The sequence below is a fragment of the Alcaligenes phenolicus genome (assembly GCF_032063905.1).
GTDB lineage: Bacteria > Pseudomonadota > Gammaproteobacteria > Burkholderiales > Burkholderiaceae_B > Alcaligenes > Alcaligenes phenolicus.
Genome location: NZ_DAMBOE010000002.1, coordinates 343,049 through 398,578, shown reverse-complemented (window position 1 = coordinate 398,578; position 55,530 = coordinate 343,049). Strand labels below are relative to the sequence as shown.

The following is a 55,530-nucleotide window of genomic DNA, read 5'->3' as shown; positions in this document are numbered from 1 at the left end:
AGGCAATGTCCAACGCAGAGATAGCGTGCATGGCATAGCCCGTCTGGCCACGAGGGCACACGTTCCAGTACATGCGATCCCACAGGCGCTCGGTGTTCAAGGGGTCTTGCCCGATCAGGTCGCTGGCCAGAATATCGTTGATGGTACTGGCAACAGGGTGCTCTTCGGTAATGGCGCTCAATCCATAGCCGGTGATGCCTTCATCGGTCTCGATTTCCACATGGCAGATGGCCAGGTTGGTGGGTTTTTGGATGCCCGCGCTATCGAACTTGAAAGGCACGTTCAAGGGAATGGCGCGTACTGCCGTGATCTTCATTTTCCTGTCTCCTTGCATTTTTTTGAATGCGTTTGCATGTAATTGTTTTAGGTTTATAGCGTTTTGTTGCAAGGGTGATCAATGGTGTAAACCCTTGATTTTATTGATATATAAAAGAGCAATCTGATATATCAAAAAGGGTTTTCAGAGTTATTGCTCAGCCTTTTAGCTGAGGGTTTTCAGCATTGAGGGATGTTTTGGCAGACGAGGATGTAGCCGTTTTGTGCGGTTTTTAAAAGCAGTCCAAGGGCTTGCTGCATAGCTCGCTAAAGCGGCAGGAAAAGGAGGCAAGCAAGAGCTGGTTTTTAGTCTTTGTGCAGATCGCCGTGAAACGCTGTCGATAGACTCATCGAAGCGCGATCCATAAGAAAGCCCTGCCAAGCAGGGCAGCTTGGCAGGGCTTTTTCTGTGTCACGCAGTACGAGCCGGGGGCGGTCTATTTGCCCCGTAGCAACTGCATCTGACGACGATCTTTCTTGGTCGGACGCCCGGCATCAAAGTCCAGCGCAGGCTCGGGTGCGAGACGGCGTTGTTCGGCGGCTTGCGCGCGTCGTGTGCTGCTTTCTTCCGTCTCTTGATACAGCTGGCGAGCAACCGGCGCGGGGCCACGTACGCCGCTTAAGGCGGTGACGTGAACCTCCATGGCAGGAGTTTCCTTGCGCAGGGTAATCACATCACCGATTGAGACTTCGCGGGCAGGCTTGGTGCTTTGCTGATTCAGCAAAACCCGCCCTTTGGTGATCTCCTCGGAAGCCAGGCTGCGCGTCTTGTAAAAGCGCGCTGCCCAGAGCCATTTATCCAGTCGTAATTTGTCCATGCGCTATTGTAAATCCAGTCTGCAAAAGCTGGGCTTAATGCAGTTCCACCGCAGCGGCAGGAGCAGCCTGTACACGAGGCAAACGCAGACGCAGCAGCAGAACCAGACTGAAGACGGCCAGCAATCCAGCCCAGAACATGACGCGGTGAAAGCCGTCTGCCCAGGCGTGCTGGATGGCTTGCATCCAGAACAAGGAATCTGCTGAGGCAGGCAGATTCACCTGACCGGAGCTGATAATTTGTTGTGCCTGTTCCAGCATGGGATTGACCGGATCAAGACGACTGGACAGGGAGCTGACTGCTCCTTGGCTCATCAAGGAAGCCAGCAGGGCAACACCCAAGGTCATGCCGGTTTGGCGAATGGCATTGGTGGTGGCTGATGCCATGCCGGAACGCTCACGCGGCACCAGATTCATGACCAAGGTACTGCACGCCGGCACCGACAAACCCATGCCAACGCCTAGTACGGCCAAGGCGAAACCAGCCATCCAGTAGGAAGCGCCGGGTTGCAGCAACATCATCAACCAGGAACCGGCTGCCATCAGGCCAAAGCCCACAGTCAGGATCAGCTTCAATCCAAAGCGCTGGCCCAAGGCCCCAAAACGGGAGGCCAGCACAGCCATGCCAATGAACTGGGGAGCCAGCCCCCAGCCGGTTTGGGTGGCACTCCAGCCCAGGGCGTTCTGGAAGAACAGGGACAGGAAAAACACATTGCTATAGGCGGCAAAGCCCAGCACAAAGGAGGCGATATTGGCAGTGCTGAAGCGGTAGTCCCGAAACAGACTCAGAGGCAGCAAGGGGCGGGCGACACGGGTTTGGGCATAGATAAACGCCACGAAGGTGAGCGCGGCCACGCCCAGGGAATGAATCGTCTCGGTAGCGTGCCAGCCTTGCTCACCCGCGCAGATCAGGCCATAGGTCAGGGAGCCAAGCCAGATAACGCTAAGCAACTGGCCGATAGGGTCGAAAGCTGCGTGTTCGGGATTGGCCGACTCCTGCATACCCCACATGCCCAAGCCCAGGGTCAGCAGGCCCAGTGGCAGATTCAGGCTGAAGATCGAAGGCCAGTCGGCTACATCGACCAGCACACCGCCCAGAATCGGGCCCAGTACCAAAGCCAGGGCGCTGAAGGAAGACCAGCCGCCAATGACGCGGGCACGCTGGGCCGGGTCTGGAAAGGCGTGGGTCAGGATCGACAGGGCTCCAGGAATAAGTAAAGCCCCGGCCATGCCTTGCACGACACGACCCCAGAGCAGGGCGCTTAGTGAACCGGCCAAGGCGCACATCATGGAGCCGACGGTGAAGGCCAGCACGCCCAGCAACCAGCTTTTCTTGCGTCCGTAGCGATCCCCCAGTAGCCCGGCAGACAACATGAAGGCGGACAGGCACAGCGCGTAGGAATCCACGATCCATTGCAGCCCGGCCATATCGGTTTGCAAGGCTTGTTGCATGCGTGGCAAGGCAAGATTCACGATGCTGATGTCCAGGGTGACCATGAAAGTCCCCAGGTAAATGGCGATGGTTAGAGCAAGTCGGCGAGTCATGATATTTGATAAATGAGAATTATTATCGACGACTATAAAATATTGACTGACTGTCAGTCAATGAAAAATAAACAGGCTGGCTAAAATAGCGCGGTGACACCCGACGAGGCACTTTGTCGGGGTTTTTCTGATACTTTGACATCCATGACCGCTGCCAAAACACCTCGTACCCAACCCTCTGAAGTTCGTCGCCGAGACTTATTGGAGGCGGCTGCCACCTTGTTTTTGCAACAAGGGTTTGATGCCACGCCGGTAGATGAAATTGTGTTGCGGGCGGGCATGTCCAAGGGCTTGTTCTATCACTACTTCAGCTCCAAGCAGGAGATTCTGGCTGCCCTGCGCGAGCAGTTCATCCAGCAGTTTCATGACCGGGTGCAGGGGGCGCTGGAGCAGGCGCCGGAAGATGATTGGGTGCAGCGTCTGGCCTGTTGGGTTCGCGCTTCGGTACAGGCGTACAGAGACACCCTGGAGATGCATGATCTGGTGTTTTCAGACCATATGCGCAGCAATTACCAGGGTGAACGCAACACGGTAACCGAGCCCTTGCACCGGATCCTGAGCGAAGGGCAGCAAGCGGGTGCCTGGTCTGTGGCCGACGTGGATTTGACCGCCTGGGTGATCTACCAGGGCATGCATGGCGCGGTCGACAATATGGGGTTGGAAACTGCAGAGCAGTGGGCCGTCATGGAGAACAATCTGGTGACTCTTTTTGTGTCTATGCTCGGGGCGACGCCGCCTCACCAAAATATGTAGGCTGTTCTAGTCGCACTGGATTTCTGCACTCAGCATACGCATAACTGGCCTTGTTCTGGTTTCTAAACAAGGCCAGTTGCTGGATGAGCAAAGGCTTAGCGGAACTGGAAGTGTTCCTTGTGCAAGGTCCAGGATTTTGCAGGCAGTGTTTGCTTGAGCTCACGTCGCAACTGTCGGCCCATTGCAGCCGGTCCACAGAACCAGATATGCAGAGGTTTGTCGGCTTGGTAATGCTGCAGCACCTCTTTGGGCGTCCAGCGACGGCCATCGGCATAAATTTCCAGATTCACGTCCGGGTGCTCTTTGGCAGCCTTGCTCAAGGCCTGAGCCAATGGGTCAGTACTATGCTGACAGGCATATTGCAGATAGGCGTAGGGAGCGTGACCGTCCTGGTGTTCCTGGCTTAACCAGGATAGAAATGGCGTGGCCCCGACACCTGCACCCACCCAGATATAAATGCCCTTGTCATCGCGGTCCGGCTGAGTGAAGCGACCATAAGGGCCGTCCAGCTCAATGTTTTGGCCAACATGCAAACGCTCGGGCAGGCTGCGGGTCCAGTCGCCCAGCTGCTTGATATGAAAGCGCACAATCTGGTTGTCCTGATCCGCATCGGACAAGGTAAAGGGGTGAGACTCGGATTCACCCTTCAAACGTAAGAAAGCGAACTGCCCAGCCTGGTGACCTGGCCAGGATTGGTCCATGCGGCATTGCACCTCCAACACATCTCCTTGCGAAGTACAGGAGATCACGGTACCCGTGTGCGGATAGGCCGAACTCAAATTGCGTAATAGCTGGATGCCGGCTGCTGTTGTCCCGATCACCATGGTGATGGCCAGTGCCCAGCCGCCTATACCGCTCCAGTAAGCAGGGGGCGTCAGTACCACGCCATGGAAGATCAGGATCAAATAGGCCACCGGCATCAGGCGATGCAGGCTGTACCATTTTTTGTAGGAAATCGTGCGGTGCGCCAGGGTGATGATCAGCATCAGAATCAGCGCGTAAAACGTCCATTCACCGAGTGATTTTGCATAGGGCTTCAACAGGCTGACCCATTCAGGAACCGGGGTTTTGGCCAGACGGCCGCCCGTGCCGATCGCCGCCGAGATCAGACCTTTGGATTCCTTGCTGAGCCAATGGGCCAGACTGAGCAAAATGGCGATGATACCCAGCCATTTATGCAGCCTGTAGGCTTTGTCCATGCCGCCTAACCAGGGTTCCAGACGGCGGGGACGCAGGGCCAGAATCATGATGGCCGTCATGGTGCCCAGTGCCAGAATCCCGGTTAACAGCATGCCTTCTTGTCGGACCACCCACAGCATATCGCCCGGTGGCGAGGGGGCCAGCCACAGGGCTTCAACAGCCCAGATCAGAAAGAAAGTGGAGAGCAGCAGTAAGAGAGGGCGACGCATGGTCTTTTCCGGATTGTTTGAAAGAGCCGGGTGCTGCGTAGTCGCGATGTGATGAACGTACCGACGCAGCGCACCGGGAACACCTTGTTGATGTTAGTACGCTGCCAGGCCGTTTGCAGAGCCAATATTCAAGAGTGTTTTGAGAAAACTCAAAGCACTCCTAAATATTTGTTATTTAAAGCATTTGTTAATGATTCTGGTTGCTGTTTACTCTATTTTTGCTTGTTGCAGAGTAGTTCTTTTGATTGCTTTTCAGACCCGTCAAGCCGGGCAGATAAGCGATGCCAGATCCAGCAAAGCCGCGTCCTGGTGGGGCTGTCCGATCAGTTGCAAACCCAAGGGCAGTGGGCTGTTTTGACCGGGCGCGGGCAGGCTCAAGGTAGGCCAGCCCAACAAGGACCAAGGACGATTCAGTATCGAAGAGCCAGTGCTATCCAGCCCATAGGGAGCCGGGCCGGGAGCCGCTGGAGTCAGCAATGCGTCGAAATGGCCATAACGCTCCTGCCATTCTGTTTGCAATTGGCGACGGCGCGCCTGCCAGGCGTGGTAATCCGCCGCAGGCAATTCCAGGCCTTGTTTGATGGCTTGCACGGTAATGGGGCGCAGGGCATCCGGGCTGGCTTGCCAGACGGGCAGCAGGCTGCGGGCCATTTCATAAGCCATGATCTGGCCTTGCAGGATCAGCAGCTCTTTCAGTTGTGGGTCCGCAGGCAGACGCTCCAGGTGGGCGCCTTGTTGCTCCAGATGCTCACAGCCTTGTTCCAACGCGGCCAGTGCTGCGGGTGTGATCGGGCCCAGATCTTTGCCATCCAGCACGCCAATGCGCGGTGCTGTGGGGACTCGGCTATCAGGCAAGCCTTGCAGGACAGTGGCCACGCGGCGCAGCACGGACAAGTCCCGACTGAAGTAGCCGATCGTGTCCAGGCTGTCGCACAACAGGAAAAGACCGCTGCGATGCACCGCGCCAAAGCTGGGTTTGAAACCCAGAATGCCGGTAAACGCGGCGGGGCGCATCATGGAGCCTCCCGTTTGGGTGCCCAATGCAAAATCAACCATGCCAGCGGCTACGGCCGCTGCCGAACCACTGGAAGAACCGCCGGGCGTGTGCTCCAGGTTCAGTGGATTACGGGTGGGGCCGGGGGCTGCGTAGGCAAATTCGGCGGTGACGGTTTTGCCCAGGACAATGGCACCGGCCTGACGCAGCAGGGCGACACAAGCGGCGTCCCGCTCGGCGGGCAGCGCATTGGGGAAATGCGCGCCGTAGCACGTGGGCATGCCTTGAACATCCAGCACGTCTTTCACACCAAAGCTCAAACCCGCCAAGGGGCCAGTAAGATTGGTGCTGATACAGGTGGCCGGATCAGCTAGCCAGGACCAGGCCTGGATGGCCTGGTCCTGCGCAGCGAGAGGGGAAGGGTTTGCAGTCATAAGCGAGAACTGGCACTACTGAATCGAGATGTTCTGTGCCTTGATCAGCGCGGTCCAGCGTTTTGTTTCTTCTTTCACAAAAGCGGTAAATTCTTCAGGTGTGCCACCTACAACTTCCGCGCCTTGGGATTCCACAATCTGACGGTAGTCAGGGTCTTTCAGGGCATCGTTGACAGCCTTGTTCAGTTTTTCCAGTACATCAGCAGGCAAGCCGGCGGGTGCAACCACGCCAAACCAGTTCGATGCCACCAGATCCACGCCTTGCTCTTTGAAGGTGGGGGTATCAGGCATGGCTTTCAGACGCTCTTCCGAGGTCACACCCAGCACGCGCAGGCGTGGGTTGTCGATTTGCATGTGGGGCAGGAACAGACTGGCCAATTCCAGATAGAAGGAGATATTGCCGGCCAGCAAATCGTTCGATGCAGGAGCACCACCACGGTAAGGCACGTGTACGGCGTCAAAGCCGGAGGTGGCCTTGAACTGTTCAGTCAGCAAGTGCGAGGCACCGCCAGCGCCAGTCGAGGCGTAGTCGAGTTTTTCGGGGTTCTTCTTGCCGTCGGCGACCAGATCAGCCAGAGACTGGTAGGGCGAGTTGCTGTTCACACCCAGTGCCATGGCACCGCGTTCGATCAGGGCGATGGGCTGCAAATCCTGTTCAGGATCAAAAGGCAGGTTGCTGCCGTACAGCGCCTTGTTCACCGACATGGGGCCAAAGTTGCCCAGGCCGATGGTGTAGCCGTTGGGCTTGGCGCGCGCAATCATGCTGGTGCCGATATTGCCGCTGGCACCGGGCTTGTTTTCCACCACGATTGTCACGCCCAGGCTGTCGCTCATTTTTTGAGCCAGCATGCGCGAGCGGGTATCCGAGCTGCCACCTGCAGCGTAGGGCACCACAAACGTAATGGGCTGCGAAGGGTAAGCCGCGTCGGCCATGGCCGAACCGGAACCCAACAAAGTCAGTGTGAGCAGGCTACTCAGTAAAGGGGCGCGATGCTTGAATACCGTCATGTCTATCTCCTGCGTTGGGCCAATATTCGCAGTGACGTGCAGTATGGCCCTGTTTTTGATAAGTGTCAGGACGGATGGTAGTAAGAGCTAATTATGTTGTCTAATATTAAAAATAATCGTTATTGATCTTTTTTCTAACCTAATTGGCGGGCATATGCTGGACTCCAAATTAAGCGAGATGTTCTTGGTGGTGGCCGAAGAGCTGCACTTTGGCCGGGCAGCCCAGCGTTTGTTCATGACCCAGCCGCCCTTGAGTCAGGCCATACGCAGGCTGGAAGAGCAGGTAGGGGCGACCTTGTTTATCCGCACCACACGCACGGTGCAATTGACGGCGGCGGGAGCGGAGTTGCAGCGCCGCCTGCGCTTGATCGGCAACGAACTGGAGCAGACCTTGCAAGCGGTACAGCAAGTGCATAGAGGCGAGACTGGCATGTTGCGCATAGCCCTGACCCCCAGCAGCGCCTATGCGGGGGTATCCAAGCATTTGTATCGCTTTCGGCAGGATTTCCCGCAGGTGGATATACAGATCTACGAGATGAATTCCAGCGATATGCCCGCGGCTCTTTATGAACGCCGGGTAGATGTGGCCTTGATCCGGCCTTCTTTTGCCGTGCCCGATTTGAACCCGCAGCTGGTGGAGTCCGAACCCATGATGTTTGTCGTCAGGCGGGATGATCCACGTGCTCAGGAGCATAGTCAGGGGCTGACCTTGCACCAGGCTTTCTCTTACGAAATGGTGGCGTATTCGCGGCAGCAGTCGCGTTACTTTCATCTCTTGCAGCAGCGCATGTTGCAGCGCTCAGGCTGCCTGCCGCGCTTTGCACAGGAAAGCATGGTGCCCACGGTGCTGGTCATGGTTGAAGCGGGCATTGCTCCAGCTATTGTTCCCGCTTCCCTGGCGCGCTTGCGCACCGATACCTTGGAGTATCTGCCTTTGCTGGATGCAGACGATATTGCGGCCGAGCTGATGAGTGCTTATGTCTCGGACAATACCAACCCGGCCTTGGTGAATTTTCTGGCGGTGCTGGAGCAGAATCGCTCAAGCTGATTGACGGGCGGCCAACCATTCCCGCATGGATTGACCCGTGCGCTGCCGAAACAGGCGGGACAGGGCAGAGGGGTTGGCGTAGCCCAGATCCAGAGCAATACGTTTGGCAGACTGGCCTTGTGCCAGCCGCTGGCAGGCCAGCGACAGGCGCCATTGGGCCAGATAGTCTGCCGGTGTGTCGCCCACCCAGTGCTTGAATTGCACGGCAAAGGCGCTGCGCGACATCTTGGCTTCCTGTGCCAGTGATTGCACGGTCCAGTCCCGACCGGGATCGGCCTGAATAGCCAGCAGTGCGCGCGCGATGGGTGGGTGTGACAAACCTCGGAACAGGCCTACGGGAATCTCGCAACGATCAGGATGGTCAAACAGCCAGCGTAGCAATTGCAGCAACACGATCTCGAACAGACGGTCTGCCAGCAGGCGATGGCCGCAGCGCACGGACTCCGTTTCTGCAAAGAGCAGGCCCAGGGCCTGTTCAAGACCGGCCGCTTCTTCCAGCGGCACAATAATCAGATCGGGCAGGGAACGGGCCAAGGGATGATGTTCACCTCCGTCAAAATCCAGCGTTGCGCAGGTGAAATCCGAGCCTTCATTGGGCATATCGTAAAAGGCATGTTCCAGCGGACGGGGGTAAAACAGCAGGCTGGGGCGGTCAATGGTCAGGACTTCCGGCACGGGGTCGCGTGGATCGTGGCGCACGCTTAACTGGCCGCGTCGCAGAATGTGCAAGAAGGCCCGTCCGGGTTGGGCCGCAAAGCGGGTTACGCCACACAAAGAGCCGTTGTAGAACAAATGGGCCCGAACACGGAATTGTTCCAGCAAAAGGGAGAGGCGATCCAGGTTCATGAAAACATCCTCGTCTGGATGAAAAGGTAAGTTGTCGGGACTAATCTTATCCAATGATCTTGATCTTGGCGAGACACTATCCCTGCAAGCTTTTTCCGGCCACCCCGGCCCACTTCACCAGGAGATCATCATGTCCCGTCTTACATTGCCTGAAGTTGCCCAAGCTCCCGCCGCCAGCCAGCCTGCCTTGCAGGAAATTCAAAAAGCCTTTGGTGGCAGCGTGCCTGCCATGTTCCGTATGGTGTCCAATTCGCCCGCCGCCTTGCGCAGCATGTGGGGCTCTTTCGGTGCCTTTGCCGGTGGCAAGCTGGGTGCGAAATTGGGCGAGCAATTGGCGGTTGCCATTGCCGACCGTAATCGTTGCGAATACTGCCTGGCCGCTCACAATGTGCTGGGTGCCAATGCCGGTCTCAGCCCGGAGACGCTGGCTCAGGCCCAGCGTGGCCAGTCGGATGATCCACGTACCGCCGCCGCTTTGACATTTGTGCTCAAGCTGGTGGATCAGCGTGGGCAAGTCTCGGCCGCCGATGTACAAGCCGTGCGCGATGCTGGCTTTTCCGAGGGTGAGGTGGTGGAGCTGGTCGGTGTGACTGCCTTGAATCTGTTCACTAACTACATCAACAATGCGCTGGAGGTTCCAGTGGATTTCAAGGCTGTTGAACTGACTGCCTAAACACTGATGTTAAAGCCCGCTTGCTGATACGCAGGCGGGCTTTTTTGCGTCTGTTGTCTGCGTTTTATTTGGCTGATAAGGGGCCGGAATTAATGGCTGTCAGCGGCTGGTTCACATCAAAAAAGCGCGCATCAATGTCGGTGATGCCAAAGCTGTTGAGCCGTTTGCTGTGCATGTCCAGATAAGCCTGCGCGCTGGCTTTATCGTTGAACAGATACACGCCGCCTGCTTTGGACTGCTCTTTATTTTCCGTCCAGATTTTCCAGATCAAGCCAGGTTCCAGGCAGATGGACTGCGCCAGTTCTTGCATGGCTTCGCTCATCTCTGAACCCCAAGGGCCGAGGTAAGGAAAATCAACATACAGCAGGGTGCTCATGATCGGCTCCATATCAAAATACGTGTCGAACATCATACCTTGATGTTTGAATTGTCCAGTACTGTCTCTTATTTGTCATGGGACGTTGAAAGGCCCGTGATTGGCTGGCCTCCCCCTTGAAGGGGGCGTATAGTTTTTCTTTTGCTATTTGCTGGTGGAAGCCCTCATGTCCTGGACCGCTTTGTTGTTGGTGGTGTGTGCTGCGTTCATTCATGCGGGTTGGAACTTGCTCTCTAAACGGGCGGCGATGGCAGGGGCGCATTTTGTATTCGCCTATTCCTTTTTTGCCATTCTGTTTTATTTCCCCATCACGCTGTGGGTGGTCTTTACGCAAGGCAATATGCCCTGGACCAGCGAGACCATTACCTGTTTGGTGCTTAGTGCCTTGCTGCACATGTGCTATAGCCTGAGTTTGCAAAAAGGCTATCAGGTTGCAGACCTGTCAGTGGTATATCCCATTGCCCGTGGTACGGGCCCCATGCTCTCTTCCATTGGTGCTTTTATCCTGCTGGGCGAGCCTGTGCGTCCTTTGGGAGTGCTCGGTATCTTGCTGGTCGTGATGGGGATTTTGCTGATCGCCACGCAAGGGCGTCTGCGCCGTTTCTTCAGCCCTGCCGCACTGACAGGCGTGCGTTGGGGCATGCAGACAGGGATTCTGATTGCGGCCTATACCGTGGTCGATGCCTATGGCGTCAAGGTGCTGCTGATCTCGCCATTCCTGCTGGACTGGTTCAGCAATGTGTTGCGCCTGGGGATGCTGGCCCCTTTTATCGCCAAGCGGGGGCGGGCAGGCTTCGTCAAGTTCAAACCTTATTGGAAGCTGGCGGCTGCAGTGGGTTTGTTATCGCCCATGTCCTACATCCTGGTCTTGCAGGCATTAAGTATGGGCGCACCCTTGTCCATGGTGGCTCCCGCCCGTGAAATGTCCATGATGGCCGGCACCCTATTAGGGATGGTCGTCCTGCGCGAAAAGGCCAATGTCTGGAGTTTGCTCGGTTGCGCCATCATGATCAGCGGGGTCATTGCCCTGACATCCGGGCCGGCTGCCTGATCCGTCTCTTGAAATATGGTGGGTCGTCCCTATCTGTCTGCAATAGGGCGCGCTTTGGCGTGCAGCAATCAACCCATTTTTTTGCTTTTTCACCATGAGCCAGACTGACACTGCGAATACGTCCGAAACCTTGGGTTTTCAGGCTGAAGTCAAACAATTACTGCATTTGATGATTCACTCCTTGTACAGCAACAAGGAGATTTTCCTGCGTGAGCTGGTATCCAATGCGTCGGATGCCTGTGACAAACTGCGCTTTGAGGCTATCGACAATCCAGCTTTGCTGGAAGGCGACCCAGAAATGCGTATCCGCGTGGAGTTCGACAAGGACCAGCGCACGATCACCATTTCCGACAACGGCATTGGCATGTCGCGTGATGAAGCCATTGCCAACCTGGGCACCATTGCTCGCTCGGGCACCAAAGAGTTCTTCTCCCAACTGACGGGCGACAAGCAAAAAGACACCCAGCTGATTGGTCAGTTCGGCGTGGGCTTTTACTCCTCCTTTATCGTGGCCAATAAAGTGTCCGTGCTGACACGTCGTGCCGGTGGCGATCAGGAAGCCGTGCTGTGGGAGTCCGCCGGTGAAGGCGAGTTCACCATTGCCGCCGCTGAAAAAGCCGAGCGCGGAACCACCATCACCTTGCACCTGCGTGAAGGCGAGGACGATTTCCTGGACGGCTGGCGACTGCGCAACGTGCTGCGTCGCTACTCCGATCACATCTCCTTGCCCGTGCAAATGCGCAAGGAAGAGTGGGACGAAGAAAAGCAGCAACAAGTAAAGCAGGACGAATGGGAAAGCGTGAACCAGGCCAGCGCCTTGTGGACACGCTCCAAGTCGGAAATTACCGACGAGCAGTACCAGGAGTTCTACAAGCACATCGCTCACGATTACGAGAACCCTCTGGCCTGGACACACAACCGTGTTGAAGGCCGTAGTGAATACACCCAGCTCTTGTTCGTTCCCAAGCAGGCTCCGTTTGACTTGTGGGACCGCGATGCTCGCCGTGGCGTGAAGCTGTACGTGAAGCGCGTTTTCATCATGGATGATGCCGAGCAACTGCTGCCTGCCTACCTGCGCTTTGTGCGCGGTGTGATTGATTCGGCCGACCTGCCGTTGAACGTCTCGCGTGAAATCCTGCAAGAAAGCCGTGATGTCCGCGCTATCCGCGAAGGTAGTGCCAAGCGCATCCTGTCCCTGCTGGAAGATCTGGCCGAGAACCAGCCCGAGCAATATGCCGAGTTCTGGAACCAGTTCGGCCAGGTACTGAAAGAAGGCACCGGCGAAGACATGGGCAATCAAGCCCGTATCGCTGCCTTGCTGCGTTTTGCCTCCACGAATCAGGAAGGTTCGGCGCAGGTCGTTTCCTTGAACGACTACATCGGCCGCATGAAAGAAGGTCAGGACAAGATTTACTACGTCACGGCTGATACCTTTGCTGCTGCGTCCAACAGCCCACATCTGGAAGTATTCCGCAAGAAGGGCATCGAAGTGCTGTTGATGTCCGACCGTGTGGACGAGTGGATGTTGTCTTACTTGCGCGAATTTGAAGGCAAGCAACTGGTATCCGTGGCCAAGGGTGGCCTGGATCTGGATTCGCTGGCGGACGAGGAAGAAAAGAAACACCAGGCTGAAGTGGCTGAAACCTTCAAACCTCTGGTCGAGCGCCTGCAAACCACACTGGGCGAGAAGGTCAAGGAAGTGCGCATTACTGCCCGCCTGGTCGATTCCCCCGCTTGCGTGGTGGTTGATGCCAACGAACTGAGCCCGCACCTGCTGCGTATGCTGCAAGCCGCTGGCCAGGAAGCTCCCGAGGTCAAGCCGATTCTGGAAATCAACCCGGAGCACGCCTTGATCGCCAAAGTCCAGGCCGCTGACGACGAGGCTTTTGGTGAGTGGGCGCAGTTGCTGCTGGAACAAGCCATGCTGGCCGAAGGTGCCGCATTGCAGGATCCCGCCAGTTTTGTGAAGCGTGTGAACCGCTTGCTGCTGAATCTGTAAACCTGAATCTTGCTGGCTCTGCCTGTGGGTTGAGTCAGCTAGCGTTTAGCCTCATAGCCTTGATCTTCATTTGCAAGATCAAGGCTTTTTTGCGTCCATTGGCAGAGGACTAAGGGGAGAAGCGGGAAGATAAGGGAATAAATAAACGCTTGTGGCTAAGCGATTTTTTATTTTTTGTCCATCTTAATGAGAATTGATCGTAATACGATGTATGGACGCCACAATGTAAGGAAAAAACGCGGTTTTTGAATCGAATTTCAGGAAATCGTAAGATTTGGATGGACTTCATAATAAGAATGATTGATATTACCGATTCCTTTAAAAGCGCTTATCTGGCAGCGAAACATCGCTAATAGCGAGCGATCGGACTTGATTCGATGGCACTGCCAAAAAAAAAGCGATAACTACCACATGGAGCTGGTGATGTCGTTCGTTTCCTCTTTGCCGCCTCGTCGGTTCGCCGAGACGGTTTTGTCCGCAGCATTGTTTGCTGCTCTGACAACTCCTGCAATTGCTCAAACCGCTAATCCAGGCGTGACCGAGCTGCAATCCATCAAAGTTCAAGGCACAACGGATGCTAATGGCATTGATGGTTTTAAAGCGCATAAAGCGCAATCGGTGAAGTTTTCCGAGACACTGCTTAACACCCCGCGTTCCATCACCGTGATCCCGGAGGAGGTGATCAGGGACCGTGGCGCAACGTCGCTGCAAGATGTGTTGCGTACGACTCCTGGCATTACCCTGGGATCGGGCGAAGGAGGCACGCCTATGGGTGACCGTCCCTTTATCCGTGGTTACGAAGCCAGTACCGATATTTTCATCGACGGTGTGCGTGACTATTCGCGAGGCTCGCACGAGACCTTCAACCTGGAATCGGTTGAAGTCTTGAAAGGTCCCAGCTCGGCTTATACCGGCCGTGGCGGTACCGGCGGCAGCCTGAATCTGGTGACCAAATCTCCCAAGCTGAAAGACTTCTTCCAGGTGGAAGCGGGCTATGGCACGTCTGATCAATATCGTCTGACTGCTGACGGTAACTACGCTTTCTCGGATACCGGCGCCATCCGTCTGAATCTGATGCGTATGGGCGGCGAAGTGGCAGGGCGCGATGGAGTAAAGATTGATCGTTGGGGCATTGCTCCTTCCATCGCCTTTGGTTTGGGTACGCCAACGCGTGTGACCTTGTCTTACTCGCGTCTTGAGAACAAGGATATGCCGGACTTGGGCTTTCCTTTCAAGAATGCTGCCAATCCGGATCGCGTCACCCCACTGGAGGCCGATCGCGATAACTTTTACGGTCGCCGCAATGTGGACTTTCGCAAGTACATTGCCGATACCGCTTCGGCCAGCGTCGAACATGATCTGAATGATCGTTTCACGGTGCGTAACGTCACGCGCTACAGCAAGACCCTGAATCACTATCTGATGACGCGTCCGTCTTTTGATAACTGCGCCGCAGGTGCAGGCGGGGCTTGCGCGACGGAAGGTGCTGGCTTGCAGTTTCGCCGCGATGATCGGACGAACTACCGTGTTGCAGAGTCTCTGTTGAACCAGACAGATGTCTACGGCAGCTTTAATACTGGTTCGATCAAGCACGACATCGTTGCAGGTGTGGAAATCAGTAAAGAGGAAATCCACAACAAGGCGATGACGGGTGGCCCAGGCCGTGATACTGACTCGTTCTACGACCCGAACCCCAATCGACAGTACAACTATTCGCTGCAGTACGGTCCCAAGACCAAAACCGGCGATATCAAGACCCGTTCGGCCTACATCTTTGACACTGTGACCTTGAATGATCAGTGGATGATCAATGGTGGTCTACGCTTTGATCGCTTTGAAGCCGACAACACCAAAGAGTCTCGCAAAGACGATATGTGGAACTACCAGTTGGGCGTGGTCTACAAACCCGCACAAAATGGTTCCATTTATCTGAGCTACGGTACATCTTCAAATCCTACGGGTGAAAACCTGGGTCAGGCCGGTGGTGCAGATGGCCCGGCAGGCGGAGCAGCAATTCGTGACTTGAAGCCAGAGCGCAGCTACAGCTGGGAACTGGGGACCAAGTGGGATGTGGCTGACGAGAAGTTGTCGTTGACTGCGGCCATTTTCCAGACCGACAAGAAAGATGCTCGCTCTACTGATCCGTTGACCGGTGACGTGTCCTTGAGTGGCAGCAATCGTGTGCGTGGTCTGGAGTTGGGCGCGGCTGGTGCGATTACTCCGAACTGGAATCTGTGGGCTGGCTACACCTATCTGGATCCCAAGATCAAGAAATACCGTAACAAAGACAATGTCTTTGACGGCAACCAGATGAAGTTCATCTCCAAGCAGAGCTTCAATATCTGGACAACCTACAAAGTCATGTCCGAGTTGACCTTGGGCGCAGGTGCCACATTTGTAGGCAAGCGCTTTGTGGATGACGCCAACCAATTGAAACTGCCTTCTTACTGGCGTTACGATGCGATGGCGCGCTACGACCTGAACAAGAACGTGTCCTTCCAGTTCAACGTCAACAACATCAGCAATGTGCGCATGTATGATGCCTCTCACGTTGGTATTTTTGCCAACGTCGGCCCAGGCCGCTCCTACATGTTCAATGCATCTTACCGCTTCGAGTAAGCTGCAGCTTGTAGTGTAAAGTCAGATGGGCCGCCCTCTTGAGGCGGCCTGTCTGCTTCTTGTACGACTTTGTGCTTTTTTTGTTCTTGCAGGTATCCCATGCTGATTACTATCCCGGACGTTCTCAATGCTGAGCAATTGCGCGATTGTCGCCAGGCGCTGGAGCAGGCGCAGTGGGAGGACGGGCGTGCGACGGCGGGTTATCTGGCCCAGCACAGTAAACGGAACTTGCAACTGCCTCTGGATGCTGCCGTATCTCGCCAGATGGGCGAGTTTCTGATGCACGTACTGGGTCAGCACAGCGGCTTTATTGCCGCTGCCTTGCCCCTGCGTATGCTGCCGCCACGCTTTAATCGTTACGAGGGTGGCGGGGAGTACGGCAAGCACATTGATAACGCGATTTTTACGGTTCCTGGCACGGTCCAGCGCTTGCGTACGGATGTGTCCACGACCTTGTTTTTCAGCGATCCCGATGAATACGAAGGTGGAGAGCTGATCATCGAGGATGTGTACGGCACTCAGTCCATCAAGTTACCCGCAGGGCATATGGTGGTGTATCCCGGTACCAGCTTGCATCGTGTACAGCCGGTGACAAAAGGAACGCGCTATGCCTCGTTTTTCTGGACGCAAAGCATGGTGCGCCATGCGCATCAACGCAAAATGCTGTGGGAGCTGGATCAGAGCATTCAGCACCTGGCCAAGCAGAATGCGGATGCCCAGGAGCTGTCACGCCTGACGGGGATTTATCATAATTTGCTGCGTGAATGGAGCGATGTCTGATCGCCTGGAGCTTGATTGATCATGTCCCAAGAACGGCTGCCCCCTTTAAGTAGCATTCCAGCTCAGATTGCCTGTCTGACGGATTACGAGCCATACGCTCGCCAACGTATGCGTGCGCAGGATTGGGCTTACTTCAGTGCAGGCGCGGCGGATGAGCTTACTCTGCAGGACAATCTGGCCAGCTTTGGGCGTTGGGGCTTATGGCCTGCTGCTTTAAGCACGTTTGATCAGCCTTCCACCCGTTTGACGCTGCAAGGGCAATCCATGGACTACCCGATTCTTCTGGCTCCCGTGGCTTATCAGCGATTGGCTCACCCTGACGGTGAATTGGCCAGTGTGTTGGGCGCGGGTGCGATGGGGGCGACCAGCGTCATCAGCATGCAGGCCAGTCGTTCCTTTGAAGAGATTGCTGCACAGGCGCATGCCCCCTTGTGGGCGCAGTGGTATTGGCAAGCGGATCGCGCATTTACTCTGGATTTGCTGGGGCGGCTTGAAGCGGCAGGGTATACCGCGCTGATGCTGACAGTGGATGCTGCGGTTAATGGTGTGCGTAATCAGGAACAGCGTGCGGGCTTTGCCTTGCCTGCCGGAGTGGATGCCGTGAATTTGCGGGGTGCTCCCACGCAGCAGGCGGTTTTAGGCGCAGCAGGCACCAGTCCTTTGTTTGGCAGTGGTTTGCTAGATACGGCCCCGACTTGGGATGATCTGGCCTGGCTGGTGCAGAACAGTCCTTTGCCTGTTTGGGTGAAGGGAATCATGCGACCCCGTGATGCTCAGCGAGCCTTGGAGATGGGGGTTGCCGGGATTGTTGTGTCCAATCACGGTGGGCGAACCTTGGATGGTGCTCCCGCCTCTGTGGACGTATTGGCACAGGTTTGTCAGGTCGTGCAGGGCAGGGTGCCGGTCCTGATGGATGGCGGTATTCGCCGCGGAACAGATGTGCTCAAGGCATTGGCGCTGGGAGCCACAGCCGTGATGATTGGTCGACCCTATATTTATGGTCTGGCCGCTGCAGGAGCGGCCGGTGTTGCGCATGTCCTGCATATTTTGCGGGCGGAGCTGGAAGTAGCGATGGCTCTGACGGGCTGCAATACCTTGGCCGATATTAGCCCTGAGCTACTTTATCGGCCCTGATCTGGCGCTGCTTGTGGCTTGGGTTCCAGCTCTTGCTCTGGCAAGGCTTCTTTGGGCCAGCCATGTTCCCGCTTCACCCGTTCCCAATCAAAGAAAGGGCCCGGATCTGTCTTGCGCCCCGGAGCGATGTGCTCATGGCCACGTACGGCGCGCAGGTTATGGCGCATACGTAAGGCGCGGCTCAGGCGGGATAGCTCCCGGTACTGCGCTTCTGTGAATGGCTCGAAATCGCTGCCTTCCAGCTCAATGCCAATAGAAAAATCATTGCAGCGCTCGCGGTCTTCAAAGCGCGACACACCCGCATGCCAGGCGCGGCGGGTAGTGGGAACAAACTGGATGATGTGGCCAGTGCGCTGGATCAGAAAGTGAGCTGAAACCTTCAGGTCCCGGATGTTTTCGAACCAGGGGTGGGCGCTGATATCCAGCTTGTTCTGAAAAAAATCCCGAATGTAGGGCCCGCCGAACTCTTGCGGCGGCAGGCTGATATTGTGCAGCACCAGCAGGGTCGGGGTGTCGCCCTCGGGGCGGTCATCCTGATTGGGTGACAGGGCACGCAGGACATTGGCATGAGGTTTCAGCCAGCCCTGTCGGTCCAGGTCGTAAGCGTGGTGCATGCGGGCCATGGCGTTAACTACGCGGGCCGCGCTTGGCGTGTTCCAGGCTGCACCAGGTGTGATGATTGCTCATCAAGGCTTCGGAGCGTGGCAGATAAATGCCACAGTGCGCGCAACGGACCATTTCTTCAGCAGCGCCTTGCTTTCGCGGGGGACGCATGGTGGGGTTGGGTGGATTGCGCTTGCGGGCCTTGTTTTGCGACACGATGCGGGCAATGATCATGGCCGCCAGGATGGCGACAACCCAAAATAAGACTTTACCCAATTTTCCCTCGTTGCAAGATGACGTCTAGTACAAAGTGGCTGCCTGTATAGGCCAGCAGCAGGAAGGCAAAACCGGCCAAGGTCCAGCGCAAGGCAACGCGACCACGCCATCCATACTGTTTTCGACCCCATAATAAGCCACCAAATGTAACCCAGGATAGCAAGGTAAAGACAGTTTTGTGATCGGCGGGCAAAAATTTACCGTCTATCGCCATGGAGACGGCGGCACCGCTCAGGATCGTGAAGGTCAGAATCACGAAAGAGACACGGATCAGGCGAAACAGCAGTTCCTCCTGCACCAGCAGGGGCGGCATGGTGTCCAAAACCCGGCTGAACAAGCCGCGCTGCTCCTGATGAAGAACAGGGCGATGCAGTTGGCGGTCCAGCGCCGTCATCAAGACGGCGTGCAAAGCCGCCACGGTGCTAAGCCCATAGGCGACCAGCGCAATCATCAAGTGGATGCGCAGCCATTCATTACCCACATGGTTGACGATATGGCCTTCGGGAAAGGCCATGGCCAGCAGGCTGACGATTGTGGCTGCAGGCAGTAGAATGAGCAGCAGGCTGTCCAGACGCAGATACAGGCTTTGGAACCAGAACACCACCATGCCCAGCCAGATTGCCGCTGACAGGGCCAGTGCCCAGCTCAGATGCAGCCCCTGGGGCAGCACAATAGTCAGTAGCAGGCCCGCTCCGTGCACAATGATGGCGCAGAGCAAGGCCACCCGGCTGGGGGCGTTCAGTACGGTTCGGGTGCTGCCGCGAGTCAACGGACGCCATAGCGAGATCGACAGCACGATGTACGCCAGTGCGGCGAGCAAGTGAAATACAATACTTGCAGACATAAGTCCCGGATTTCCTGAAAAACGGTACGGGGCGTACCTCAAGTGGCCATTTTATTCTTATTCGTAGACCACACGATAACCTAGTTTAAGCGAACCCAGTCCTATGTTTGAAAATCTGACCCAGCGTATGTCGCGTGTGGTGAAAACCATGCGCGGACAGGCTCGTCTGACCGAATCCAATACTCAGGATATGTTGAGGGAAGTGCGTCTGGCTTTGCTGGAAGCGGACGTGGCCTTGCCCGTCGTGCGCGAGTTTGTCGCACGGGTCAAAGAAAAGGCACTTGGTGTTGAAGTTGCCGACAGCTTGAATCCTGGCCAGGCACTGGTGGGTGTTGTTCACCAGGAGCTGACCAATCTGATGGGCGCAGACCTGGGTGACAACGCCAGCGAGCTGTCCCTGGCGGCTCAGCCACCCGCGATTATTCTGATGGCCGGTCTGCAAGGTGCGGGTAAAACCACCACCACCGGTAAGCTCGCCAAATGGCTGAGCGAAGGCGGCCACGTTCAGCATGGCCGCAAGACAGGCAAGAAGAAAGTTCTGGTGGTCAGCGCCGACGTCTACCGTCCCGCGGCTATCGAGCAGTTGAAAACCGTTGCCGCCCAGGTGGGCGTCGAGTTTCTGCCTTCCGATCCCAGCCAGAAACCAGCCGATATTGCCCGCAATGCGCTGGATCATGCCAAGCGTCACCACTTCGATGTGCTGATTGTCGACACGGCCGGTCGCCTGGGTATTGACGAAGAAATGATGCGCGAAATTCGCGCTCTGTACGATCTGCTGAACCCGATTGAAACCTTGTTCGTGGTCGATGCCATGCAGGGGCAGGACGCGGTCAATGTGGCCAAGGCCTTTGCTGATGCCTTGCCGCTGACGGGTGTGGTGCTGACCAAGCTGGATGGTGATGCACGTGGTGGTGCGGCCTTGTCCGTACGTCATGTCACCGGCAAGCCGCTCAAGTTTGTGGGTGTTTCCGAAAAGCTGGATGGTCTGGATCCATTCCACCCCGAGCGTATGGCTCAGCGCGTGCTGGGCATGGGCGATATTGTTTCGCTGGTTGAGCAGGCCCAGCGCAATATCGACATCGCCGAAGCGCAGAAGATTACCGACAAGATCAAATCGGGCGACAAGTTCGACCTGAACGACTTCCGTGACCAGCTGCAGCAAGTCAAGAAGCTGGGTGATATGGGCTCCTTGCTGGAAAAACTGCCTGCCCAGTTCTCGCAAGCCGCGTCCCAGTTGCAAGGTGGTCAGGCTGAACAGCAATTGCGTCGTACGGAAGGGATCTTGAACTCCATGACCCCGGCCGAGCGTGCCAAGCCCGAACTGCTCAAAGCCTCGCGCAAGCGTCGTATCGCTGCCGGTTCTGGCGTGCCAGTGCAAGAGGTCAACCGCCTGCTAAATCAGTTCGAGCAAATGCAAGGCATGATGAAGCAGATGAAAAAAGGCGGTATGGCCAAGATGATGCGCGGCCTGGGCGGTATGGGTGCCTTGAAAGGTCTGGCTGGCAAGGGCTTCAAGGGCTTTCGCTAAGAAGCGCTTGGAGCTTGCTGCAAGGGCGTGAATCGCTCTGGCAGGACCACCAAGAAAAAAGCCCGCGTATGCGGGCTTTTTTTCGTCCTGAGCTGTTGTTGTTACAGCGCAGGAATACGCAGTACCTGACCGGGATAGATCTTGTCAGGATGGCTGAGCATAGGTTTGTTGGCTTCAAAAATAACCGTGTATTTTGCGCCGTTTGCCTTGCCGTAGTTGGTTTCAGCAATTTTCCACAGGGTGTCGCCTTTTTGTACGGTGTACATGGTGGCTTCTGCGGAAGGCTGAGCAACGCTGAGCTGGTTGTCGACTTGAGAGACACCCAGGGTGTTACCCAGAGCCAGCACAATTTTTTCGGCTTGTTCGGTGGAGGCGGCTTGGCCGCTAACCGTGACTTTGTCGCCATCAACCGTCAGATTCAGACCGTCGGCGGAAAGTTGGTGTTTGGCCAGTTCTTTCTGGAGTTCGTCAGCTGTTGCTGCTTTGGCTTCGTTGGCACCAAAGAGTTTTTCGCCGACATCTTTAAGAAAACTGAATACGCCCATCGCTTTGCTCCTGAAGTTAGGGTTCTACGGCTGCCTGCTTGATGGCAGGCGAGACGGCCCATTATGACCTCATTTTTATCCCCGAAGCCGTAGCCGAATGTCAGCAATTGTGCATTTTAAAGGGCGAGTATCAGCCGCCACCGACGGCAACCACGATTTCAATGGTGTCGCCTTCTTTGATCGGGGTGCTGCCGTGCTGGCTTTTGGGCACGATGTCGCCGTTCAGTTCCACGGCAATACGCTTGTTCTCGTAGCCCAGCTCGATAATCAGCGTGCCAACCGTGTCGGAGTTTGCCAGAGTCTTGCTCTGGCCGTTCAGGGTAATGTTCATTCTTGTCTCTGGATATGGTCCGGCCAGGGCCGGACGAGTGATTCAGATGGCAAATTTCTGGGTGGCGGCCAGCAGCCGGGCCAAAATGCCGGGTTCGTCGTAGGCGTGGCCTGCGTCCGCAACCATATGAAATTCTGCTTGGGGCCAGGCGCGATGCAGTTGCCAGGCTGTATGCGCCGGAGTGCACACATCATAGCGTCCCTGCACGATGACACCGGGAATGCCATGCAAGCGGTGGGCGTTTTTCAGCAACTGATCCGGCTCCAGAAAACCCCGGTTCATGAAATAGTGGTTTTCAATACGCGCAAAGGCCAAAGCGGCTTTATCACTGGACTTGGCGTCCAGGTGATTCTGGCTGGGCAGGAGCGTGATGGTATTGCTTTCCCATTGCGACCAGGCGTGCGCGGCCCGTAACTGCACAGCGGGGTCATCGCCTGTCAGACGCTTGTGATAGGCGGTAATCAGGTCCCCGTGCTCTTCCTTGGGAATGGGGGCCAGATACTGTTCCCAGATATCGGGAAACAGGCGCGAGGCACCTTCCTGATAAAACCAGTGCAGCTCTTCAGGACGGGCCATGAAGATACCGCGCACAATCAGTTCGCTGACGTGCTCGGGGTGAGTCTGGGCATAGGCCAGCGCCAGAGTCGAGCCCCAGGAGCCGCCAAACACCAGCATCTTGTCGGCCTTGAGCTTTTCCTTGCGCAGCCGCTCCATGTCCTGAACCAGATGCCAGGTAGTGTTGTTCTCCAGGCTTGCATGAGGGTAGGAACGCCCGCAGCCGCGCTGATCAAACAGCAGCACATTGTATTTTTGCGGGTCGAACAAGCGACGGTGATCGGTAGAGCATCCTGATCCCGGCCCACCGTGCAAGAAAATGGCCGGTTTACCTGCCGGGTTGCCGCAGCATTCCCAGTAGATATGGTGCCCATCATCGGTGTGCAAGGTGCCTTGGGCGTAAGGCTCTATAGGCGGGAACAGGGTAGCGCTCATTGTTCTTTCTTGGGCCAGTTCAGTTCAGGGGTAGGGGTGTCATTGCGGGTGAAGATCAGATCCCACACGCCGTGACCCAGACGCAGCCCGCGGTTCTCGAACTTGGTCAGTGGACGGAAGTCAGGACGCGGTGCGTAGCCTTCGTGCGTGTTGCTGAGCATGGGCTCGGCGGACAGCACTTCCAGCATTTGTTCGGCGTAGTTTTCCCAGTCGGTGGCGCAATGGATGTAGCCACCGGGTTTCAGACGGCTGGTCAGCAACTGAATAAAGGGCGATTGCACCAGGCGACGCTTGTGGTGGCGTTTCTTGGGCCAGGGGTCGGGGAAGTAGATGTGAATACCGGCTAGCGAGCCCGGAGCGATCATGTCGCGCACCACTTCCACCGCGTCATGCTGGATGATGCGGATATTGCTGATCTGGTTGTCATCAATGCGCTTGAGCAAGGCTCCGACACCGGCATTAAAGACTTCCACGCCCAGGAAATTGTCGTCCGGGCGGGCCTGGGCAATTTTCTGGGTGGTTTCACCCATGCCAAACCCGATTTCCAGAATCAGGGGATTGTCATTGCCAAACACCGTTTCCGGTTTCAGGATGTTGTCGCGGTAGCTGATCGACCACAGAGGCAAGAGGCGCGCCAGGGCTTGTTCCTGGCTGGGCGTAATGTGCGCGCGCCGATGAACAAAGCTACGGATATGGGTCTCGCCGGAATTGCTGTTCGCGACATTGGGCGACAGCAGGGATTGTTTTTCGTTGCTGGAGGTCATGGTTGTGGCGCGGGCATCAGGAATGGCTCGCGTATCAGCTAAAAGCGGGAAAACTCTATTGTAGTGAGTCTTGCCGCCGAATTCATGTGGTGGCGCGCGAAAAAGATAGGGCCGGGGCGACGCATGAAGAAAAGATCGCGCTATAATTTTCGCTTCCCCATTCGCGGGATCGTCTGCTTTTGAGGCAGACCTCTCCATCAGGGCGGGTGTAGTTTAATGGTAAAACTGATGCTTCCCAAGCATCCGTCGTGGGTTCGATTCCCATCACCCGCTCCACGCTCCTCATTCAATGTGGTCCGGCGGTTTCCATAATCGTTTGAATTTAAAGGTTTTGTACCTTTGGGATTCCGCCGAGCATCATGTAAAGCCACAGATTGTCACCGCAAACAAGTCGTTTTTTGCGGTTGAGAGCGGTTCCGTATTGCACATAGGAGCGAGAGAGAGTAGGGAGGCCCAAAAAGGGAGAAGGCGCCCCTCCTGTGTTAAGCAGACGAGGACGATGGGCTCTGTTCAAGCATCAGCAATTCGAAAGGCTTCCGCCATTCGATCTTGTTCGCGCGCCGGTAGCCCTAGTCCTCTAGCTATAGTTCTCCATTGGCGAACGATTCCTTGGAACTTTGCAATGATTTCATCGGCCTTGTTTAGATCCAATCGAAAGTACGCTGCGACTTCGCGAGCGAGCTCCAGATCTAGCGCGTTGTCCACCTCTGTGATGTTGAGCTTCAGGCCGTCTCCAAAGGGCACCGGGTTCATGTCGTAGGCTTCAGAGAGTCGCCAACCCGTTCTTGGTACAAGGATAAATCCGTGGTTGCGTAAGTGATCGTCTGTGTTCGATACGAGGATGTTGAATACGATTCGTGACCATAGCTCGCGGAGGTCGACGTTGGTCTGGGAGCCATGTCTGATAAGGACTTCAGCCAGCTCCAGATAACTGACTCCGGTCGACGCATCATCACCATCGCTGTGACCGGTCATGGTCATCGCCGAGGCAAAGTGCAGGCGTCGCCCTTCATCAGTGCGATCAAATCGCCGCACCATGAAGCAGTGGTAGTTACTCGAAAATCTCCGTGCTTCAGCGGCGGCGACATTCAGCCCACAACCGACCGCCAAGGCATTGACGACCATCTCCCATCCACCAACGTCATAGTCATCGTGAGAGCTCGGAAACTTGGCGATGTACAAGTGTCCCTGTTCATCAGCCACGCTTGCCTTAGGCCTGGCACCCCCTAGGGAGCCACCGGGGGCGATCAACATTCTGAGCCATTCTTGGCCTTGTTGAGCCTCGTTGTTTGGATCTTCCTCCAGCGCCCGACTCGCCTGTTCCAGAGCTCGAATCTCGGCAAAAGGTGGGGCTGCCAGTCCAACCGTATCATCGAGAAATTCGCCTTGATCTTCTCGCTTGTAGCGCAAGGCGCCCACGCGGTAGAGATCGTGCACGCCAAGCAGGTAGTCCGTTTCATACAATCGAGTCCCTGCAGGCTGGATACCTGCGCGAATATCCCGTGCGAGGCGACGGTCCATAAGCAAACGGCCCCATCGATCAGGACTGGAGTCAGAGAACACGCCGAACCTGTCCTGGGGCGCGGGAGGATACTGGGGCCCTTCGAACTGGAAAATCCTTGGGTCAAGAACCAGTTGGCCAATGACGGGGTCTGCAAGCGCTGCGGGATCGTACTGAAATTCAAACGTCTCGTGCGCACGTGTCCTGCGGGAGTTTAGAACACCTATTCGCTGAGGTTGAGGCAGGCCGTCCCAATCTGCATACACTCCGATCATCGTCATTCTGTGTCATCCTCTTTTCGCTGCTTAGGAGAGGGTTCCAAGAGAGACGCCAGACTTTTGGATGTAGTTCGAGAGTTCCTCGCAGAAGGGGGGGGCGAATCGGCATAGATACCGTTGTCCGGCTCATTAGTTCGGTTGCCTGCACTGTTTATGCTCTTCTTGGGAGTAGGCGATTTGTCGATTACCTTTCCTGCTGGAGATCTACCCACTCTCTCGTTCCAAGTTGTTTGGGGAGGGACGGATGGTGATGTGGCGCTCAGCCGTAAAAGGCGTGAGTCCTGAAGTCGACGGCCAAGCTCGTCGTCAGCACCCAGCATGGCGAGGTCTTTTTCAATGCCGAGGACTTGCATGACGGAAAGGTAGGCACCTATCGTTACGCCCGGCCCCCCGGTCTCAAGGGAGCGCAGCGTCATCGGCGACATTCCGGCGCGCTCTGCCATTTGCTTGGCGGTGATTTTGCGGCGCAAGCGTGCAAGTTTGAGCCGTTCACCAAATTCAGCGAGTAGCTTCTGGGTCGTCGGCATAAGGGGAGCGGTCTTTTTTGCCATAGTGCTAGTATTCCTGCGTTTCTAGACTGGTTTAGCCATAATATTAGCATCCAATCCCTTTGTTTTTATTGCTTTAAAGCTATATTTTGGTACTGGGTTTGCATAAAAGTGATAATATTTTGTAGAAATCACTGGTTTTGTGAAAAAATATTAGCACTTCTTGTTGCTGGATGTCGTTAGCGTTGATTCGTTTCCACTTGTGGATACGCCTGTACTTCCCGGATACGTGCCAGCCGCTTTCTTTCAAAGAGCGAATGACCCGAGTGGTGTCTTGATCAGACATTTCGAGCACTTCTTTCAGCCTTTCCTGGACTCGTTGGAAGGTCACCAGAATGCAGACTTCTTCGACCATTTCACTATGGATGTTTTGTGTCACGTCTTGCGCGGTGTGCAGCACATGCTCCGTCAAATCACGATAGCGCTAGGCGAATTGTGCGTCGGTATAGTCATCGAAAATAGAATTGTGCGGGGTGCCATCTTCATAGGTCGTGGGCTTACCAACGTGATAAGAGCTTGCGTAATGTCCCATAAACGGGCGTGAAAACAGTAATTTCGTACGTTTTAGAATTCTAAAAAGAACGTGAATATAGTAATAAAACTAGGATTTTGTTGAAAATGATAAAAACCAAGTTTGGCTTGGGTCTTACCCAGTTTGCTTGAGCTCTCTCCCATGGCACTATACCCGGCATGCAAGAAGATCTTTTCGGCGATGCCATTCCCCAGCCACCCGCCTCAAAGCCCGCTGCTCCTTCTCGACGCAAAATCACCAAAGTCAGCCTTGCTGCTTCCGCGCTGGAGCTAAGCGATCTGGCCGCCCAGCTTCCTGAAACCCTGCGTTTCGGTGTTTCCACCTGGTCCTACCCCGGTTGGGAAGGCTTGATCTGGGATGGTGAGTACGAGTCGAGCATCCTGTCCAAGCATGGCCTGGAGGCCTATCACCAGCATCCCTTGATGCGCACAGTCTGTGTGGATCGCACCTTCTGGCGTCCTTTGACGGTCACGCAGTATTCAGCCTATGCCGCTCAGGTTGATGAAGATTTCCGCTTCGTTGTGAAATGTCCTTCCATGATTACGGATGCCCAAGTTCGTGATGAGCAGGGCAAGGTACGCAAATCTAATCCGGACTTTCTGGATATTCGTCTGGCTGTAGAGCAGTTCGTGCAGCCTGCAGCCGAGGGCTTGCGTGCCAAGCTGGGTGTTTTGGTCTTTCAGTTAAGTCCACTATCCTGGGGCTGGTTGAATCGTCCGGCAGAGTTGTTCGACAAGTTGGGGCAGATGCTGGCGGCGGCGCGAGAGGCTTTGCCGCAAGGCTCACAGGTGGTGCTTGCGGTAGAGGTAAGAGATCCAGAGCTGTTGACTCAACATCTTGTCGATACGCTCAAGGCCAATGGCGCGACATTTTGTCTGGGCCTGCATGGCAAGATGCCGCCGATTGAAGAGCAACTGCCCGTCTTGCGCGCCTTGTGGCCGGGACCCTTGGTGTGTCGCTGGAACTTGAACCGGGAGTTTGGTGCTTACGGCTATGCCGATGCCCAGAAAAAGCATACCCCATTCGATGCCATTGTCAGCGAGGACGTGCATACTCGCACGGTGCTGGCCCGCACTATTCGCGGGATCACGGGGGCGGGGCAGGCGGCGTATGTGACGATCAGCAATGATGCGGAAGGCTGTGCGCCGCTCTCCATTCAGCGGCTGGCGCAACTTGTTGTGGCACAAGAAAAATAACCACAGGTCTTGAGAAGCGAGCCTCACAAGTGGGGCGGTTCACAAGACCTGTGGTGCTGCCTGATGAGCTGGAGGCTCAATGCATGCGGGTTCTGGTCCGGTTCGTGATTATTGTCTGGATTTGTGAATCAGCTCATCCGTCGTCATGACATGCGCGGTGGATACTGCCAGCACCCCCAAGGTGACGCGGTGTACTTCTTCAGCCGGAATCGCCCCAAAGCCCATATCCGGGTAGTTGTAGGTGCCTGTGGCATCAGATATAAAGGCCACTTTGTAGCCATGGAACATGGCATCGCGAGCCGTAGCGTGGCAGCAGTTTTCGGTGGTCACGCCCGTGATGACCACTGTGTCGATCTTGCGGGTACGCAAGATGATGTCCAGGTCGGTGCCAAAGAACGCGCTGTACCGATGCTTCTTGATGACGACTTCGTCCCCTTGTGGGGCTACTTCGGGGTAGATATCAACGCCCGCTGTCTCATCCACCAGCCCCACCTGGTTTTGAATCGGAGGGTAAATCTCTCCGAACAGGCCCATATCGCAGCCGTTGCGGCGGTGGGCGTGGGCGGTGAAGATCACTTCCATGCCAGTTTGGCGAGCGTGGCCCAGCAGTTTTTGCAGGCGGGGCATCAACTCCATGCCCATGGGTGTTTCCAGTGGGGCACCGGGTGCGATGAAGTCGTTCTGCATGTCGATCACAATGACCGCCGTGCTGCTGGGGTTGATTTGATCAATCTGAATAGCCATTTCATTCTCCTTTGGTTTGCTCATGGCTGGGCGGCTGTGTGTTTGGTATTGCCGTTGCCGGGGTCATAGCCGCTTTTAGAGTAGGAGGATGAAGTGGATTTGGCTTGGCTGTCCGTGCCATTTTTACGGTTTTTTTGACTGCTCCTGCCATCTTGGGCAGCGCATCGGCAGGGGGCTGAGGCTTGGTGTTTTCAGGGCTTGTCTGTGTTTGGGTAATGGACGTAATCTTGTTGAAAAACGATTAATCCAACGGTGCAGATAGCGCCGATCATGGAGACTGAACCTATGACAGCGATCATAGCGGTCAAGCCCGGAGACAGCTTTGAGCACTGGCACGAGGTCACTTGCAGGCAGTTTTCACAGACCGAATGCCGCCAGATTGCCCGGCCCCAGTTTCAGGCGCGGGTCACCCTCAATAGTTTTGGTGGTTTGGGCCTGAGCAGCATCTGGTCTGCCACCCCTCAGGGGGAGGCGATACGGGTAAACAGACGGCAGGCCGATATCCGTAAAGATCAGCGCGACTGTTTCATGCTGTGGCTCATGCTGGATGGCCATATTCAACTGAGTCAGGACGGACGCTACGTCAGCCTGGGAGCAGGGGATCTGGTACTTCAGGATCAATCACGGCCTTTTGATCTGGAGTTGGGCTCTTTGGCTCACGCGGCCATGGTCATGATTCCCCGCCCTTTATTGGCAACGCGCTTGCCCACGGTGGGCAATCTGGCTGCGCGTCGTATTGCAGCCAACTCGCGCTTGGGGCCGATGGCTGGTGCCTTGGTCAAGCAACTGCTTGGTATGGGGGAGGCGGCAGCGGACGGTATGGATCAGCGTGTGACGGCTTCTGTGCTGGATATCCTCTCTGCGGTATTCGAGTCTGACGCTCCTGCGCTTTCTCGGGCCACTCGTCAGGAGCGGCGGCTGGAGCAGGTTCAGGCTTATATGCGTGCACATCTGCATGAGGATGCGCTGGATGTGGAGCAAATCGCTCGTGCCTCGTCCATGGCGACTCGCACTCTGTATCGGCTCTTTGCTCTTGAGGCGACAACCCCCATGCAATGGCTGTGGGAGCAGCGTTTGATCCGGAGTTACCGTTTGCTGGAGGACGGGAAACACAAACGGGTGACCGAGGTGGCCATGGCCAGCGGCTTCAAGGACCTCTCCCATTTCAGTCGTCTGTTTCAGGCGCGGTTTGGGCAAGCTCCCTCGACGCTAGGCTACACGATCAGGTCTTGAACTTTGCTTGTTCAAGCGGCTTTATATTCAGGCTGCTTGTTGTGGGGTACCAACGCGCGCTGGTACCAGCTGCAAATCTTGTTTTCATGGTCAGAACGTATAGGCCCAGATAGACCCGCCCATCCAATCGGAACGCTTGCTGGCAGACTCACTTGCTCTTCAAAATGTAAAGCTTGCTTTACTTATTGACAGGTTGTTTTGACTTCTATAAAGTCAGGTTTACTTTACATTCAGGTGTTCAAACATGCTTAGCAACAGCAATTCCACTTCTACGCCATCAGCAGGCCGCCGCTATCTGATTCGCACTTTGCTCTTTATGGGCGTGTATATCCTGGTCAATGCCTTGACCATTGTGGGGCTGTTCGACAGCCTGCTGGGTCGACCTGTTGGTTGGCTGATTGCCATTGCCGTTGCCCTGCCGGTTGCCGGGCAAGTCTGGGCCACCTTGCGCTTGATGGCGCAAAGCGATGAGTTCGTGCGGGTGATTGTGGCTAAATGCTTTGTGCTGGCCGCCGGTGCGACTCTGACCTTGTGGACAGCCTGGGGTTTTGGGGAAACCTACGCCGCTGCGCCCCATATTCCTGCCTGGCTGATTTATCCCTTCTTTTGGGCTGTGTTCGCCCTGGTTTCACCCTTTGTCCGGACTAGCGATTAAATGAAAAACCGATTGCGTGTATTGCGGGCCGAGGCGAACTGGACGCAAGCAGATTTGGCAGAGCGCTTGGGCGTGTCCCGGCAGGCGGTGAATGCGCTGGAAACGGGCAAACATGCGCCATCTCTGGATCTGGCATTCAAGATCAGTGCCTTGTTCGAGCAGACCGTAGAAGAGATTTTCGAGAACCCATATCGGGAATCCTGAGTCTGGACGGGGATCGCACCCTGAATGACACTGTGGCTTGTTGACGCATCCTGGACATCAACAAGTGGGTGTCGAAAAAAAGCCAGTGTTCAAGCCTGAAGTAATGATCTTGCAGGTTCAAACACTGGCTTGCTTTCTTACTTGGTGGTGTAACCACCGTTGATCAGAATGGTCTGGCCGGTAATCCACCAGCCGTCACTGACCAGATGACGGATAAAGGGCACAACATCTTCAATGTCCGTCAGCCCGGTCTTGGAGTAGGGGGACAGGGCGGCAGCCGTCTTGTGATAGGTCACGGCATCTTCACCTTCGGCTGGATAAAAGAAGGGGGTATCCATAGGGCCAGGGCCGACTGCTGTCACGGAAATACCGCGCGCTCCATATTCTTTGGCGGCAGCGCGGGTGTAGTGTTCCACCGGCGCTTTGGTGCCTGCATAGGCGGCGTAAAACGGGGTGAAAGCCCCCAGCAGAGACGTGACCAAGGTGCAGACTTTGCCATTGTCCTGTACGTGCTTGCCGGCTTCCTTCAGGAAGAAAAAAGCGGTTTTGGAGTTGATGTCGCTCATCTCCTCGTACTCGGCTTCGCTGACCTCGGTCAGTGATTTTTTCAGTACCTTGCCGACCGTGTTGATGGCGATATCGGGGCGGCCAATGGCGGCGACGGTATCGCTAAACAGTTTTTCCATGGCACTGGCCGAACGCAAGTCGGCCTGGAAGGCGACGGCTTGTGCGCCAGCGGCCTGGATGGCTTTGACAGTGGCTTCGGCATCCGCTTTGGAGCTGTCGCTGTTGTAGTGAATGGCAATGGCGCGCGCCCCTTGTTCTGCCAGGTCGCGGGCGATCAGGCCACCCAGATTCTTTGCCCCGCCTGCAATCAGAACGGTTTTACCTTTGATGCTGTGCTTTGCCATGATGACTCCTTGCTAGTGTGGGCTGCGGGCTGCAAGCCTTTTCGTTTTTTTCATGATATAAGTCGCTGAAATTGTTTAAATCATCTAGTTCTGACATCATTTGTCTGAAAAAGCGAACAATACGCACCGCCGCTTGAGTCAACCGGGTCTAGCAGTTCTGCCCGTGTTTTGCTGCTGCTTATCGGGAGAAAGCTATGGACCGCATTGACCTGTTTCGCATCTTTACGCGGGTCGTGGAGTGTGCCAATTTCACCCGCGCGGCGGATACCTTGGGTATGCCGCGCTCTTCGGTGTCGGCCGCCATTCAGGAGCTGGAAGGGCGAGTGGGGGCTCGCCTGTTGAATCGCACCACGCGCAAAGTCACAGTCACGCAAGATGGTGCGGCGTTTTACGAGCGCTGTCTGCGCGTGATTGCCGATGTGCAGGAAACCGAAAACCTGTTTCGCCAAGCCAGTGTGGGGCCTAGTGGCACGATCAAGGTGGATGTGCCGGGGCGGGTAGGCCGCCTGATTGTGGCACCTGCGCTGCCGGAGTTTCTGGAGCGCTATCCGCATGTCCATGTGCATCTGGGCGTGACGGACCGCGAGGTGAATCTGATCGAGGAGCAGGTGGATTGTGTGCTGCGAGTGGGACCCCTAAGTGATTCTGGCCTGATCGCCAGAAAAATGGGCAGCTTGCCCTTGATCAATGTAGCCAGCCCCGCTTATCTTGCCCGTTATGGCATGCCCCAGACGCCAGCGGATCTGGAAAACCATCAAGTGGTGCGTTATGCCTCGCCCACCAGCGAACGTGTGGCCCCTTGGGAGTGGCTGGAGCAGGACAAGCGTCAGGTGCTGGATCTGCCAGGTCGTGTGACGGTGAATAATGCCGAGGCCTATATCGCCTGCTGTCTGTCCGGCTTGGGGCTAATTCAGATCCCTGCTTACGATGTGCAGGCGCATTTGCAATCAGGCGAATTAGTGGAGGTGTTGCCGGATCACCGTGCCGCCCCTATGCCCATGTCCTTGCTGTATTTGCATCGCCAACACTTGTCGCGTCGTTTTCAGGTGTTTGCGGATTGGCTGGAAAATTTGTTGCGTCATTCCGCCTTGGAATGAGGCTGGTCTCGAACGTTTTTGTCTGGGGCTGCTCCAAGCTGCAGCGGACAACTCAAAAACGGGGTAGCGATGGAAATCAGAAGAATTCGTGCGACGGACTGGGACTGGATACAGCAATGGTTCCAGGACGAGGACTTGAACCGCGAGTTGGGACCGCTGGATCAGGAGTGGCTGGAGCACGTGTTGAACCAAAGCGATGGCGTTCAGCTGGTTGCCGAGCAGAACGGTCAGCCCATTGGTTTGATTGGGTGTGCCTGGGGAGATGGGCGAAATTTGCCACATGCAATTACCGATATTGCCGTTGCGCCGCCATTACGCGGCAATGGTCAGGCCGGAGCCATGCTGGAAGCGGTATTGGCTTGGCCAGGCCATCCCCCATGTCGTAAATGGGTGGCTTTTGTGTTCCCGGAAAACCAGCGTGCCTGCCGCTTTTTTACGCGCCTGGGTTGGGAACACGTGGACTTTGCCGATGGTATGAACGAGTTCGAGTACAAGAGCTCGGGCTCAGGGCCGGATCAATGCTGATCAGGCCGGTTCCAGCAAGCTGATCATGCGGCCCAAGGGGGAGTCGCTAGGGGTGGGGCGGTACGCCAGTGTCAACGGAATCGTGAAGGCATGGGGGCCTGTCAAGGGTCGATAGCAGACGCTTTGATTCAGTACGAATTGCATGGAACGCGGCAGTATGGATATGCCTTTTCCCGCTGCCACCATCGTGATGGCCGAGAGCAATCTGGGCACTTCTTCCACCACTTTGGGCATGAAGCCGGCCGACTGAAAGGCGGCAAGCAGGCGGTCCTGGACACCGGGGCCATTCGCTTGGCGATACATCACAAAGGGCTGGTTTCGCAGTTCCTCCAGATAAATTCCGTCTCGGCTTTCTGCCAGGGGATGCTGCAGGGGCAGGGCAACGACGGTGTGTTCTTCACTTAGGACAATGGCACGTAGTTCGGGATAGCGGTCTATATCTGCGCGGACAAAGGCGGCGTCCAGTCGTTGCGCCTGAACTTCATCCAGTAGCGTGCGGGTGGTGTTTTCGTCCACGCTCATCTCAATCAGCGGATAGCGCTGGCTAAATTCTTTCAGCAACCGCGGCACCTGCTCGTGGATGGCGGCAGAGCTGGTATAGCCAAGGCTGATACGTCCTGACTCCCCACGGGCACTTTTGCGTACCCGCTCCACGGCTTCGTCGGCCTGGGCGAGGAGACGCCTGGCCTCTTCCAGAAACAGTTTGCCAGCCGTATTGAGCTGGATGCGGCGTGGGCTGCGGTCGAACAGTTGTACTTTCAGCTCGCGCTCCAGGTCCTGGATTTGCTGGCTGAGTGGTGGTTGCTGTATGCCCAACCGCGCAGCGGCGCGAGTCATATGCTGCTCTTCAGCGACGGCCACAAAGTACCTGAGATGTCTAAGCTCCATAAGTGTTTGAATGATATGTAAAAAGTATCAAAAAAATATTATCAATATATTTTACATTCTAATAGGTGATCACTAAGATTTATATAGTTAAAGATGCAGCCCGATCGGAGCCTTGGCTTGTTGAGTTTGGCTGTTGTAAGGAATACCCATGGCTATCAATTTTCATGATCAAAAGAATCGTAAAACCTACGCCACTCGTGAGGCGGACGGCTCCTGGGCGCAAGCTATCGAGACTCTGATTAGCCCGGTCGGTTTGCGTGTTGCCGATATAGGCTGCGGCGGCGGGATTTATTCCTCGGCCTTTCTGGATCAGGGCGCGAGTAGCGTGGTGGGTGTGGATTTTTCCCAGGCCATGATTTCCGGCGCTCAAGAACGCAATGCTGGACGGGCGGGGATTGAGTTCCGCCTGGGGAATGCGACGGCGACTGGCTTGCCTTCAGAGAGTGTGGACCTGGTTTTTCAGCGCGCTTTGATTCATCACCTGGCAGGCTATGAAGTCTGTTTTGCCGAGGCCAAGCGTTTGCTGGTTCCCGATGGCGCTTTGCTGGTGCAAGACCGGACGGCGGCGGATGTGCAGCAGCCTGCTTCGGCCTCTCATTTGCGAGGCTACTTCTTTGAATGTTTCCCACGCTTGTTGGAGGTGGAGCTAAAACGCCGTCCTGAAACGTCTAAGGTGCAGGCAGCGATGCAGGCTGCCGGCTTTGTGGCTCTGCAATCCAGCACTGTGTGGGAAGACAGGCGCTACTACAACAGCTTTGAGGAATATGCTCAGGAGCTGGCCCAGCGTACCGGACGCTCTATCTTGCATGAGCTGAGCGATATTGAGCTGCAAGAACTGATCGACTATATCCGTGCCCGAGTTCTTGTGAATCAGTCTTTTGTTGAGCGTGATTGCTGGACTTTGTGGTTAGGCAAGCGGGGCAGTTAAGAGGGCGCTCTGCATTTTTGTATTCTGAGCGATAGAGAAAGAAAAGCCGGTGCAAGACCGGCTTTTCTTGTGGCATCAGGGATAAAACAGCAGCAGCCCGAATACCGCGAAAACCATCAGATGCATATAGCCTTGAATGGGTGAGGTTCGCTTGCCGCTAAAGCTCAAGATACTGAGCAGTGCCGTGATCAGAAACAACACGATTTCCATATTGCTGATGCCCATGATCACTTGCTTGCCGGTGATCAGACCAATCATCAGCACCACTGGCACAGTCAGCCCCACGGTAGAGACGAAGGCACCCAGACACAGATTGATGGCGCGCTGCATTTCATTGTTCATGGCCGCCTTGATCGCTGTGATGGACTCCGGGGTGAACACGATAATGGCGATCAGCACACCGCCGACGGCAACGGGGGCGCCCGAGGCGGCGATACCGTAGTCCGTCACAATGGCCAGATGGTGTGCCAACAGGACGATAGGGAGGATCAGGGCGATCAGCACCAGACTGCGTACCAGCATCGCGCGAGTCGCCTGGGGATCACGCGGTGTGGGTGTTGTATCTTCAGTGCTTTGTATCGCCTGATCAGGCTGCATATAGTCATGGCGGTGACTGCCCATTTGCAGATACAGAAAGATGGCATAGACCAGGCCCGTCAGAACCGAAATGCCAATGGCCTGGGTTGCGCTGAACTCGCCCGCATTGCTGGTGTAGTTGGGCAAGATCAGGCCCATACTGGTCAGCAAGACGATCATGGACAAGTAAGTATTGGTGCCTTGGCGGTTGAACTCCTGATCACCGTTGCGTGCCGCGCCGGCAATCAGACACAGGCCGGTGATCAGGTTCAGGATGATCATCATCACGGCGTAGATCGAGTCCCGACCTATGGTGGGAAAGTCGCCCGGCCCCAGCAGTACCGAGGCAATCAGGATAACTTCGATCAGCACAATGGACAGGGTCAGGATCAGGGTGCCGTAGGGCTCGCCCAGTTGGTGGGCCAGGTGGTCGGCTTCACGGACCACACCAAACGAGGCCGCCAGGATGGTCACGAACAGCACCAGAAAGACGATGGCCGCCGTGGTGCCGTTCAGGGAGTCCCCCAGCCATTGCCCGCCGAAAATCATGAACAGGACAACAATGGACCAGGAACCGAGCAGACGCAGCCAGGTGATAGGAGTAATGAGTTGAGTTGAGGGTGATGCAGGGTGGGCCATCGTGGATGCTCCGCCAAAGAGGTAGGGCCGTCCCTGTACTGAAAAGGCAGATCCAGGTCGTCCCGGATCTGTTTTGAATTGAACTATTCAAGTAGCCACGATTTTATCACCTTGCCCCCTGGCGGCAAGTGCAGACCCTCTGAAGCCGGATTTGTGTGGCGTGCAGCCATCTTTTTCTGTATCTGGCCAAGGTGGAGGTGTGAAGGGCGGGTTCCTTTATCACCTTCCTGGCATTGTTTCGTTCAACAGTTTTATTTTTATGTGAGTCTGGCGCGAGTCTCCTGTGGACCTTGTTCCTTTTCCTGTTGCCATTTACGGCGGACACCACCCAGATGAGAAAACAGGTGGGCCCATGGAGCGAATACATGGTGTGTTTTCTGTATAGGGTTTGTTCTTCTCCATAGCCTGGCGGAATTTTCCGGGAGATACTCCCGCATACGTTTTGAATGCGGTAGAGAAATTGGCCGGGCTGGAAAATCCTAAATCGGTCGCAATCACATCAATTTTCAAGGCCGTAGTCTTTAGCAAGTACTCGGCCCGATACATACGCTGCAATCGGATATAGCTACTTACACTTAAGCCAAAATTACGCTGAAATATATTCATGATTTTTCGACGTGAAATCTTGAACATATCGCACAGTTCTTTTTGACTGGGCGGCGCACCCAGATTGGCATCAATGGTTTTCTGAATGGCATGGATCAGCATGCTGGTTTCGGCTGTTGTGCTGGGCCGCTGGCTTGGCATCTTGCCCGGCACAAGTGCAGGCGCCATCTGCTTGGGGCAGCGCAAGGGCACGTTGATACGTTCTTTGACTTCATCGACCGCATACGGATTGCCAACGTAATCAACCGCACCTGCCTTCAAAAAAGTGACGCATTCATCACTGCTGCCATCCATGTGTGAATCCAGAATGATGATGGGGATTTGGGCCGTGGCTTTTAATCCTTGCAACATATGGGTCAAGGACAAGGCGTCTATCCCCGTCAATTGCTTATCCATCAGGATAAGTTCGGGTAGTGTTAATTGGGCCTTGGTATATCCTTGCACTCCGTCCGCAGCAACAGAAACCCGAAAAGCACCAGCCAGCAGGGCTTGAAGAAGTTGTTCGTGCTGTCTAGTGTTATTGGAGATCAGCAGAATCCTGATTTTTTGATCTGGCTGATACTTTATAGTGGCGTATTTGTTCAATATAAAGCCCCGCGCCCTTCTTCTGACGAAGACGGCTACCTTTACTGGCATTGCTCAAGTAGCCAATTTCCTCAGAATACAGACTCAATGAATAGATAAAATCTATCGATATGATTCGTACGGCAGACATAACATTCTGTATCAATGGAAAAAGTAAATTTTCAAAATTGCTCATTGCATTTCATTTTTGGCAGGCGGCATGCCGAAAGCCCGAAACTCGGGCCTTAAGGCGGACCCAAAAGTCCAATTTCAGGAATGCTACGCTGGCGTATCGGTGAATTTTCCTGGCAGGAAAAGGCGTGATTCTACGGCTTTTACCTCTGAATAAAGGACTATGTCCAGGCAGGCCAGCCGCGGTTTTGCCCGCACTAGTGTGCATCTGGATGAGGCCGTCCGGGGAAGATTGTGAGGCTCTTTGAGTGACGATTTGTTCAAGCAGCAAGCGCAGCCCCTAGCGAGGCGTTTATCTGCCGCTTTTTTGTTGGATTTTGACCAAGCACGGATGCTCGCCTTTGGCGATTGTTATGGTTATTAGAGCGATTTCGGGGTAGTCTGTTTGAATCATTTTGATGGCTTGGGGCAGGGCTTGAGCCTGCGAACGAAGCCGTAAACAAGTAGGGCGGGGCAAGGTAGATAAACCTTGCCCCGCCCTTGTTTTAAAAACAGTCAGTCTTGGTGTCGGGGTTGTGCTTCAATCTGGCGCAGGATGCAGGGCGATGGCTTCGTCCAGCATGTCCAGCCTGTCCTGCCCCCAGAACAGTTCACCCTGATACATATAGGAGGGCGAACCGAAGACACCGGCTTTAATGGCCTCTTCGGTGTGGGCTTGATACTGCGCCTGCATCAGCGGTGCCTGTTTCAGCCAGTAGTCTGCATCCAGCTGCTGTACTTGCAGGATTCGAGCCAGTTGCGTGGGGTCAGCGATGTTCTGCTCCTCACACCATTGCGCCCGCAAAATGGCTTTGTACAGATCCAGTACCGGCAGACCAGCCTGATTGATGGCGATCACCAGGGTGGAGGCTAGCGTGGCGTCTGGGCACATGAAGCGCGGTGTGGGATTCACCTGTATGCCCAATTTGCGACACCAGCGTTTAAGCTCTGCAATGCGATAAGCCTGACGTTCTGGTGAGCGCTGTCCCAGCAGGACACCGCCTGTACGTGCATAGACTTGCGGCAAGTCCACGGGTTTGTAGTGGATAGGGATGCCATGCTTGCGAGCAATCGCTTCCAGTCTGTCGGCTCCCAGGTAGGCCCAGTCCGAATTCATCCAGAAGTAGTAGTGAATACCGGCTGCGTTCATGTGCGTACCTTTCGGCTGGATAGGGCGGGAAGGGAGAAGTGCGTCGGCCCATGCATGAACCAGGTACTGGCAAAAGCAATCAGACCCAGCGCGCTCAGGTACCAGACGATGTAGTCGGGTTGACCATCGCCATAGGCCAGCAGGGAGGTCGCCACCAAGGGAGCCAGACCGCCACCGATGGCACCGGATACCTGCACGGCAATGGAGATGCCGCTGTACCGCACTTCAGGTGGAAATTGCGTGGAAAACAGGCCACCTTGCGGGCCATACAGCGCGGCATACACCAGCCCAATCGCAATCACCAAAGCCAGGGTGATGGTCTTGGAATCCAGGCTGCCCAGCATGGAAAAGAAGGTGGAGGAGAATGCCAGCATGCAGATCGTTCCTGCCATAAAGACCCATTTGAAGCCGATTCGGTCGCCCAATACGCCAAACAGGGGCATGGTGAACAAGGCCGCAAAGGCACCCCAGACGGTGGCATCCAGCATGACGCTGCGCTCTACTCCCAAGGTGGTGGTGGCGTAAGCCAGGGCAAAGGTCACTACGGTGTAGAACCAGGTCACTTCTGCCAGACGGCCTCCCACGACCAGCAGGACTTCGCGTGGGTAATGACGCAGAACTTCCAGAGCAGGAATCGGGACCTGTTTGCCCTTTTTGCTCATTTGCTCGAAGTCGGGGGATTCGGCCACTTTGGCGCGTATCCACCAACCCACCAGTAGCAGCGCGACGCTGGCTAGAAAAGGCAGGCGCCAGCCCCAGGACAGCATGTCTTCCTCTGGCAAGCTGGCGACGGCGCCCATAGCCAGGGAAGACAGGATCAGGCCGGGGGCTACCCCTGTTTGCGGCAAGCTGCCAAAAAAGCCCTTCTTGCCTTCCGGGGCATGTTCAACCGCCATCAGCACGGCCCCGCCCCATTCTCCGCCTACTGCGATACCTTGCAGAAAGCGCATCAGCACCAGCAGCACAGCGGCCCAGTAGCCAATGCTTTCATAAGAGGGAATCAGGCCGATCAGGATGGTGGGGATTCCCATCAGAAAGAGCGTGATCAGTAGCATGGATTTTCGGCCCAGCTTGTCGCCAAAATGGCCGAAAACAAATCCTCCTAAAGGACGGGCGAAAAAGCCCACGGAGTAGGTGGCAAAGGCCGCCAGTGTGCCCGTAATCGGGTCAAAGGCGGGGAAAAAGATCTTGTTGAAAATCAGTGCGGCAGCGGTGCCGTACAGGAAAAAGTCATACCACTCTATGGTGGTTCCCATCATGCTGGCCAAGCCAGCGGTAACGTACTGGCGCGACGAACGCGCCTGTTCATTGTTAGGCATCGTCATGGCGACCTCCTGGTGGAAGCGGGGTATTGGTTGCGGGCGTCAGCAAGTTTTAGTTAAGGGCGCAATGCCTTGGGTCTGACGGGACCAGTAGTCAAAGGTAGCGTTAACAATGGAGGGCTTGAGCAGATAGTCGTGCGCTTCGGCCGCCAAGGTGTCGTCCACAGGGGTAAGTGGGCCAAAGGCCGCTTGTGCACGCACTTGCAGACGTGCGGCGCGTTCCAGGTACACCGACAGGTAAGTGGCTTCCTGGCAGCTTTTACCTGCGGTCAGATAACCGTGGTGGGCCAAAATAATGGCACGCTTGTCACCCAGGGCTTTGGAGATGATGACGCCTTCCTGATCGGCAATGGGCACGCCAGGCCATTCGCCCAAAAATGCACAGTCATTGTGCAGAGGCGTCATGTCCATTTGCGAAATTACCAAGGGCTGGCGGGCGGTGGCCAATACCGTGGCCCAGGGCGAGTGTGTGTGGATGATGGAATTGACGTCGGGGCGAGCTTCGTAGACCCACAGGTGAAAGCGGGTGGCCGGGTTGGCCATGCCTTCGCCGCTAAGGGTATTCAAGTCGCGGTCAACTTCGATGAAGTCTTCGGGGGTGGCTTCGTCAAAACCCAGGCCAAAGCGCAGGGTCCAGTACGCACCGGGACGCTCGGAACGGACGCTGATCTGGCCCGCCAGACCGGCTTCCTGCTCGGTCATGGCCAGGATGCGGCAGGCAAATGCCATGGTTTCGCGGGTGTCGCGTTGCACTTGCTGTAGATGAGTGGCCATCTCTTTGGTGGCGCGTTCATCAAAATAGGATTTGTCTCTGAGTGGGGTATCCATGTGATTGTCTCCTTTGGTAGGCCTCGTCGATCCTTGTGCCGACGATGGGATTCATTGTCTTGATTTACATCAAGAGGAGCTATGCGCGCTGGCTCATAGCTCCTATTCCATTTGCTTGGGGCCTTATCAAGGGGACGAGCCCGGCAGTGGTGCCGGGCCGGTAGACAAGCGCTGGGGCTGCTTAACCCTGGCGCCAGCGGGAGCGCTCGCGGCGTCGCGAGCGGGACCAGGGATGTTGCACCTTATGCGGCTGTGGCCGGGGGTCGGGTGGATGTCGCGTGTCATTGCTTTCCACGGGATTGGAGTCCGGTTTAGGCGAGTCCAGAAAGACATTGATGGAACAATCGCAATCGAGGTACATGGACAGTCCTTTGTCAACGTGAAGAAAGGGGAGGCGGTACGCAGGCTCCGTTCCGGACCTGAGTGTCTCCCGAAAAAAACGTGTCGTAGCTGTCTTGCAGGGCATGCAGGATCATTTCAGGGTAATTGTCATGCTCGGTGGGCAGACGCAGTTGCAACTGTGCCAGATGCTCGTTGTCCTGCTGTCCGCCCCACTGCTTGTGATAGTGGCCGTGCTGATAGCCGCGCAGTTGGCGCAAGCGGTTCAGGGCATTCTTGCCCGCGTAGGAGTGGTAGAGCGTGTCCAGTGTCAGACCACAAAGAGCAGCCAGTTGGGTAAAGCCGCTGAAATCGAACTGGCGTGTCTCCAGAACGCGCAAGGTAAAGCGTTCCAGAGCCGTCATGATGGCCGTAGAGTCGCTGGTGGTGGCTGATGCGTGCTGGAGCTGATCCAGTGCGGTGGCGGCTTCTTGCTCGCGCAGCGCATCGTTGGCACGCAGTACATCGCACAGACCAAAATGCAGGATGTCGATCAGCTCCAGTTGGAGTTGCGGCAGATTGCGCTCGCTATGCTGCCACCACTTCCAGTCCAGGTAATTCGCCAGCTCCGCACATTCCACCCAGATCGCCCGGTAGTAATCCTGCTTGGCCACTCGCCAGTTTGGATCAATCAGCTGATTCAGCTCGGTTTGCAGGGCCAGCATTTGCTTTAAGCGGCGGGTCCCGGGACCGGCAGGAGTGACTGCCACTTGCTGCCCCAAACGGTGTTTCTGACGACCTTGTTCGTCAAAATTCTCGGGTGCCAGCCAGGCCTGAAAATTCGCTTTCAGGGCAGGCCACTCCTGGTCGGTAATGGAGAACCAGGCTGTATCGCGCGAGCGGCCCTTGTACACAATCGCCTGACGGAAGATGCCTTCATAACGAAAGCCCAATCGTCGTGCAGCGGCTTGGGAGGGGGCATTGTGTGTGTCGCACTTCCATTCGTAGCGACGGTAGCCCAGTCCATCAATTGCATAAGCCATCAACAGGTAGTGGGCTTCGGTGGCCATACGGGTTTGTTTCAGAGCGGGCGACCAGGCTACAAAGCCCACTTCAATGCAGCCGTTTTGTGGGTCGATCCGCATCAGGGACAAGGTGCCCAATGCGCGACCCGTGGTTTGTTCGACGACAGCGTAATGCACGGCATTGCTGGCCTGGCTGATGGTTTGCAGGTGCTGGTCGAACTGTGCGCGGTTGTTAAAGGGGCCTACAGACAAATAGGTCCAGTCGCGGCCATCGCTGGCGCTGCTGTAGGCCTCGTACAGGCTGTCGCCATGTTGCTCCGGGTTCACGGCTTCCAGACGGCAGTATTTGCCGTGCAGAACGCAGCGTGCTGGCTGCGGGCGGGACTGCCAATGAGGGAGCGAGGGGCCAATAGGCTGGTGATACGCGTTCAGCTGAACCATGACTTGTCTTCAATAGAAAACGCTCCAGAAATGCCAATCTGTGGCACAGCTGGAGGCGGGAAAGGGAGTGTAGGGCCGGGACACAAGAGGCGTCTTGCTAGGCCACTAATTGATTCTATTGAGCAAGTGGCCGGTTGCAGCAATCCGCTTTGCTGCTTGTTTCCAGACCGCATTACTAAAACAGCGTTGAAACGCCCAAGAGCCAGCGATGGCGGGCCTTGGCTTAGAGCTTGAACAGCAGTCAAAACTATCCTGCGGCCAAGGCACAGATGGGGGGCAGGCCGCTTGGCAGACCAAAGTGGCAGGGACAAAAAAGCCGAGCTGCCTTGTGGGCAGTCTCGGCTTGGGAGCAGGCTTTAAGCCAGAGGCTTAGAGCTGATTCAGGTTCAGACGCAGAACGCTGTCCTTGGCACCTTTCAGGTAGTGCGGGCTCTTGTCGCCATGAGGGATTTTGATAGTGACAAAAGCGGTCTGGCCGTCAGCGCTCAGCGTGACGCTGTTGGGGTGCACAGGGGCGCTGATACGGTGTTTAACAGCCAAGGTGTTGGCATCCAGGATGGTGACCGAACCTGTACCGGCTGGTGTTTCACGATCCACGCCACGGTTGGTAGCAATCAGCTCTTTGCGAGCGTCGTTGTACACGATATCCAGCAGCCCCAGACCCACTTCAGCCGTGTTTTCCACTTTGCCGGAGCTGGTGTCGAACTGGTAGATCTTGCCGGTATTGGCGTCAGCACCAAACAGTTTCTTGCCATCCGCGCTCAGGGCGATGTTCACGAAGAAGTGGCGGGAATCTTCACGTTTATCGCTTTTTGCATCGCCAGTGGTGAAGCGCTGTTCGATAGCGCCGGTGGCCGGGTTGATGACAGCAATTTCATCCTTGCCACCGTGGCCCACGAACAGACGCTTGGTGTTGGCATCGTAGGCAGCGCCAGCAGGCCACAAGCCCACGTTATCGATATTGTGCAGGATACGACCGTCGGCACCATCCACAATCCATACGCGACCACCTTCGGAGGGGTTGGTCACGAAGATGCGGTTGTCTTGCTCGTCAATAACGACTTTACGGGTGTGTTCCCAGCCGCCCTTGTCTTCTTTCTGACCCAGTTGGATCAGTTGCTTGACGGTGCCATTCAGGCTGTTGATTGCCAGCAGCGAGCCGTCCAGAGTGTTGCCCACGTACAGAGTGTGAGTTTTCTGGTTCAGGCCCAGTGCAAAGGCACGGCGCGGCAATTGGATCAGCTGCGATTCACGCAGCGTGTCCTGGTCCAGAACGTGCAGGAAGCCAGCAGCACGGTCTTCAAACAAAGGAGTAGCAGCAACAAACAACTGCTTGCTGTCCTTGGCGGCCAGAATTTCGTAGGCACCATCAATGGTGTCCTGACGGAAAGTGACCTGTGCCTGAGGCGCAGTCGCATTAAAGGACGATGTTTGGCCCGCTTGTTGCGATTGCGGTGCAGTCTGGCATGCACTGAGCAGCAAAGCGCCCATTACGGAGGCAACAATCATTTTTAAAGAGGCTGGGCGGGACGCAATCATGTATTTCCTTTGAGATTCAATAAATGAGAATCGTTACTATAACTGCTCTGTTTTATAAACTTTTCTGACTTGTCTGTCTATGTAAATACGCAAAACCCTGCTTGATGGCAGGGCTTTGAATGGTCTTTGTTTTAGTCCTGGTTGGAGCCTTGCCCAAACCGGGCTTGCCAGGCTTCATACACTTTGCGTTTTTCAGGCAAGGGCAGGTGTTCCATTTTCACGCCCTGTTTGCCAAAGTCCTGCTGCATTTTTTTGTAGAAGGATTCGGTGGACCAGCCAAAGGGTTCGCCCTCTTGATCGTCGGCGCAATACACCACACGTTCTACGCCCGAGGCGATCATGGCCGCCATGCACATGGGGCAGGGGATGCCGCTGGCATACATGGTGCTGCCTGCATGGCTGCTGCTTTTCACGTGCTGGCTGGCGGTACGCAGCGCCTGGATCTCGGCGTGTGCGGTGGGATCATGGGCAATGTAGGTCTCATTAACTCCTTCGGCCAGAACTTGACCATCGCGCACCAGCACTGCGCCAAAGGGCTGGCCGCCGCGGGCGACATTCTCTTCGGCGATCTGGATGGCGCGCAGCAGATAGTGTTTATCGTTCATGTTTTTCTCCTGTAGAGAAGCAAGGTTGGAATGAGCCTTGAAACCAGAGTCTCTATTTGTGCCTTGTGGGACACCTGCGGGTACAGGTGGCATCAGGGGGACGTGTTCCGGTTTGGCGTGTTTGTAATGCAAAACAGCCGCTGACGGGCAGCGGCTGTTCTGTTTCAGACCATATTAGCGAGTGCCGCCAAGTGTCAGATTGGCATGACGGTTTACGTCTTTGTACAGCAAGTAGCGGAAACGGCCTGGTCCGCCTGCGTAGCAAGCCTGCGGGCAGAAAGCGCGCAGCCACATGAAGTCACCGGCTTCCACTTCAACCCAGTCCTGGTTCAGACGGTACACCGCCTTACCTTCCAGAACGTACAGACCGTGTTCCATCACGTGTGTTTCAGCGAAGGGGATCACGCCACCGGGTTCGAAGTTCACGATGTTCACGTGCATGTCGTGACGCAGGTCGGACATGTCGGTGAAACGGGTGGTGCTCCAACGGCCTTCGGTGTCAGGCATGACGCCAGGCTTCACGTCTTTTTCGTTGGTCACAAAGGCTTCAGGCGCATCCAGGCCTTCCACACGCTGGTAGCGCTTGCGAATCCAGTGGAAGTTGGCCAGCTCGCCCGTGCGGTTGTGCAAGGTCCAGTTGGTGGAAGGAGGAATGAAAGCATAGCCGCCTTCTTCCATAATGTGCTTGGTGCCTTCCAGAACCAGTTCCAGCTGGCCCTTGACGACAAAAATCACGCCTTCGGCTTCGGGGTCGGACTCAGGATTGTTGCTGCCACCCTGTGGGCCTACTTCCATGATGTATTGGGAGAAGGTCTCGGCAAAGCCGGACAGAGGACGTGCCAATACCCACAGACGGGTATTTTCCCAACCGGGCAGGTAGCTGGTCACGATGTCTTGCAGCACGCCTTTGGGCAGCACGGCATAGGCCTCGGTGAACATGGCGCGGTCCGTCAGCAACTGAGTCTGAGGAGGATGGCCACCTGGAGGGGCGTAGTAATTGACTTTGGACATGTTGATTCCCATTGAAATTCAGTAAGGAAAAATCTGTCGAACGGCACGGCGCAATCCCGGCGGCTGGCAAAAGGCACAGGCGGGATGTCGTTGTAATGCGCGGGACCAATATACCTTAACGACTGCTGGTGATATTTACAAATTAAATGTATAAATCTCTAGTATTTGTTTTTTGAATAAATGGGCGGTGGGGTGGATTGCCCTGGCGGATTTCAGAAAGGGTTTGCGCATATGGATCATCAACTATCAAGCAGTCCCAGCCTGAACCGGCCCTTGTACGACCTGGACCTGCTGCTGGCCTTGTTGACGGTAGTCGATTGCGGCAGCTTCACGGCGGCCGCAACGCGTTTGCATTCCACGCAGTCCACGATCAGCCAGAAAGTGCGGCGCCTGGAGGAACTGGCCGGGCTGCGTCTGCTGGACCGGGCCAGCCGGGGCGTCAGCACGACTGAAGCGGGGCAGACCCTGTTGGGTTACGCCCGCCAGATGCTGGCTTTGAATCATCAGCTGTCTGAAGCCCTGTCCGGTTCTCTGGTGACTATTTCCGTGCGTCTGGGCGTGCCTGAGGACTTTACCAATGGACAGACCATGCGGGCCTTGGCGGGCTTCAACCGTCGCTTCCCGCAGGTGCGTCTGGAAGTCAGTAGCGGCTTGAGCAGCGATCTGCTGGCCGCTTACGATCAGGGTGAGCTGGATCTGGTGCTGGTCAAGCAGCGTCACAATGCCCGTGAAGCGGTGGCTTGTCTACCCGAGCAGACGGCCTGGGTGGATAGCGCGACTGATCCGGTCTTTCATCTGGACCCCATCCCCTTGGTGACCTTCCCGCGTCGGGGTGTGTATCGAGAGGAAATCATCAGTGCTGTCGAGTCCTTGGGACGTCGTTGGCGTATCAGCTTTACCAGTTCCAGCTTGAGCGGTATTCAGGGGGCGGTGGCAGACGGGATGGGGATCAGTTTGCTGCCGCGGCGTGCGGTGCGCGATGACCATATTGAATTGGGCCAAGCACAAGGTCTGCCCCGTATCGATGCTTTTGAATTGGCGATTTTGCATCGGCCTCATGCCAATGAGATGGTGACGGCCTTGTCCCGTGTACTGGTAGAGATGCTGGCACCCGAGAGCGCCAGCCGTTCTGGATAGCCTGCTGTTGGGCTGGCGAGGCTCGTAGAGCTTAGACAGGGTTTAGCGCTTGGGTGTGACCGGATCAAAGTGCGTCATTACATCCAGCACGGGCTCTTCGGCCATCACTCGGTCCCGTGCGGCCACGGCAATGGCATGACCTTGAGCAATAGTCAGGGTGCCGTCCATTTCCAGATCCACTTCTACCCAGATCATGTCACCCAGTTTGCGGGTCCGTAGCTGGTGTATGCCTTCCACGCCAGGGGTCTCGCGCAAGAGCTTGGCAATGCGCTCTTCCGTTTCCTGATCGACCGCTTTATCGGTCAGGTCGTGAAATGCGCCAATAGAAAACTTCCAGCCCATGCGCAGAATCATCAAACCCACAATACTGGCGGCCAAGGGGTCGCCCAAGGGCAGACCTGCCAGGTTGGCCATCACCCCGATGCTAACGACTAGCGAGGAGGCTGCGTCGGAGCGGGCGTGCCAGGCATTGGCAACCAGCATGGTCGAGCGCAAACGCTTCGCGACACGCAACATGTAGCGAAACAGGAGTTCTTTACTACAGAGCGCGATGAAGGCAATGGCCAGGGCAATCGGGTGTACTGCTTCGATGCTGCTGGGGTCGCGCAAGGAAGACACGGCATTCCATAGCATGCCCAGTCCTACTGCCAGCAAGAGGCCGCCAATGGCCAGAGTGGCCGCCGTTTCGTACCGCAAATGTCCGTAAGGGTGATCCGCGTCCGGACCTCTACGGCTATGGCGGTTGGCGATCAGCACTACAAAGTCCGACAGCAGGTCGGACAGGGAGTGGATGGCGTCAGCAATCAGGGCCTGCGAATGAGCAAACAGACCCACCACAATTTGCAGCACGCTCAAACTGATATTGACGATGACACTGACCCAGGTTGAGCGCTGTGCACCAAGGTGCCGATCCAGTTCAGAAGGGGGGATGTTTTCCATGCCAAGAGGTCCTTGCATTCAAAGCAGCAGACTGTGCATCAATACAGCAGTTTCAAGATAAAGAGTGTATCGGCTTTCCTGGGTTACGGGGCGCTGAAAGGGGCTTGGCAGGCTGTTTTGAGCCTGTTCTTTGGTATATGTAGACAAAAAAGCCTCGCTTTTTCGGCGAGGCTCTTTTGCGTATCAGGAATGCGTCTTAATTGATGCGCATACCGGGCTGGGCACCGGGGAATGGTTCCAGAATATAGATGCCTTGATCCACGGCATCATCCGCATGGCTGGCCGCCAGAACCATGCCCTCGGATACGCCGAAACGCATCTTGCGAGGAGCCAGGTTAGCGACCAGTACCGTCAGCTTGCCGATCAGATCTTCGGGCTGGTAAGCCGACTTGATGCCGGAGAACACTTGGCGCAAGCGGCCTTCGCCAGCGTCCAGGCTCAGACGCAGCAGCTTGTCCGAACCTTCTACGGCTTCGCAACTGACGATTTTGGCAATGCGCAGGTCCACCTTGATGAAGTCCTTGATGTCGATAGTGTCGGCAATGGCTTCGCCACCGGGCAACACGACGGGAGCAGGTGGCGGAGCCAGCAGCTCGTCCACCATGGCGCTGTCTACACGCTGCATCAGATGCTTGAAGGGAGCGATGTGATCAGGCAAGGCAGCCACGTCGTCCCAGACAAAGTCGCGGTCCAGACCGAACAGTTCGTGGGCCACGCGATGGGTCAGGGTGGGCAAGATGGCGGTCAGCATGACGGATAAGCCCTTGAAGCCAGCCAGGGTGCGCGAGCAAATGTCTTGCAGCGCATCTTTCTGAGCCTGCTCGGCGGTCGCAATGCCTTTGGCCATGACCCAAGGCTGGGCGGTATCAAAAGCCTGGTTGATGATGTCGGCCTGAGCCATGATCTGGCGCACGGCACGACCATACTCGCGGCTTTCCAAGTCGGCGCGGACTTTCTCGGCGACTTCCTTGAGCTGGTTTTGCAGTTCGGAGGTGTCGCCCTGGTAAGCCAGCTTGCCATCAAAATGCTTGCTGATGAAGTTGGCGGCACGGCTGGCGATGTTGACGTACTTGCCAATCAGGTCGCTGTTGACGCGGGCAATGAAGTCGTCAGGATTGAAATCCATGTCTTCGACGTGCGAGTTCAGCTTGGCGGCCATGTAGTAGCGCATCCACTCTGCATCCATGCCCAGCTCCAGGTAGCGCAGGGGCGAAATGCCGGTGCCGCGACTCTTGGACATTTTCTCGCCGCTAACTGTGATGAAACCGTGCACGTTCAATGCATCAGGCACTTTACGGCCGGAGAACTTCAGCATGGCAGGCCAGAACAGGGCGTGGAAGTACACGATGTCCTTGCCGATGAAGTGGACCTGCTCGGTTCTGCCTTCCGGATCCAGCAAGGCATCAAAGTCCAGACCGGCCTTGGCGCAGTAGGCTTTCAAGGAAGCCAGGTAGCCTACAGGCGCGTCCAGCCAGACATAGAAGTACTTACCGGGGGCATCCGGGATCGGGATGCCGTAGTAGGGCTCGTCGCGGGAAATATCCCAGTCGTTCAGGGAGGCTTCTGCGCCTTCGCCTGTACCCAGCCATTCGCGGGTCTTGCCCAGCACTTCCGATTGCAGACGCGGCTTGCCTTGGGCGTTCTTGCCCGTGGTCCACTCTTGCAGGAAGGCTACGCAGCGCGGGTCGGACAGACGGAAGAAAAAGTGCTCCGAGGTCTTTAACACCGGACGCGCATTGGTCAGGGTGGAGTAGGGCTCGATCAGTTCGGTAGGAGCGTAAACCGCGCTACAGACTTCGCAGCTGTCGCCGTACTGGTCCTTGGCGTGACACTTGGGGCACTCGCCCTTGATGTAACGATCGGGTAGGAACATGCCTTTGACCGGATCGTAGAACTGTTCGATGGTGCGGGTGTCAATAAAGCCGGCGCTTTTCAGCGTGCGGTAGATATCCTGGGCCAGTTCGACGTTGTCTGGCGAATCCGTACGGTGCCAGTGGTCGAATTTGACGTTAAAGCCATTCAGGTAGGTGGGGCGCTCGGCCGCAATCTTGTCCACCAACTGAGCGGGGGTAATGCCAGCGCTTTCTGCCTTGAGCATGATGGGCGCCCCATGGGCGTCGTCCGCACACACAAAATGCACAGTATGTCCCGACATTCGCATGGACCGAACCCAGATGTCGGCCTGGATATATTCCATGATGTGGCCGATGTGAAACGAGCCGTTGGCATACGGCAGGGCGGTCGTAACAAATATCGTTCGTGACATGACTTAACAAAATAAAAGAGAAAGGGAACAAGGATTCTACGGTCTATTGCACACTTGTGCTGCGCCAGACCGCGGAATGTCCACGGGCAAAGTGCTGATGGGCAATTGCGAATGATACAAATGCACACACCCTGAGCCTTTGACGACTCAGGGTGTTCGGGGGCAGTGCCTAATCAGCGTTGCTGCTCGCCAAAGGCTTGGCGAACAGTCAAGAACTGTTAAGGAATCTCGCGCATCTCGATGTCGGTGACATCACGCGAACGTGGTGTGTTCGACTGTTTGCTGGCAGCGGCAGGGCGGCGGCGCTGGTCCCAGTAGGCTTTAACGCCGAAAGGACGGCCACTAATACGCGCCACAATGTATAAAATGCCGATCGCAATAGCGGTAGAAACCATGAAGATAAACGCCATGATTGCACCGAAAATTGTCAGCAAGACAAAGAGGGCTGTGCGGATAATCTGGTTAAATGTGTTCATAGGGTTAGTATGACATCATAAGTGTAAAAAAATTCCTCTTGAACCGCTAATTTTCTGGTTTAAAGGTATGGTGATGTTTCTTTATATCAAGGTTTTGGATAAATGACAGTGAGTTCCGAGCGCGTGTTGCAAGCCCTGGCGAGTGTGACCGATCCCAACACGTTAAAGAAGTTATCGGTCGATGCGGGTCGATGCGAACTGAGCATTGACCAGAACCAGGTTGAGCTGACTTTGCATCTGCCCTATACGGCTTATGACATTCAGGGACAGCTGCGCGAACGTATCGAGCAAGCCGTGGCAGGCGTGGGTGCCACCCTGTCCAAGCTGCATTTGAATCCCCGCATTGGCGTGCATGCTGTGCAGGAAGGGTTGCGACCCATGCCCAATATCCGCAATATTATTGCGGTGTCCTCGGGCAAGGGCGGTGTGGGTAAGAGCACAACGTCGGTGAACCTGGCTTTGGCCTTGCATATGCAAGGTGCGCGTGTTGGTTTGCTGGATGCGGATATTTACGGCCCTAGCGTGCCCACCATGCTGGGCCTGCACGAGCGCCCGCGCAGTGCAGACGGCAAGATGATGGAGCCGCTGATTGGTCACGGGCTGCAAGCCAACTCGATTGGTTTTCTGCTGGACGAAGACGCTCCCGCAATCTGGCGCGGCCCGATGGCAACCCAGGCGTTGACACAGCTGCTTACACAAACGCGTTGGGATGATCTGGACTACCTGATTATCGATATGCCTCCCGGCACTGGCGATATCGCCTTGACCTTGTCGCAGAAAGTGCCCTTGACGGGTGCGGTGATTGTGACCACCCCTCAGGACCTGGCGCTGATCGACGCCAAGCGTGGTTTGAACATGTTCCAGAAGGTGAATGTGCCTGTTCTGGGTATTGTGGAAAACATGTCGGTCCATATCTGCTCGAACTGTGGTCATGCTGACCCGGTCTTCGGTCAGCATGGTGGTCGCGATATGGCCAGCCAGTTCAACGTGCCTTGGCTGGGTGCCTTGCCTTTGGCAATGAGCATTCGGGCTCAGACCGACTCCGGTACCCCGACGGTGATTGCCAGCGCAGACAGTCCCGAGGCCCGCCTGTATCACGAGATTGCCAATCGCGTTTCGGCTAACTTGTCGCAACTTCCTCCAGACACGTCGGGGCAGCGCCCCAAGGTTGTTCCTCGTCCTCTTTGAGTACGTATGCGCAAATCCGGCTTTTGCCTGTTGTTTTCGATAGTCCTGAGCCCTGCAGTATGGGCTCAGTCTTCCGTTCCCGATGTCATTATTGATCCGGGGGGCGTGCCCCCCCAGGCGCTGAAAGAAATTCAGCGCGCGGTCAGTGCCATTACACGTTTGGCGGAAGACCAGGACTTGGGAGAGGTCTCGCGTCTGCGGCGCCGGGCTCACGATGCGACCGTCTCCGCCTTGCAGACTCAGGGTTACTTTGACTCTGTGGTCACGCTGGAGGTGGGCGAAGATTCCAGCGGTGAATATTGGGACATCATTATTCAGCCGGGCGAAATCACGCGCGTACGAGACATTGCCCTGGATTTCAAAGGCAAGATTCAGGAGCCGGAATACCAGGTACGTCTGGAAGGGATCAAAGCCAGCTTTCCTTTGAAAGTGGACGATCCCTTTTTGAATTCGGTCTGGTCCTCCGCCAAATCGGATCTGCTGGAAAGCGTACAGCGCCAGGACTTTTACTACGCTCGTTACATAGACACGCGGGCGACCGTATTGGCCGATGAAGGCATGGCCGACCTGTCCCTGAAAGTGGATAGCGGGCCGAGGGTTCGCATGGGGCAGTTGGAAACCACTGGCCTGAAGCGAGTTCCCCAGTCTCTGGTAGACCGCTATGTGCGCTATACCCCCGGTGATCCTTACGATCAGGACAAGCTGGACGAGTGGCAGCAATCTTTGGCTGCCACCACTTTTTTCCGGGGTGCCTTTGTCACTCTGAATGAAGAGGCCGGTAAAAAGAAAGAGCTTCCAGATGGTGATGTAGAACTGCCTGTACGTGTACGGGTTACAGAAGCGCCATCCAGGCAGTTCACCGGTTCTCTGGGTTTTGACAGCGACCACGGTGCGCGTGTTGAGGCCTTGTATCGAAAGAATATTGTGTTTGGCCTGCCGATCTGGACCGAGGCCGGTATTGGCGTGGATAAAAAACGTCAGCGGGCCTTTTATGACATCCACTTGCCGCCCACCATTAGCGGCTACAAGAACAGTTTTGGTGTCTTGTACGATCGCTCCGACATTGAAGGTTTGGACACGGAGCGGGCGGCCCTGGGCTGGAAGCTGCGCCAGGAACGACAGGCAGCGGGCAATAGCCGCGTGGAATATGAAACCGAATGGGGCTTACTGGGCGCCTGGGACAAGACCAAGATTTCCGGCCTGCCCACTCGTGAAACACCTTCTGCCATTGCAACCTGGCAATGGCTGCGTCGGGACGTAGACAAGAAGTACGATCCGCGCGAAGGCAATCTGATTGATTTTGGCGTGGGCGCCGGTGTCACGCTGGACAAGGGCGAGACCTTTTACCGCAGTAACTTGCGATTGCAGCAGTGGTGGCCAGTTGGGGAGCGGGATATTTTGTCCCTGCGGGGTGAAATCGGTAAGGTTTGGCGCATGACGGACCGCACACCGCCTGACTTCGGTTATCGCACCGGGGGCGCTCGCAGTGTCCGTGGCTACAAATATCAAAGCATTGGCCTTCGACAAGGCGACGCCGTGGTGGGTGCGCCAGCCATGGCCGTAGCCAGTGTGGAATACACGCACTTTTTCACCAGCATGTATGGCATGCGTGCTTTTGTTGACGTGGGTGACGCTGCGCCCAGCTTCGGTGATATGGATTTAGCCTGGGGCTACGGTTTGGGAGCGGTGGTGCGCACCCCTGCTGGCCCTTTCAATCTTGATCTGGCTTATGGTCAGCGAGACAAACGCGTACGTTTGAGCTTTTCTTTGGGAATCGCATTTTAATGGCTTGGGTTCGGCGCTGGTTCCGATATTTCGCGTTGTGGGGGATTCCCTTTGTGGTGATTGCCCTGCTGCTTGTTTGCGGCTTTGTGTATTGGGTGCTGGCCAGTCAGGCTGGTACAAGCTGGGCCTTGCGCACAGCTTTGCCCTATGCGCAGGGCAGCGCCCAAGGCGTGCGCGGAACCATCTGGGATGGCTTGAGTATCGACCACCTGGTGCTGGGCTTGCCGGACACCCATGTGGATATCGAGCGTTTGCGCTTGCAGGCCAATTGGAAAGAACTGTGGGAACGCCGCCTGCACGTGGTAGAGCTTAGTGCTCAGAAAGTGGATGTGGCCTTGACCTCCTCGGACGAGCCCAAGTCCGACGAACCTTTCAAAATGCCCGAACTGCCCATTAGTATTGCCGTGGACAAGCTGGCCTTGGGGCAGTTCTTGTTAACGCAGGATGGCACGCCCTTGCCGGTCGCGATTGCGGATTTGTCTTCGGCACTGGCGTTGGATTCCGACAGCGCGCAGCTTCGACTGTACGATTTGATGGTGGCTAATGAGTCCATCCGCGCGGGCTTTCAGGGCGAAATGGAACTGGCGGGACTGGAAGCGCCTTACCCGGCACGAGCCGATATTCAAATCATTGCTCGTGGTTTGACGGCTGATTCGCCTATTTGTGCGAAACAGTATTTGCCTGCTTATGCAGAGCCGTCGAAATCCGGCAAATCTGCCGAGAAGGCAGTAGTCGATCGGTCCAAAAAAACAGCCACTGTTGAAACGGCCAAGACCAGTGCCAAGGCTGCAATAACACAGCAAGGTCAAGCTGAGGCCAGCGCACCGAGTCATGCAACTCCTGCCAGCCAGCCAGTCGATCAGCCCGTAGACGCCCATGGTGTCGCCGGAGTCATCAGCTCCGAGCCCGAGGGTAGTACGGGTCTTGTCGATGAAGAACGTATCCGGGAGCCAGTTGCTGTTCCAGAGCCCGAGCCTTTGCCCGATTGTGTGGTCAACGCTCAAATCACCTTGAATGGCTCTCTGGAACAAGCCACCTTGCTGCTTAACGGTCAGGGCCAGGGCTATAGCCTGGACGCCAGCGCAGAGTTAAGCCCGCTGGATTCCGTGCCAGTGCGTCAGGCCAAGGTGGCGGTGAAACTGCCGGACGAGTCCTCGCTGGATGCAGACTTTGCCTGGGATGCCATGCAGGAAGGTGTGCACGTTCAGGATCATTTCAAAGGTCAGTTCCGCAGCGACAAGCTGGATCTGCATGCCTTGTTGGGCGATGTGCTGCCCGACGCCCTGATTAATACCCAAGGCCAGTTTGATGTGGTCTTGGCGGATAAAGAACAATTGCTCTCCGCGGATGTGGATGTGCAGCTTTTGCAGGGTAGTCGCTGGAACAAGCAGGCCGCTATCGGGCAGATCAAGGCAAAAGCGTCGGCTCCGGCTCAGCCGGGCCAACCGGATTGGTGGCGTTTGTTGTCGGTTTCGGATGTGCTCACCGATATGAAGATCGGGGATAACCAGGTTCAGTTGAAAGGTGGTTTTGGCATGTCCGGCAAGGCCGAGCTGGATTTGCTGGCGAAGATGCCTCGTGCCGAGCAACTGTGGCCCGGCCTGGAGCTGGGCAAGGCTTCGGTAGAAGGGCAGTTGCGTGGCGATATCGCTCATCACACCCTGCAGTTGAAGGGCCAGTACGACTTGGGCGGCAAGGCCAAGGGGCAGTTGGGCCAAGGCATGGCCGAGGCCGATCTGGCACTGGAAGGTGGCTGGCATTTTGCCGATCAGGGCAAGGCCGCGTATTGGGATGGCAAGGTAAACCGTTTGGTGGCTGACCATGCCGGTTTGATCGTGCGTTTGCAGTCGGCACTGCCTGTGCGTTTTACCGATGCTCTGCGGGCGCCGGAGCCTCCTGTTCAAGTTGCCACAGCAGAGGCCAAGGACCAATCCAAGGTTGAAGGTGATGTAGCAGGCCAGGGGGTCGCCAAGGAAGAAGGAGCGGCTCAGGCCGGTATAAATCCGGAAACGAAGGACAACCC

At 55.9% G+C, this 55,530-nt stretch carries 53 protein-coding genes and 1 tRNA gene (2 of these 54 only partly in view); 21 read left to right on the top strand and 33 right to left on the bottom strand.

Annotated features, from left to right (window positions below):
* From U2949_RS05250 to U2949_RS05240, 3 genes are all read right to left on the bottom strand, one after another.
* A protein-coding gene (locus U2949_RS05250) for a mandelate racemase/muconate lactonizing enzyme family protein (RefSeq protein ID WP_321286508.1) crosses the window boundary here: on the bottom strand, positions 1-316 show its 5' end (the start). It extends 839 nt beyond the left edge of the window; 316 of the gene's 1,155 nt are visible here — the first part of the coding sequence; it begins with the start codon at positions 314-316; its stop codon lies off the left edge, out of view.
* Positions 317-752: 436 nt separating this feature from the next.
* Positions 753-1,133, bottom strand: coding sequence for an RNA-binding S4 domain-containing protein (locus U2949_RS05245; RefSeq protein WP_026484973.1), 381 nt, complete (start codon positions 1,131-1,133; stop codon positions 753-755).
* A gap of 34 nt (positions 1,134-1,167) precedes the next feature.
* The gene (locus U2949_RS05240; RefSeq protein WP_321286506.1) at positions 1,168-2,676 is read right to left on the bottom strand and encodes a DHA2 family efflux MFS transporter permease subunit; all 1,509 of its coding nucleotides are present in this window, start codon (positions 2,674-2,676) and stop codon (positions 1,168-1,170) included.
* A gap of 144 nt (positions 2,677-2,820) precedes the next feature.
* Here U2949_RS05240 and U2949_RS05235 point away from each other — a divergent pair, with 144 nt between their 5' ends.
* Complete coding sequence (locus tag U2949_RS05235) at positions 2,821-3,429, top strand: TetR/AcrR family transcriptional regulator (protein WP_321286504.1); 609 nt, start codon at positions 2,821-2,823, stop codon at positions 3,427-3,429.
* A 95-nt stretch (positions 3,430-3,524) separates the two neighbouring features.
* Here U2949_RS05235 and U2949_RS05230 read toward each other — a convergent pair whose 3' ends face one another.
* From U2949_RS05230 to U2949_RS05220, 3 genes are all read right to left on the bottom strand, one after another.
* Positions 3,525-4,838: a ferredoxin reductase family protein gene (locus tag U2949_RS05230; RefSeq protein ID WP_321286503.1), complete on the bottom strand. Its 1,314-nt coding sequence runs from the start codon at positions 4,836-4,838 to the stop codon at positions 3,525-3,527.
* A gap of 261 nt (positions 4,839-5,099) precedes the next feature.
* Positions 5,100-6,266: an amidase gene (locus tag U2949_RS05225; RefSeq protein WP_321286501.1), complete on the bottom strand. Its 1,167-nt coding sequence runs from the start codon at positions 6,264-6,266 to the stop codon at positions 5,100-5,102.
* A 15-nt stretch (positions 6,267-6,281) separates the two neighbouring features.
* Positions 6,282-7,274, bottom strand: a complete 993-nt coding sequence (locus U2949_RS05220) for a Bug family tripartite tricarboxylate transporter substrate binding protein (protein WP_257723930.1) — start codon at positions 7,272-7,274, stop codon at positions 6,282-6,284.
* Positions 7,275-7,428: 154 nt separating this feature from the next.
* Between U2949_RS05220 and U2949_RS05215 the strand changes: the two genes are divergently transcribed.
* Positions 7,429-8,322, top strand: coding sequence for a LysR substrate-binding domain-containing protein (locus U2949_RS05215; RefSeq protein ID WP_026484978.1), 894 nt, complete (start codon positions 7,429-7,431; stop codon positions 8,320-8,322).
* On the opposite strand, the gene U2949_RS05210 is transcribed toward U2949_RS05215, so the two are convergent.
* On the bottom strand, positions 8,314-9,168 hold the full coding sequence (locus tag U2949_RS05210; RefSeq protein WP_026484979.1) for an AraC family transcriptional regulator: 855 nt from the start codon (positions 9,166-9,168) through the stop codon (positions 8,314-8,316). The genes U2949_RS05215 and U2949_RS05210 overlap by 9 nt on opposite strands.
* Positions 9,169-9,298: 130 nt before the next feature.
* Between U2949_RS05210 and U2949_RS05205 the strand changes: the two genes are divergently transcribed.
* Positions 9,299-9,841 (top strand): carboxymuconolactone decarboxylase family protein, encoded by a 543-nt coding sequence (locus tag U2949_RS05205; protein WP_026484980.1) that lies wholly within the window; start codon positions 9,299-9,301, stop codon positions 9,839-9,841.
* 64 nt (positions 9,842-9,905) lie between these two features.
* Here U2949_RS05205 and U2949_RS05200 read toward each other — a convergent pair whose 3' ends face one another.
* A complete protein-coding gene (locus tag U2949_RS05200) occupies positions 9,906-10,217 on the bottom strand; it encodes a monooxygenase (RefSeq protein ID WP_257723931.1) in 312 nt (103 codons plus the stop codon).
* Positions 10,218-10,383: 166 nt separating this feature from the next.
* Between U2949_RS05200 and U2949_RS05195 the strand changes: the two genes are divergently transcribed.
* From U2949_RS05195 to U2949_RS05175, 5 genes are all read left to right on the top strand, one after another.
* Complete coding sequence (locus U2949_RS05195; protein WP_026484982.1) at positions 10,384-11,268, top strand: EamA family transporter; 885 nt, start codon at positions 10,384-10,386, stop codon at positions 11,266-11,268.
* Positions 11,269-11,362: 94 nt separating this feature from the next.
* Positions 11,363-13,267, top strand: a complete 1,905-nt coding sequence (gene htpG / locus U2949_RS05190) for a molecular chaperone HtpG (RefSeq protein WP_060186243.1) — start codon at positions 11,363-11,365, stop codon at positions 13,265-13,267.
* A gap of 423 nt (positions 13,268-13,690) precedes the next feature.
* On the top strand, positions 13,691-15,886 hold the full coding sequence (locus U2949_RS05185) for a TonB-dependent receptor (RefSeq protein ID WP_321286495.1): 2,196 nt from the start codon (positions 13,691-13,693) through the stop codon (positions 15,884-15,886).
* Positions 15,887-15,985: 99 nt separating this feature from the next.
* The gene (locus U2949_RS05180; protein ID WP_026484985.1) at positions 15,986-16,666 is read left to right on the top strand and encodes a Fe2+-dependent dioxygenase; all 681 of its coding nucleotides are present in this window, start codon (positions 15,986-15,988) and stop codon (positions 16,664-16,666) included.
* Positions 16,667-16,687: 21 nt separating this feature from the next.
* The gene (locus U2949_RS05175) at positions 16,688-17,800 is read left to right on the top strand and encodes an alpha-hydroxy acid oxidase (protein ID WP_321286492.1); all 1,113 of its coding nucleotides are present in this window, start codon (positions 16,688-16,690) and stop codon (positions 17,798-17,800) included.
* Here U2949_RS05175 and ampD read toward each other — a convergent pair.
* From ampD to U2949_RS05160, 3 genes are read right to left on the bottom strand one after another with little or no spacing between them, the layout of a single operon-like run.
* The gene (gene ampD / locus U2949_RS05170) at positions 17,788-18,423 is read right to left on the bottom strand and encodes a 1,6-anhydro-N-acetylmuramyl-L-alanine amidase AmpD (protein WP_321286490.1); all 636 of its coding nucleotides are present in this window, start codon (positions 18,421-18,423) and stop codon (positions 17,788-17,790) included. The two genes, U2949_RS05175 and ampD, sit on opposite strands and share 13 nt — an antisense overlap.
* 4 nt (positions 18,424-18,427) lie before the next feature.
* Positions 18,428-18,679, bottom strand: coding sequence for a PP0621 family protein (locus tag U2949_RS05165; RefSeq protein WP_009463238.1), 252 nt, complete (start codon positions 18,677-18,679; stop codon positions 18,428-18,430).
* The gene (locus tag U2949_RS05160) at positions 18,672-19,523 is read right to left on the bottom strand and encodes a cytochrome C assembly family protein (RefSeq protein WP_321286487.1); all 852 of its coding nucleotides are present in this window, start codon (positions 19,521-19,523) and stop codon (positions 18,672-18,674) included. Before U2949_RS05160 ends, U2949_RS05165 begins: the two co-directional genes overlap by 8 nt.
* A gap of 103 nt (positions 19,524-19,626) precedes the next feature.
* Between U2949_RS05160 and ffh the strand changes: the two genes are divergently transcribed.
* Positions 19,627-21,051 carry a signal recognition particle protein gene (gene ffh, locus U2949_RS05155; RefSeq protein WP_321286480.1) on the top strand — a complete coding sequence of 475 codons (1,425 nt, stop codon included), beginning with the start codon at positions 19,627-19,629 and terminating at the stop codon, positions 21,049-21,051.
* Between the two features lie 101 nt (positions 21,052-21,152).
* Here ffh and lysM read toward each other — a convergent pair whose 3' ends face one another.
* From lysM to trmB, 4 genes are all read right to left on the bottom strand, one after another.
* A complete protein-coding gene (gene lysM, locus U2949_RS05150; protein ID WP_026484988.1) occupies positions 21,153-21,596 on the bottom strand; it encodes a peptidoglycan-binding protein LysM in 444 nt (147 codons plus the stop codon).
* A gap of 130 nt (positions 21,597-21,726) precedes the next feature.
* Positions 21,727-21,927 carry a sulfur carrier protein ThiS gene (gene thiS, locus U2949_RS05145; protein ID WP_026484989.1) on the bottom strand — a complete coding sequence of 67 codons (201 nt, stop codon included), beginning with the start codon at positions 21,925-21,927 and terminating at the stop codon, positions 21,727-21,729.
* 42 nt (positions 21,928-21,969) lie between these two features.
* A complete protein-coding gene (gene pip / locus U2949_RS05140; RefSeq protein WP_009463248.1) occupies positions 21,970-22,917 on the bottom strand; it encodes a prolyl aminopeptidase in 948 nt (315 codons plus the stop codon).
* The gene (gene trmB, locus U2949_RS05135) at positions 22,914-23,681 is read right to left on the bottom strand and encodes a tRNA (guanosine(46)-N7)-methyltransferase TrmB (protein WP_009463250.1); all 768 of its coding nucleotides are present in this window, start codon (positions 23,679-23,681) and stop codon (positions 22,914-22,916) included. The genes pip and trmB overlap by 4 nt, the downstream gene beginning before the upstream one ends.
* A gap of 202 nt (positions 23,682-23,883) precedes the next feature.
* Here trmB and U2949_RS05130 point away from each other — a divergent pair.
* Positions 23,884-23,957, top strand: a tRNA-Gly gene (locus tag U2949_RS05130).
* A 234-nt stretch (positions 23,958-24,191) separates the two neighbouring features.
* On the opposite strand, the gene U2949_RS05125 is transcribed toward U2949_RS05130, so the two are convergent.
* On the bottom strand, positions 24,192-25,202 hold the full coding sequence (locus U2949_RS05125) for a type II toxin-antitoxin system HipA family toxin (RefSeq protein ID WP_257723982.1): 1,011 nt from the start codon (positions 25,200-25,202) through the stop codon (positions 24,192-24,194).
* A gap of 257 nt (positions 25,203-25,459) precedes the next feature.
* Positions 25,460-26,011, bottom strand: a complete 552-nt coding sequence (locus U2949_RS05120; protein ID WP_321286474.1) for a helix-turn-helix domain-containing protein — start codon at positions 26,009-26,011, stop codon at positions 25,460-25,462.
* Positions 26,012-26,698: 687 nt separating this feature from the next.
* Between U2949_RS05120 and U2949_RS05115 the strand changes: the two genes are divergently transcribed.
* On the top strand, positions 26,699-27,736 hold the full coding sequence (locus U2949_RS05115; RefSeq protein WP_026484994.1) for a DUF72 domain-containing protein: 1,038 nt from the start codon (positions 26,699-26,701) through the stop codon (positions 27,734-27,736).
* 108 nt (positions 27,737-27,844) lie between these two features.
* Here the strand turns inward: U2949_RS05115 and U2949_RS05110 are convergent, their stop codons facing one another.
* Positions 27,845-28,480, bottom strand: a complete 636-nt coding sequence (locus U2949_RS05110) for a cysteine hydrolase family protein (protein WP_009461152.1) — start codon at positions 28,478-28,480, stop codon at positions 27,845-27,847.
* Between the two features lie 285 nt (positions 28,481-28,765).
* Here U2949_RS05110 and U2949_RS05105 point away from each other — a divergent pair, with 285 nt between their 5' ends.
* From U2949_RS05105 to U2949_RS05095, 3 genes are all read left to right on the top strand, one after another.
* Positions 28,766-29,713: an AraC-like ligand-binding domain-containing protein gene (locus tag U2949_RS05105; protein ID WP_257723978.1), complete on the top strand. Its 948-nt coding sequence runs from the start codon at positions 28,766-28,768 to the stop codon at positions 29,711-29,713.
* Positions 29,714-29,957: 244 nt separating this feature from the next.
* On the top strand, positions 29,958-30,368 hold the full coding sequence (locus U2949_RS05100; protein ID WP_026484996.1) for a hypothetical protein: 411 nt from the start codon (positions 29,958-29,960) through the stop codon (positions 30,366-30,368).
* Positions 30,369-30,572 carry a helix-turn-helix transcriptional regulator gene (locus tag U2949_RS05095; RefSeq protein ID WP_026484997.1) on the top strand — a complete coding sequence of 68 codons (204 nt, stop codon included), beginning with the start codon at positions 30,369-30,371 and terminating at the stop codon, positions 30,570-30,572.
* 137 nt (positions 30,573-30,709) lie between these two features.
* Here the strand turns inward: U2949_RS05095 and U2949_RS05090 are convergent, their stop codons facing one another.
* Positions 30,710-31,483, bottom strand: a complete 774-nt coding sequence (locus U2949_RS05090; protein WP_026484998.1) for an SDR family oxidoreductase — start codon at positions 31,481-31,483, stop codon at positions 30,710-30,712.
* A gap of 194 nt (positions 31,484-31,677) precedes the next feature.
* Between U2949_RS05090 and U2949_RS05085 the strand changes: the two genes are divergently transcribed.
* Together U2949_RS05085 and U2949_RS05080 are read left to right on the top strand one after the other, a co-directional pair.
* Positions 31,678-32,580, top strand: coding sequence for a LysR family transcriptional regulator (locus U2949_RS05085; protein ID WP_257723977.1), 903 nt, complete (start codon positions 31,678-31,680; stop codon positions 32,578-32,580).
* Between the two features lie 69 nt (positions 32,581-32,649).
* The gene (locus U2949_RS05080; RefSeq protein ID WP_026485000.1) at positions 32,650-33,105 is read left to right on the top strand and encodes a GNAT family N-acetyltransferase; all 456 of its coding nucleotides are present in this window, start codon (positions 32,650-32,652) and stop codon (positions 33,103-33,105) included.
* Here U2949_RS05080 and U2949_RS05075 read toward each other — a convergent pair whose 3' ends face one another.
* Positions 33,106-33,993, bottom strand: coding sequence for a LysR family transcriptional regulator (locus U2949_RS05075; RefSeq protein WP_321286467.1), 888 nt, complete (start codon positions 33,991-33,993; stop codon positions 33,106-33,108).
* A gap of 148 nt (positions 33,994-34,141) precedes the next feature.
* Between U2949_RS05075 and U2949_RS05070 the strand changes: the two genes are divergently transcribed.
* Positions 34,142-34,921, top strand: coding sequence for a class I SAM-dependent methyltransferase (locus tag U2949_RS05070; RefSeq protein ID WP_026485002.1), 780 nt, complete (start codon positions 34,142-34,144; stop codon positions 34,919-34,921).
* Between the two features lie 75 nt (positions 34,922-34,996).
* Here the strand turns inward: U2949_RS05070 and U2949_RS05065 are convergent, their stop codons facing one another.
* The 10 genes from U2949_RS05065 to U2949_RS05020 all read right to left on the bottom strand — a co-directional run bounded on the left by U2949_RS05065 (position 34,997) and on the right by U2949_RS05020 (position 45,716).
* On the bottom strand, positions 34,997-36,136 hold the full coding sequence (locus tag U2949_RS05065) for a calcium:cation antiporter (protein WP_026485003.1): 1,140 nt from the start codon (positions 36,134-36,136) through the stop codon (positions 34,997-34,999).
* 312 nt (positions 36,137-36,448) lie between these two features.
* Complete coding sequence (locus tag U2949_RS05060; protein ID WP_026485004.1) at positions 36,449-37,327, bottom strand: response regulator transcription factor; 879 nt, start codon at positions 37,325-37,327, stop codon at positions 36,449-36,451.
* Positions 37,328-38,018: 691 nt separating this feature from the next.
* The gene (locus U2949_RS05055) at positions 38,019-38,627 is read right to left on the bottom strand and encodes a 2-hydroxychromene-2-carboxylate isomerase (protein WP_026485005.1); all 609 of its coding nucleotides are present in this window, start codon (positions 38,625-38,627) and stop codon (positions 38,019-38,021) included.
* Positions 38,624-39,952, bottom strand: a complete 1,329-nt coding sequence (locus U2949_RS05050) for an MFS transporter (RefSeq protein WP_257723972.1) — start codon at positions 39,950-39,952, stop codon at positions 38,624-38,626. Before U2949_RS05050 ends, U2949_RS05055 begins: the two co-directional genes overlap by 4 nt.
* Positions 39,953-39,991: 39 nt before the next feature.
* Positions 39,992-40,777, bottom strand: coding sequence for an aldolase (locus U2949_RS05045; protein ID WP_321286462.1), 786 nt, complete (start codon positions 40,775-40,777; stop codon positions 39,992-39,994).
* A gap of 181 nt (positions 40,778-40,958) precedes the next feature.
* Positions 40,959-41,138, bottom strand: a complete 180-nt coding sequence (locus U2949_RS05040) for a hypothetical protein (RefSeq protein ID WP_137430725.1) — start codon at positions 41,136-41,138, stop codon at positions 40,959-40,961.
* A 13-nt stretch (positions 41,139-41,151) separates the two neighbouring features.
* A complete protein-coding gene (locus U2949_RS05035; protein ID WP_321286460.1) occupies positions 41,152-42,561 on the bottom strand; it encodes a GNAT family N-acetyltransferase in 1,410 nt (469 codons plus the stop codon).
* 369 nt (positions 42,562-42,930) lie between these two features.
* Positions 42,931-44,100 carry a YncE family protein gene (locus U2949_RS05030; protein ID WP_009461136.1) on the bottom strand — a complete coding sequence of 390 codons (1,170 nt, stop codon included), beginning with the start codon at positions 44,098-44,100 and terminating at the stop codon, positions 42,931-42,933.
* Between the two features lie 131 nt (positions 44,101-44,231).
* Positions 44,232-44,705 carry a nucleoside deaminase gene (locus tag U2949_RS05025; RefSeq protein WP_026485010.1) on the bottom strand — a complete coding sequence of 158 codons (474 nt, stop codon included), beginning with the start codon at positions 44,703-44,705 and terminating at the stop codon, positions 44,232-44,234.
* A 174-nt stretch (positions 44,706-44,879) separates the two neighbouring features.
* Positions 44,880-45,716, bottom strand: a complete 837-nt coding sequence (locus U2949_RS05020; protein WP_026485011.1) for a bifunctional allantoicase/(S)-ureidoglycine aminohydrolase — start codon at positions 45,714-45,716, stop codon at positions 44,880-44,882.
* Between the two features lie 261 nt (positions 45,717-45,977).
* On the opposite strand from U2949_RS05020, the gene U2949_RS05015 reads away from it, so the two are divergent.
* Positions 45,978-46,853, top strand: a complete 876-nt coding sequence (locus tag U2949_RS05015) for a LysR family transcriptional regulator (protein ID WP_321286780.1) — start codon at positions 45,978-45,980, stop codon at positions 46,851-46,853.
* Positions 46,854-46,895: 42 nt separating this feature from the next.
* Here U2949_RS05015 and U2949_RS05010 read toward each other — a convergent pair whose 3' ends face one another.
* From U2949_RS05010 to U2949_RS05000, 3 genes are all read right to left on the bottom strand, one after another.
* Positions 46,896-47,792 (bottom strand): cation diffusion facilitator family transporter, encoded by an 897-nt coding sequence (locus U2949_RS05010; protein WP_321286457.1) that lies wholly within the window; start codon positions 47,790-47,792, stop codon positions 46,896-46,898.
* Between the two features lie 196 nt (positions 47,793-47,988).
* Positions 47,989-50,058, bottom strand: a complete 2,070-nt coding sequence (gene metG, locus U2949_RS05005) for a methionine--tRNA ligase (protein ID WP_026485014.1) — start codon at positions 50,056-50,058, stop codon at positions 47,989-47,991.
* A gap of 218 nt (positions 50,059-50,276) precedes the next feature.
* On the bottom strand, positions 50,277-50,534 hold the full coding sequence (locus tag U2949_RS05000) for a hypothetical protein (protein WP_026485015.1): 258 nt from the start codon (positions 50,532-50,534) through the stop codon (positions 50,277-50,279).
* Positions 50,535-50,636: 102 nt separating this feature from the next.
* Here U2949_RS05000 and apbC point away from each other — a divergent pair, with 102 nt between their 5' ends.
* The 3 genes in view from apbC to U2949_RS04985 are tightly spaced (at most 6 nt apart) and all read left to right on the top strand, a layout consistent with a single transcriptional unit that may run on beyond the window.
* A complete protein-coding gene (gene apbC, locus U2949_RS04995) occupies positions 50,637-51,722 on the top strand; it encodes an iron-sulfur cluster carrier protein ApbC (protein WP_321286456.1) in 1,086 nt (361 codons plus the stop codon).
* Positions 51,723-51,728: 6 nt separating this feature from the next.
* Positions 51,729-53,507, top strand: coding sequence for an autotransporter assembly complex protein TamA (locus tag U2949_RS04990; protein ID WP_257723970.1), 1,779 nt, complete (start codon positions 51,729-51,731; stop codon positions 53,505-53,507).
* Positions 53,507-55,530 carry the 5' portion of a translocation/assembly module TamB domain-containing protein gene (locus U2949_RS04985; RefSeq protein WP_026485018.1) on the top strand. 2,035 nt of this gene lie beyond the right edge of the window, so only the first 2,024 of its 4,059 coding nucleotides appear in the window; it begins with the start codon at positions 53,507-53,509; its stop codon lies off the right edge, out of view. Before U2949_RS04990 ends, U2949_RS04985 begins: the two co-directional genes overlap by 1 nt.

What these genes read in the sequence shown, in the direction of transcription:
- U2949_RS05245 (WP_026484973.1), bottom strand. Translation starts at nt 1,133, where the DNA reads ATGGACAAATTACGACTGGATAAATGGCTCTGGGCAGCGCGCTTTTAC.
- U2949_RS05240 (WP_321286506.1), bottom strand. Translation starts at nt 2,676, where the DNA reads ATGACTCGCCGACTTGCTCTAACCATCGCCATTTACCTGGGGACTTTC.
- U2949_RS05235 (WP_321286504.1), top strand. Translation starts at nt 2,821, where the DNA reads ATGACCGCTGCCAAAACACCTCGTACCCAACCCTCTGAAGTTCGTCGC.
- U2949_RS05230 (WP_321286503.1), bottom strand. Translation starts at nt 4,838, where the DNA reads ATGCGTCGCCCTCTCTTACTGCTGCTCTCCACTTTCTTTCTGATCTGG.
- U2949_RS05225 (WP_321286501.1), bottom strand. Translation starts at nt 6,266, where the DNA reads ATGACTGCAAACCCTTCCCCTCTCGCTGCGCAGGACCAGGCCATCCAG.
- U2949_RS05220 (WP_257723930.1), bottom strand. Translation starts at nt 7,274, where the DNA reads ATGACGGTATTCAAGCATCGCGCCCCTTTACTGAGTAGCCTGCTCACA.
- U2949_RS05215 (WP_026484978.1), top strand. Translation starts at nt 7,429, where the DNA reads ATGCTGGACTCCAAATTAAGCGAGATGTTCTTGGTGGTGGCCGAAGAG.
- U2949_RS05210 (WP_026484979.1), bottom strand. Translation starts at nt 9,168, where the DNA reads ATGAACCTGGATCGCCTCTCCCTTTTGCTGGAACAATTCCGTGTTCGG.
- U2949_RS05205 (WP_026484980.1), top strand. Translation starts at nt 9,299, where the DNA reads ATGTCCCGTCTTACATTGCCTGAAGTTGCCCAAGCTCCCGCCGCCAGC.
- U2949_RS05200 (WP_257723931.1), bottom strand. Translation starts at nt 10,217, where the DNA reads ATGAGCACCCTGCTGTATGTTGATTTTCCTTACCTCGGCCCTTGGGGT.
- U2949_RS05195 (WP_026484982.1), top strand. Translation starts at nt 10,384, where the DNA reads ATGTCCTGGACCGCTTTGTTGTTGGTGGTGTGTGCTGCGTTCATTCAT.
- htpG (WP_060186243.1), top strand. Translation starts at nt 11,363, where the DNA reads ATGAGCCAGACTGACACTGCGAATACGTCCGAAACCTTGGGTTTTCAG.
- U2949_RS05185 (WP_321286495.1), top strand. Translation starts at nt 13,691, where the DNA reads ATGTCGTTCGTTTCCTCTTTGCCGCCTCGTCGGTTCGCCGAGACGGTT.
- U2949_RS05180 (WP_026484985.1), top strand. Translation starts at nt 15,986, where the DNA reads ATGCTGATTACTATCCCGGACGTTCTCAATGCTGAGCAATTGCGCGAT.
- U2949_RS05175 (WP_321286492.1), top strand. Translation starts at nt 16,688, where the DNA reads ATGTCCCAAGAACGGCTGCCCCCTTTAAGTAGCATTCCAGCTCAGATT.
- ampD (WP_321286490.1), bottom strand. Translation starts at nt 18,423, where the DNA reads ATGGCCCGCATGCACCACGCTTACGACCTGGACCGACAGGGCTGGCTG.
- U2949_RS05160 (WP_321286487.1), bottom strand. Translation starts at nt 19,523, where the DNA reads ATGTCTGCAAGTATTGTATTTCACTTGCTCGCCGCACTGGCGTACATC.
- ffh (WP_321286480.1), top strand. Translation starts at nt 19,627, where the DNA reads ATGTTTGAAAATCTGACCCAGCGTATGTCGCGTGTGGTGAAAACCATG.
- lysM (WP_026484988.1), bottom strand. Translation starts at nt 21,596, where the DNA reads ATGGGCGTATTCAGTTTTCTTAAAGATGTCGGCGAAAAACTCTTTGGT.
- thiS (WP_026484989.1), bottom strand. Translation starts at nt 21,927, where the DNA reads ATGAACATTACCCTGAACGGCCAGAGCAAGACTCTGGCAAACTCCGAC.
- pip (WP_009463248.1), bottom strand. Translation starts at nt 22,917, where the DNA reads ATGAGCGCTACCCTGTTCCCGCCTATAGAGCCTTACGCCCAAGGCACC.
- trmB (WP_009463250.1), bottom strand. Translation starts at nt 23,681, where the DNA reads ATGACCTCCAGCAACGAAAAACAATCCCTGCTGTCGCCCAATGTCGCG.
- U2949_RS05125 (WP_257723982.1), bottom strand. Translation starts at nt 25,202, where the DNA reads ATGGACCGTCGCCTCGCACGGGATATTCGCGCAGGTATCCAGCCTGCA.
- U2949_RS05120 (WP_321286474.1), bottom strand. Translation starts at nt 26,011, where the DNA reads ATGGCAAAAAAGACCGCTCCCCTTATGCCGACGACCCAGAAGCTACTC.
- U2949_RS05115 (WP_026484994.1), top strand. Translation starts at nt 26,699, where the DNA reads ATGCAAGAAGATCTTTTCGGCGATGCCATTCCCCAGCCACCCGCCTCA.
- U2949_RS05110 (WP_009461152.1), bottom strand. Translation starts at nt 28,480, where the DNA reads ATGGCTATTCAGATTGATCAAATCAACCCCAGCAGCACGGCGGTCATT.
- U2949_RS05105 (WP_257723978.1), top strand. Translation starts at nt 28,766, where the DNA reads ATGACAGCGATCATAGCGGTCAAGCCCGGAGACAGCTTTGAGCACTGG.
- U2949_RS05100 (WP_026484996.1), top strand. Translation starts at nt 29,958, where the DNA reads ATGCTTAGCAACAGCAATTCCACTTCTACGCCATCAGCAGGCCGCCGC.
- U2949_RS05095 (WP_026484997.1), top strand. Translation starts at nt 30,369, where the DNA reads ATGAAAAACCGATTGCGTGTATTGCGGGCCGAGGCGAACTGGACGCAA.
- U2949_RS05090 (WP_026484998.1), bottom strand. Translation starts at nt 31,483, where the DNA reads ATGGCAAAGCACAGCATCAAAGGTAAAACCGTTCTGATTGCAGGCGGG.
- U2949_RS05085 (WP_257723977.1), top strand. Translation starts at nt 31,678, where the DNA reads ATGGACCGCATTGACCTGTTTCGCATCTTTACGCGGGTCGTGGAGTGT.
- U2949_RS05080 (WP_026485000.1), top strand. Translation starts at nt 32,650, where the DNA reads ATGGAAATCAGAAGAATTCGTGCGACGGACTGGGACTGGATACAGCAA.
- U2949_RS05075 (WP_321286467.1), bottom strand. Translation starts at nt 33,993, where the DNA reads ATGGAGCTTAGACATCTCAGGTACTTTGTGGCCGTCGCTGAAGAGCAG.
- U2949_RS05070 (WP_026485002.1), top strand. Translation starts at nt 34,142, where the DNA reads ATGGCTATCAATTTTCATGATCAAAAGAATCGTAAAACCTACGCCACT.
- U2949_RS05065 (WP_026485003.1), bottom strand. Translation starts at nt 36,136, where the DNA reads ATGGCCCACCCTGCATCACCCTCAACTCAACTCATTACTCCTATCACC.
- U2949_RS05055 (WP_026485005.1), bottom strand. Translation starts at nt 38,627, where the DNA reads ATGAACGCAGCCGGTATTCACTACTACTTCTGGATGAATTCGGACTGG.
- U2949_RS05050 (WP_257723972.1), bottom strand. Translation starts at nt 39,952, where the DNA reads ATGACGATGCCTAACAATGAACAGGCGCGTTCGTCGCGCCAGTACGTT.
- U2949_RS05045 (WP_321286462.1), bottom strand. Translation starts at nt 40,777, where the DNA reads ATGGATACCCCACTCAGAGACAAATCCTATTTTGATGAACGCGCCACC.
- U2949_RS05040 (WP_137430725.1), bottom strand. Translation starts at nt 41,138, where the DNA reads ATGTACCTCGATTGCGATTGTTCCATCAATGTCTTTCTGGACTCGCCT.
- U2949_RS05035 (WP_321286460.1), bottom strand. Translation starts at nt 42,561, where the DNA reads ATGGTTCAGCTGAACGCGTATCACCAGCCTATTGGCCCCTCGCTCCCT.
- U2949_RS05030 (WP_009461136.1), bottom strand. Translation starts at nt 44,100, where the DNA reads ATGATTGCGTCCCGCCCAGCCTCTTTAAAAATGATTGTTGCCTCCGTA.
- U2949_RS05025 (WP_026485010.1), bottom strand. Translation starts at nt 44,705, where the DNA reads ATGAACGATAAACACTATCTGCTGCGCGCCATCCAGATCGCCGAAGAG.
- U2949_RS05020 (WP_026485011.1), bottom strand. Translation starts at nt 45,716, where the DNA reads ATGTCCAAAGTCAATTACTACGCCCCTCCAGGTGGCCATCCTCCTCAG.
- U2949_RS05010 (WP_321286457.1), bottom strand. Translation starts at nt 47,792, where the DNA reads ATGGAAAACATCCCCCCTTCTGAACTGGATCGGCACCTTGGTGCACAG.
- metG (WP_026485014.1), bottom strand. Translation starts at nt 50,058, where the DNA reads ATGTCACGAACGATATTTGTTACGACCGCCCTGCCGTATGCCAACGGC.
- U2949_RS05000 (WP_026485015.1), bottom strand. Translation starts at nt 50,534, where the DNA reads ATGAACACATTTAACCAGATTATCCGCACAGCCCTCTTTGTCTTGCTG.
- apbC (WP_321286456.1), top strand. Translation starts at nt 50,637, where the DNA reads ATGACAGTGAGTTCCGAGCGCGTGTTGCAAGCCCTGGCGAGTGTGACC.
- U2949_RS04990 (WP_257723970.1), top strand. Translation starts at nt 51,729, where the DNA reads ATGCGCAAATCCGGCTTTTGCCTGTTGTTTTCGATAGTCCTGAGCCCT.